At 51.3% G+C, this 57,671-nt stretch carries 53 protein-coding genes (1 of these 53 running past the window's edge); 34 read left to right on the forward strand and 19 right to left on the reverse strand.

The genetic code is table 11. The features are described from left to right. Positions 1–123 precede the first annotated feature (123 nt). The 6 genes from AB4Z33_RS13845 to AB4Z33_RS13870 all read left to right on the forward strand — a co-directional run bounded on the left by AB4Z33_RS13845 (position 124) and on the right by AB4Z33_RS13870 (position 6,456). Positions 124–585: a chemotaxis protein CheX gene (locus AB4Z33_RS13845; RefSeq protein ID WP_442050466.1), complete on the forward strand. Its 462-nt coding sequence runs from the start codon at positions 124–126 to the stop codon at positions 583–585. A gap of 136 nt (positions 586–721) precedes the next feature. Next, complete coding sequence (locus AB4Z33_RS13850; RefSeq protein WP_442050467.1) at positions 722–1,495, forward strand: SDR family NAD(P)-dependent oxidoreductase; 774 nt, start codon at positions 722–724, stop codon at positions 1,493–1,495. Positions 1,496–1,525: 30 nt separating this feature from the next. Next, positions 1,526–2,953, forward strand: coding sequence for a DEAD/DEAH box helicase (locus tag AB4Z33_RS13855; protein ID WP_442050468.1), 1,428 nt, complete (start codon positions 1,526–1,528; stop codon positions 2,951–2,953). 100 nt (positions 2,954–3,053) lie between these two features. Then, positions 3,054–4,313 carry an S-layer homology domain-containing protein gene (locus tag AB4Z33_RS13860; RefSeq protein WP_442050469.1) on the forward strand — a complete coding sequence of 420 codons (1,260 nt, stop codon included), beginning with the start codon at positions 3,054–3,056 and terminating at the stop codon, positions 4,311–4,313. A gap of 140 nt (positions 4,314–4,453) precedes the next feature. Continuing rightward, positions 4,454–5,203 carry an ABC transporter ATP-binding protein gene (locus tag AB4Z33_RS13865; protein ID WP_442050524.1) on the forward strand — a complete coding sequence of 250 codons (750 nt, stop codon included), beginning with the start codon at positions 4,454–4,456 and terminating at the stop codon, positions 5,201–5,203. Next, entirely contained in the window at positions 5,200–6,456 is a 1,257-nt protein-coding gene (locus AB4Z33_RS13870; RefSeq protein ID WP_442050470.1) for an ABC transporter permease, read from the forward strand. The genes AB4Z33_RS13865 and AB4Z33_RS13870 overlap by 4 nt, the downstream gene beginning before the upstream one ends. Positions 6,457–6,861: 405 nt before the next feature. Here AB4Z33_RS13870 and AB4Z33_RS13875 read toward each other — a convergent pair whose 3' ends face one another. Beyond that, the gene (locus AB4Z33_RS13875; RefSeq protein WP_337099629.1) at positions 6,862–8,157 is read right to left on the reverse strand and encodes an aminotransferase class I/II-fold pyridoxal phosphate-dependent enzyme; all 1,296 of its coding nucleotides are present in this window, start codon (positions 8,155–8,157) and stop codon (positions 6,862–6,864) included. A 344-nt stretch (positions 8,158–8,501) separates the two neighbouring features. Between AB4Z33_RS13875 and AB4Z33_RS13880 the strand changes: the two genes are divergently transcribed. Continuing rightward, the gene (locus AB4Z33_RS13880; RefSeq protein ID WP_442050471.1) at positions 8,502–9,287 is read left to right on the forward strand and encodes a helix-turn-helix domain-containing protein; all 786 of its coding nucleotides are present in this window, start codon (positions 8,502–8,504) and stop codon (positions 9,285–9,287) included. A gap of 97 nt (positions 9,288–9,384) precedes the next feature. Here AB4Z33_RS13880 and asd read toward each other — a convergent pair whose 3' ends face one another. Continuing rightward, positions 9,385–10,182, reverse strand: a complete 798-nt coding sequence (gene asd / locus AB4Z33_RS13885; RefSeq protein ID WP_442050472.1) for an archaetidylserine decarboxylase — start codon at positions 10,180–10,182, stop codon at positions 9,385–9,387. Positions 10,183–10,363: 181 nt separating this feature from the next. Here asd and AB4Z33_RS13890 point away from each other — a divergent pair, with 181 nt between their 5' ends. Together AB4Z33_RS13890 and AB4Z33_RS13895 are read left to right on the forward strand one after the other, a co-directional pair. Then, positions 10,364–10,663: a hypothetical protein gene (locus AB4Z33_RS13890; RefSeq protein ID WP_442050473.1), complete on the forward strand. Its 300-nt coding sequence runs from the start codon at positions 10,364–10,366 to the stop codon at positions 10,661–10,663. A 78-nt stretch (positions 10,664–10,741) separates the two neighbouring features. Further along, positions 10,742–11,422: an HAD family hydrolase gene (locus AB4Z33_RS13895; RefSeq protein ID WP_442050474.1), complete on the forward strand. Its 681-nt coding sequence runs from the start codon at positions 10,742–10,744 to the stop codon at positions 11,420–11,422. A gap of 66 nt (positions 11,423–11,488) precedes the next feature. On the opposite strand, the gene AB4Z33_RS13900 is transcribed toward AB4Z33_RS13895, so the two are convergent. The 5 genes from AB4Z33_RS13900 to AB4Z33_RS13920 are packed head-to-tail and all read right to left on the reverse strand — an operon-like array spanning position 11,489 to position 17,091. Beyond that, on the reverse strand, positions 11,489–11,965 hold the full coding sequence (locus AB4Z33_RS13900) for a GNAT family N-acetyltransferase (protein ID WP_442050475.1): 477 nt from the start codon (positions 11,963–11,965) through the stop codon (positions 11,489–11,491). A gap of 2 nt (positions 11,966–11,967) precedes the next feature. Then, a complete protein-coding gene (locus tag AB4Z33_RS13905; protein WP_442050476.1) occupies positions 11,968–13,122 on the reverse strand; it encodes a YheC/YheD family endospore coat-associated protein in 1,155 nt (384 codons plus the stop codon). Further along, positions 13,122–14,495: a YheC/YheD family endospore coat-associated protein gene (locus AB4Z33_RS13910; RefSeq protein ID WP_442050477.1), complete on the reverse strand. Its 1,374-nt coding sequence runs from the start codon at positions 14,493–14,495 to the stop codon at positions 13,122–13,124. Before AB4Z33_RS13910 ends, AB4Z33_RS13905 begins: the two co-directional genes overlap by 1 nt. Beyond that, the gene (locus AB4Z33_RS13915; protein ID WP_442050478.1) at positions 14,495–15,709 is read right to left on the reverse strand and encodes a YheC/YheD family endospore coat-associated protein; all 1,215 of its coding nucleotides are present in this window, start codon (positions 15,707–15,709) and stop codon (positions 14,495–14,497) included. Before AB4Z33_RS13915 ends, AB4Z33_RS13910 begins: the two co-directional genes overlap by 1 nt. 11 nt (positions 15,710–15,720) lie before the next feature. Beyond that, on the reverse strand, positions 15,721–17,091 hold the full coding sequence (locus AB4Z33_RS13920; protein ID WP_442050479.1) for a YheC/YheD family endospore coat-associated protein: 1,371 nt from the start codon (positions 17,089–17,091) through the stop codon (positions 15,721–15,723). Positions 17,092–17,221: 130 nt separating this feature from the next. On the opposite strand from AB4Z33_RS13920, the gene AB4Z33_RS13925 reads away from it, so the two are divergent. Both AB4Z33_RS13925 and AB4Z33_RS13930 read left to right on the forward strand, forming a co-directional pair. Beyond that, positions 17,222–17,557: a YlbF family regulator gene (locus tag AB4Z33_RS13925; RefSeq protein ID WP_442050480.1), complete on the forward strand. Its 336-nt coding sequence runs from the start codon at positions 17,222–17,224 to the stop codon at positions 17,555–17,557. 89 nt (positions 17,558–17,646) lie between these two features. Further along, positions 17,647–17,931, forward strand: a complete 285-nt coding sequence (locus AB4Z33_RS13930; RefSeq protein WP_442050481.1) for a hypothetical protein — start codon at positions 17,647–17,649, stop codon at positions 17,929–17,931. Positions 17,932–18,063: 132 nt separating this feature from the next. Here the strand turns inward: AB4Z33_RS13930 and AB4Z33_RS13935 are convergent, their stop codons facing one another. Next, the gene (locus AB4Z33_RS13935) at positions 18,064–18,414 is read right to left on the reverse strand and encodes a helix-turn-helix domain-containing protein (RefSeq protein ID WP_442050482.1); all 351 of its coding nucleotides are present in this window, start codon (positions 18,412–18,414) and stop codon (positions 18,064–18,066) included. A 229-nt stretch (positions 18,415–18,643) separates the two neighbouring features. Between AB4Z33_RS13935 and AB4Z33_RS13940 the strand changes: the two genes are divergently transcribed. Beyond that, positions 18,644–19,117, forward strand: coding sequence for a hypothetical protein (locus AB4Z33_RS13940; RefSeq protein ID WP_442050483.1), 474 nt, complete (start codon positions 18,644–18,646; stop codon positions 19,115–19,117). Between the two features lie 83 nt (positions 19,118–19,200). After that, entirely contained in the window at positions 19,201–20,553 is a 1,353-nt protein-coding gene (locus tag AB4Z33_RS13945; protein ID WP_442050484.1) for a DRTGG domain-containing protein, read from the forward strand. Between the two features lie 50 nt (positions 20,554–20,603). Here AB4Z33_RS13945 and AB4Z33_RS13950 read toward each other — a convergent pair whose 3' ends face one another. The 3 genes from AB4Z33_RS13950 to AB4Z33_RS13960 form a co-directional block, all read right to left on the reverse strand. Beyond that, a complete protein-coding gene (locus tag AB4Z33_RS13950) occupies positions 20,604–20,900 on the reverse strand; it encodes a YtpI family protein (RefSeq protein WP_442050485.1) in 297 nt (98 codons plus the stop codon). A 69-nt stretch (positions 20,901–20,969) separates the two neighbouring features. Further along, complete coding sequence (locus tag AB4Z33_RS13955) at positions 20,970–21,485, reverse strand: hypothetical protein (protein WP_442050486.1); 516 nt, start codon at positions 21,483–21,485, stop codon at positions 20,970–20,972. 3 nt (positions 21,486–21,488) lie between these two features. Beyond that, positions 21,489–21,815 carry a YtrH family sporulation protein gene (locus AB4Z33_RS13960; RefSeq protein ID WP_337099612.1) on the reverse strand — a complete coding sequence of 109 codons (327 nt, stop codon included), beginning with the start codon at positions 21,813–21,815 and terminating at the stop codon, positions 21,489–21,491. 171 nt (positions 21,816–21,986) lie between these two features. Between AB4Z33_RS13960 and AB4Z33_RS13965 the strand changes: the two genes are divergently transcribed. The 9 genes from AB4Z33_RS13965 (at position 21,987) to ppk1 (ending at position 34,185) form a co-directional block, all read left to right on the forward strand. Then, positions 21,987–25,658: a DNA polymerase III subunit alpha gene (locus AB4Z33_RS13965; RefSeq protein ID WP_442050487.1), complete on the forward strand. Its 3,672-nt coding sequence runs from the start codon at positions 21,987–21,989 to the stop codon at positions 25,656–25,658. Positions 25,659–25,971: 313 nt separating this feature from the next. Further along, entirely contained in the window at positions 25,972–26,463 is a 492-nt protein-coding gene (locus AB4Z33_RS13970) for a phosphatidylglycerophosphatase A family protein (protein WP_442050488.1), read from the forward strand. 98 nt (positions 26,464–26,561) lie between these two features. Further along, entirely contained in the window at positions 26,562–26,750 is a 189-nt protein-coding gene (locus AB4Z33_RS13975; RefSeq protein WP_307200428.1) for a glutamate decarboxylase, read from the forward strand. Between the two features lie 40 nt (positions 26,751–26,790). After that, complete coding sequence (gene accD / locus AB4Z33_RS13980) at positions 26,791–27,663, forward strand: acetyl-CoA carboxylase, carboxyltransferase subunit beta (RefSeq protein ID WP_442050489.1); 873 nt, start codon at positions 26,791–26,793, stop codon at positions 27,661–27,663. Then, positions 27,653–28,729, forward strand: a complete 1,077-nt coding sequence (locus AB4Z33_RS13985; RefSeq protein WP_442050490.1) for an acetyl-CoA carboxylase carboxyltransferase subunit alpha — start codon at positions 27,653–27,655, stop codon at positions 28,727–28,729. The genes accD and AB4Z33_RS13985 overlap by 11 nt, the downstream gene beginning before the upstream one ends. Positions 28,730–28,980: 251 nt before the next feature. Beyond that, the gene (pyk, locus tag AB4Z33_RS13990) at positions 28,981–30,735 is read left to right on the forward strand and encodes a pyruvate kinase (RefSeq protein ID WP_442050491.1); all 1,755 of its coding nucleotides are present in this window, start codon (positions 28,981–28,983) and stop codon (positions 30,733–30,735) included. Positions 30,736–30,836: 101 nt separating this feature from the next. Next, positions 30,837–31,319, forward strand: a complete 483-nt coding sequence (locus tag AB4Z33_RS13995) for an acyl-CoA thioesterase (protein WP_442050492.1) — start codon at positions 30,837–30,839, stop codon at positions 31,317–31,319. A gap of 31 nt (positions 31,320–31,350) precedes the next feature. Continuing rightward, a complete protein-coding gene (locus tag AB4Z33_RS14000; protein WP_442050493.1) occupies positions 31,351–31,746 on the forward strand; it encodes an FxsA family protein in 396 nt (131 codons plus the stop codon). A gap of 372 nt (positions 31,747–32,118) precedes the next feature. Further along, positions 32,119–34,185: a polyphosphate kinase 1 gene (gene ppk1, locus AB4Z33_RS14005; protein ID WP_442050494.1), complete on the forward strand. Its 2,067-nt coding sequence runs from the start codon at positions 32,119–32,121 to the stop codon at positions 34,183–34,185. A gap of 25 nt (positions 34,186–34,210) precedes the next feature. On the opposite strand, the gene AB4Z33_RS14010 is transcribed toward ppk1, so the two are convergent. Next, positions 34,211–35,743 carry a Ppx/GppA phosphatase family protein gene (locus AB4Z33_RS14010; protein WP_442050495.1) on the reverse strand — a complete coding sequence of 511 codons (1,533 nt, stop codon included), beginning with the start codon at positions 35,741–35,743 and terminating at the stop codon, positions 34,211–34,213. On the opposite strand from AB4Z33_RS14010, the gene AB4Z33_RS14015 reads away from it, so the two are divergent. The 8 genes from AB4Z33_RS14015 to AB4Z33_RS14050 all read left to right on the forward strand — a co-directional run bounded on the left by AB4Z33_RS14015 (position 35,718) and on the right by AB4Z33_RS14050 (position 44,612). Continuing rightward, entirely contained in the window at positions 35,718–36,008 is a 291-nt protein-coding gene (locus tag AB4Z33_RS14015) for a hypothetical protein (protein WP_442050496.1), read from the forward strand. The two genes, AB4Z33_RS14010 and AB4Z33_RS14015, sit on opposite strands and share 26 nt — an antisense overlap. 36 nt (positions 36,009–36,044) lie before the next feature. After that, a complete protein-coding gene (citZ, locus tag AB4Z33_RS14020) occupies positions 36,045–37,157 on the forward strand; it encodes a citrate synthase (RefSeq protein WP_442050497.1) in 1,113 nt (370 codons plus the stop codon). A gap of 141 nt (positions 37,158–37,298) precedes the next feature. Then, positions 37,299–38,594 (forward strand): NADP-dependent isocitrate dehydrogenase, encoded by a 1,296-nt coding sequence (gene icd, locus AB4Z33_RS14025; protein ID WP_442050498.1) that lies wholly within the window; start codon positions 37,299–37,301, stop codon positions 38,592–38,594. A 102-nt stretch (positions 38,595–38,696) separates the two neighbouring features. Then, positions 38,697–39,641, forward strand: a complete 945-nt coding sequence (gene mdh / locus AB4Z33_RS14030) for a malate dehydrogenase (RefSeq protein ID WP_442050499.1) — start codon at positions 38,697–38,699, stop codon at positions 39,639–39,641. A gap of 100 nt (positions 39,642–39,741) precedes the next feature. Next, the gene (recQ, locus tag AB4Z33_RS14035) at positions 39,742–41,901 is read left to right on the forward strand and encodes a DNA helicase RecQ (RefSeq protein ID WP_442050525.1); all 2,160 of its coding nucleotides are present in this window, start codon (positions 39,742–39,744) and stop codon (positions 41,899–41,901) included. Positions 41,902–42,398: 497 nt separating this feature from the next. Next, complete coding sequence (locus AB4Z33_RS14040; RefSeq protein ID WP_442050500.1) at positions 42,399–42,824, forward strand: hypothetical protein; 426 nt, start codon at positions 42,399–42,401, stop codon at positions 42,822–42,824. A gap of 46 nt (positions 42,825–42,870) precedes the next feature. Next, positions 42,871–43,827: a sugar kinase gene (locus AB4Z33_RS14045; RefSeq protein WP_337099598.1), complete on the forward strand. Its 957-nt coding sequence runs from the start codon at positions 42,871–42,873 to the stop codon at positions 43,825–43,827. A gap of 2 nt (positions 43,828–43,829) precedes the next feature. After that, complete coding sequence (locus AB4Z33_RS14050) at positions 43,830–44,612, forward strand: DeoR/GlpR family DNA-binding transcription regulator (RefSeq protein ID WP_442050501.1); 783 nt, start codon at positions 43,830–43,832, stop codon at positions 44,610–44,612. A 54-nt stretch (positions 44,613–44,666) separates the two neighbouring features. Here the strand turns inward: AB4Z33_RS14050 and nagA are convergent, their stop codons facing one another. Then, positions 44,667–45,854 (reverse strand): N-acetylglucosamine-6-phosphate deacetylase, encoded by a 1,188-nt coding sequence (gene nagA, locus AB4Z33_RS14055; RefSeq protein WP_442050502.1) that lies wholly within the window; start codon positions 45,852–45,854, stop codon positions 44,667–44,669. Next, on the reverse strand, positions 45,855–46,580 hold the full coding sequence (nagB, locus tag AB4Z33_RS14060; protein WP_442050503.1) for a glucosamine-6-phosphate deaminase: 726 nt from the start codon (positions 46,578–46,580) through the stop codon (positions 45,855–45,857). A 287-nt stretch (positions 46,581–46,867) separates the two neighbouring features. Between nagB and fni the strand changes: the two genes are divergently transcribed. After that, complete coding sequence (gene fni / locus AB4Z33_RS14065) at positions 46,868–47,923, forward strand: type 2 isopentenyl-diphosphate Delta-isomerase (RefSeq protein WP_442050504.1); 1,056 nt, start codon at positions 46,868–46,870, stop codon at positions 47,921–47,923. Positions 47,924–47,998: 75 nt separating this feature from the next. On the opposite strand, the gene AB4Z33_RS14070 is transcribed toward fni, so the two are convergent. The 3 genes from AB4Z33_RS14070 to AB4Z33_RS14080 are packed head-to-tail and all read right to left on the reverse strand — an operon-like array spanning position 47,999 to position 51,524. Further along, the gene (locus AB4Z33_RS14070) at positions 47,999–49,099 is read right to left on the reverse strand and encodes a Ger(x)C family spore germination protein (protein WP_442050505.1); all 1,101 of its coding nucleotides are present in this window, start codon (positions 49,097–49,099) and stop codon (positions 47,999–48,001) included. Further along, a complete protein-coding gene (locus tag AB4Z33_RS14075; protein WP_442050506.1) occupies positions 49,096–50,196 on the reverse strand; it encodes a GerAB/ArcD/ProY family transporter in 1,101 nt (366 codons plus the stop codon). Before AB4Z33_RS14075 ends, AB4Z33_RS14070 begins: the two co-directional genes overlap by 4 nt. Then, positions 50,193–51,524, reverse strand: a complete 1,332-nt coding sequence (locus AB4Z33_RS14080; RefSeq protein WP_442050507.1) for a spore germination protein — start codon at positions 51,522–51,524, stop codon at positions 50,193–50,195. Before AB4Z33_RS14080 ends, AB4Z33_RS14075 begins: the two co-directional genes overlap by 4 nt. A gap of 178 nt (positions 51,525–51,702) precedes the next feature. On the opposite strand from AB4Z33_RS14080, the gene AB4Z33_RS14085 reads away from it, so the two are divergent. Both AB4Z33_RS14085 and AB4Z33_RS14090 read left to right on the forward strand, forming a co-directional pair. After that, entirely contained in the window at positions 51,703–52,458 is a 756-nt protein-coding gene (locus AB4Z33_RS14085) for a class I SAM-dependent methyltransferase (protein ID WP_442050508.1), read from the forward strand. Then, positions 52,458–53,462, forward strand: a complete 1,005-nt coding sequence (locus AB4Z33_RS14090) for an MBL fold metallo-hydrolase (RefSeq protein WP_442050509.1) — start codon at positions 52,458–52,460, stop codon at positions 53,460–53,462. Before AB4Z33_RS14085 ends, AB4Z33_RS14090 begins: the two co-directional genes overlap by 1 nt. A 7-nt stretch (positions 53,463–53,469) precedes the next feature. On the opposite strand, the gene AB4Z33_RS14095 is transcribed toward AB4Z33_RS14090, so the two are convergent. Both AB4Z33_RS14095 and AB4Z33_RS14100 read right to left on the reverse strand, forming a co-directional pair. Then, a complete protein-coding gene (locus tag AB4Z33_RS14095; protein ID WP_442050510.1) occupies positions 53,470–55,098 on the reverse strand; it encodes a response regulator transcription factor in 1,629 nt (542 codons plus the stop codon). A 42-nt stretch (positions 55,099–55,140) separates the two neighbouring features. Next, positions 55,141–56,865 carry a sensor histidine kinase gene (locus tag AB4Z33_RS14100; protein ID WP_442050511.1) on the reverse strand — a complete coding sequence of 575 codons (1,725 nt, stop codon included), beginning with the start codon at positions 56,863–56,865 and terminating at the stop codon, positions 55,141–55,143. 268 nt (positions 56,866–57,133) lie between these two features. Between AB4Z33_RS14100 and AB4Z33_RS14105 the strand changes: the two genes are divergently transcribed. Next, positions 57,134–57,671: the 5' portion of an ABC transporter permease gene (locus tag AB4Z33_RS14105; RefSeq protein ID WP_337099833.1), read on the forward strand. The gene runs 317 nt beyond the window's last position; 538 of the gene's 855 nt are visible here — the first part of the coding sequence; it begins with the start codon at positions 57,134–57,136; the stop codon falls past the right edge of the window.

Below are 57,671 nucleotides of genomic sequence, written 5' to 3' on the forward strand. Positions count from 1 at the left end.
GTAATTTATAGGACTAAAGACGCAACTGCTTTGTTTATAGTATACTTGTCCTAGTTTTTTAAGTATAATGGTAATTAAATAAGACAAACCGCGAATTTTGTCGAGAAGGAGCGTAACCTTTCTATGAAGGCAGAATATATAAACCCGTTTCTTGAATCTGCAAAAATCGTGATCGAGCAGGTTATCCAGATTCGTCCTGCTACTGGTCAGCTTGGCCTCAAGGATATTAAGTTTGTTGAGAATCACATTTGGATTCAGATTGGTCTCAACGGACAAATGAACGGTGACATTGTATTCGGACTTAGTGAACAGGTCGCGCTTAAGATCGTCTCCGCCATGATGGGCGGATTCGTAATCTCCGAGATTGATGAGATCGTTCGGAGTGCTATTTCTGAGCTTGGCAACATGATTAGCGGAAATGCCAGTACGATGCTGTTTAACCAAGGTGTGAGAGTGGACATTACACCGCCGAAAGTTATTCAATCGGCCAATTCGGCCGGATTTTCCGCAAAACAAGCGCTGACGATTCCTCTCATTATGGAAGGGATCGGAGAACTGGACATTCAAGTTTTAATCGCATCTTAGCACAGAAATGGCTCCTTCGGGAGCTTTTTTTGCGTCTTGGATACCGATCAAGTAAACTTGGAATAGAAGAATAGATCAGTTAGTTAATGCCGCTAATGCAGTCAGGCCGTTAGCGTTTAAGAATGGGTGATATTGGATGATACGCGGAAAGATCGTATTCATAACGGGAGCGTCGAGCGGCATCGGCGCATTGACCGCGGCTCTGATTGCAGAGCGCGGCGCGATACCGGTGCTGACGGGACGTAATTATGCCAAGTTGGAACAATTATCGAAGACGATCCATGGGACGCATTCGATCCTTCGCATGGATGTGACCGACGAGGCGTCTGTGCAGCAAGCAGCAGATGAAGCCATACGCAAATATGGCAGGATCGACATTTTGCTTAACAATGCGGGCTTCGGGAAGTTCGAATTATTTACCGACGCATCGGTGGAAAGCTTCGCGGAAATGATGGATACAAACTATATGGGCATCGTGAGATGTACGAAAGCGGTGCTTCCGCACATGCTTAAGCAGGGCAGCGGTCATATCGTGAATGTCGCCTCGATGGCGGGCAAGATCGGTTCGTCGAAGTCGACCGGTTATTCGGCTACGAAGCATGCAGTGCTTGGATTCACCAATTCGCTTCGGATGGAGCTTAAGCCGCAGGGCATTAAAGTATCATCGGTCAATCCAGGGCCGATCGATACGGAGTTCTTCGCAGTGGCCGATCCGACGGGCAGCTATGTGAAAAATGTCGGTTGGTTCATGATGAAGCCGGCTTATGTAGCAAAAATGATCGTTCGCGTCATGGAGCGCGGCAAGGAGGAGCTGGACCTTCCTAGGGCAGCATCGGTCGGCATATGGTTCTACGGTCTGTTTCCGCGGCTTGCGGACAGGCTTGTAGGCGGACTTTTCAATCGAAAATAAGGTTAGCACGAGAGAGGAATAACGAAGCGTATGAGCAAGCAAAATTGGATTGAACTAGGCATTAACGAGACGCTGAGTCTTAAGCTGGAGGAGAATGGCATTACGGAGCCGACGGGCATTCAAGCGGAGACTATTCCGCTCCTGCTTGCAGGACGCGACGTCTCGGCAAGATCGCAGACGGGAACGGGCAAGACGCTTGCTTATTTGCTTCCGCTGCTGCAAGGGCTGAACGCAGGCTCGAATGCGATTCAAGCGATCATTCTATCGCCGACGCAGGAGCTCGCCATGCAAATCGTAAGAGTAGCCGAGTCGTACGCGGAGCCGCTAGGCCTTCGTGTGCAGCAATTGATTGGAGGCGCGGCGCTGAAGCGGCAGGTCGAGAAGCTGAAGCTGCATCCGCAGCTTGTTATCGGTACGCCGGGACGTATTCATGAGCTGCTGAAGCTGCGCAAGCTGAAGCTGCATGACGTCAGGTACGTCGTTGTTGACGAAGCAGACCAGGTGTTCCATCTCGGTTCAACCTCGGAGGTCGAGGCGATTCTGCATGCGACAGGCAAGGAGCGTCAGATTACGTTCTTCTCTGCGACGTATCCCGATGTGATGGCTAGATTCGAAGGCCGTTGGATGAAGGATCCAGCCCGCATTCAGATTACGCCGGAGCATAGGGTGTCGGAGACGATTGAGAACTACTACATGCTTAGCGACAAAAGGGACAAGACGGATACGGCACGCCGCCTCGTTCGTTTGTTGAATCCGTCCTCCGCGCTGTTGTTCTTGAACGATACGGACAATATTTCGAATTGGGAAGCGAAGCTTGCTTATGAGGGCTTCACGGTTGAAGCAATCTACGGCGACGCCGATAAGCAGCGACGCGCGGCAACGCTGGCGCGTTTCCGCGAGGGACGCTGCCAAATTCTGCTTGCTACTGATGTCGCGGCGCGCGGTCTCGACATCGAGGGTCTGCCGCTCGTCATTCAGCTCGATCCGGCGATTGACGCCGATCATTACGTTCACCGTGCAGGCAGGACGGGACGTATGGGCCGCCCCGGTACCGTCGTAACGATAGTGACGCCGCAGGAGCTGTTCATAATGGAGAAATTCCGCAAGCAGCTAGGCATCACATTAGAAGAGCGTGTCATGTTCAGAGGCAAGCTGCTCACGAATGAGCAGCTTCGCGAAGCGACGAAGCCGTTCGCCTCGGCTAACCGGAAAGCGGTGTCTGAAGATAAGCCTGTTCGCACAGCAGAAGCAGTCGAGAAGCCGCGCAAGCCGCAATCCCCGAAGCCGCCGGCTATCGGCAGCGGGCAGGTGTCCAGCGCAGTGAAGCCTGCAGCCAAAGCGGCCCCTAAGCCGATTGTGAAGGCGAAAGCGAAGGAAGAACGCAAGCGTGATGGGAAAAACAAAGGCGCTCCGAAATGGTTAAAAGAGAAGCGCGAAGCCGGCAAAAACGACAAATAATTTTTTTATTTGCAAGCCACCCTCCTAAATCGGACACCCTCCCCCGAACGTTATGGGCGAAGGTAAAAAGCGGAAAAATCCGTAATCGATCATAGGGAGAGTGGCTTTCTTGACTAAACAAAGTATGTGGAAGAAGACAGCAATTACCTCACTGGCACTAATGATGCTTACAGGCGGTGCGACAGCAGCTTTTGCCGACAATGGCAGAGGAAACGGCGGAGGTCGTGATGATGACCGAAACAGTCAGAACGAAGACAGCCGGCATAATGATAAGAATGACGATAAGGACGACGATAAATATAAAGTAGTTTGGAAATTCAAAGACGAAGACGACTTGAAATGGGCAACCGAATATATTATGCGTCTGGCGTCCAAAGGTATTTTCACAGGTTACGATGATGGTACATTCAAGCCATCGAACAAAATTACTCGCATCGAGGCGATCAGCGCTGCGGTTCGCTTGATGGGATTAAGAGATCAAGCCGAATCGGCGGAAGAGATGAGCACGGAGCTTCAATTCAAAGACGCGGATAAAATCAAGAAAAAATATCCATGGGCGGTAGGATACGTTTCGGTCGCTCTAGAAAACGATCTGTTCTTTGAAAACGAGACAGAGGTGAAACCGGAGCAGCAAGCGACAAGATTATGGTCGACGATCCTGCTTATTAAAGCGCTTAAACTGGAAGACGAAGCGAAAGCTCTTAACAATACGAAGCTTGATTTCAAGGACGCGAATCAAATTCCAGCCGCTTCTGTCGGTTACGTAGCGTTGGCTCTTGAGAAAAAAATTATTACAGGCTATGAAGACCGTAATGGCAACAAGACATTCCGTCCGAACCAACCGATTACCCGCGCCGAGATTGCGGTGCTCCTTGACCGCACGGACGAGGAAATGCCGGATCAAGACGCTACGGCGATTACAGGCACATTGAAGGCTGCTGCAAGCGGCGGCAAAATTACAGTCGTGAAGGCTGATAAAACCGAAGTTGTACTTACGCTTGATCCTAACGTCTTTATTTTCCGCGATGACAAGAAAGCTGCCGTAAGCGCGCTTCGCGCAGGCGACGAAGTACTCGTTCGCACGTACCAAAGCAAAGTAGTGTTCATCGAAGTAACGGAAGAAGAGCCGGAAGTGGTTAGCTTCTCGGAGACTGGCAAAGTACAATCGCTAACGTTCGATTCGTCGGCCAAGCTGTCCGCGATTACGGTAACGCAAGAGGAAGATTCCGAGACTAACGTTCTGATCTACGCGGTTTCCCCTAACGTTAAGATTGTAGGCAATGCTTCGCTGCTTAAACAAGGACAATCGGTAAAAGTTACGGGCAAGAACGCTATCGTAGAAACGATTGAAATTAAATAGAACCATTTATAGATGAAAGCCGTCCCTCTCCCGCATACGCGGGTAAAGGGGACGGCTTTTTTTGATATTGCGTCCATAATTCGGTATGCTGATATAGAAGATAGTCATGATGCCAATATGTAATAGTGAAGGTGAAGAGAGTGGACACGATATTGCAGGTGAAGCAGCTGATTGGCGGATATAGTCCGCGGAGGCCGGTGCTGCACGGTCTTGATTTTGAAGTAAAAGCAGGTGAAATGGTCGGTCTGATCGGGCTTAACGGAGCAGGCAAGAGCACGACGATCAAGCATATTCTTGGGCTTATGAAGCCGCACCAGGGAGAAGTGAAGGTTGCGGGCACGACGCTGGCGGAGCAGCCGGAAGTATATCGATCGGCCTTCGCATATGTGCCGGAAGCGCCTGAATTGTTTCCTGAGCTGACGGTTGAGGAGCATCTTCATATGACGGGCATGGCCTACGATGTAAAGGAGAAGGACTTTGCTGCGAGGCAAGAAGCGCTGCTCGATCAGTTCCAAATGCTTCCTAAGCGCAAAGCGTTCGCAAGCCATTTATCCAAAGGGATGCGCCAGAAGGTCATGATTATGAACGCTCTATTGGCTCAGCCGCCGCTATACATTATAGACGAGCCTTTCCTGGGTCTTGATCCGCTCGCGATTCGCTCACTGTTGGAACGATTGGTGGAAGTGAAGCGGAACGGAGCGGCTATTCTGATGAGCTCGCATATTTTGTCCACGGTGGAGACGTATTGCGACCGGTTCATCGTTATGCATCAAGGACATATCGCTGCACAAGGGACTATGGAGGATGTAAGGCGCACAGCGGGCATTGATATGCGGAACGGAACGCTTGAAGAAGCGTTCTACAAGCTCGTTACCGGAGGCCATTCATGAGTGCAGAAGGCAGAGGCAGCTCATTAGAGTCGTTATGGAAGAAGCGCTCACAAGCTTTCCGCAAGGAAACGATGCCATATTGGCGCTATATGTCGATGAGTGGATTTCCCGCCTTCCTGTCGCTCTTTGTTATATCCGGCATATTAGGTTATTTTAAGCTTATTAGGGACTTGCCGCCGCACTTTCCGATTACGGCTGTTGGAGTGATTGTGCTTACGCTGGCAATTAGCTGGACACCGCTTCGTACATGGCTTGCGCCTGCAGATACGGTATTCCTTATGCCTCGTGAAGGGGAGATGGGAAGTTACCTGAAGGCGTCATACCGCCGTTCGACGATCATGACGGTGTTATTCAGTGCCGTCATGCTTCTATTGTATGTGCCGATCTATAGGCAAGGGGCTGCGCCGGCTCACTGGCTGGTCATTGTAGGCGGGGCGGCGTTACTGCGCGCGGCTAATCTGTGGGGAGGCTGGAAGGAACGTAAGCTCGCTTGGCCGGGCATGCGGCGTTTGCTTCGCATAGCGCGCTGGATTGCCACGGCAATCGTTCTGTATGTGTGGCTGACATACGTTCCTTGGCAGTCAGCCGTCTTCACGCTGTTCGTCGTTGCGCTTTTCACTTTCGCATACCGGCTGCCTAGCAGTCACCGCTTTCCTTGGGAGCGTATGATCGAGGAAGAGAGGACAACTCATAAGCGTTATTATACGTTTTTTGGCATGTTCATCGACGTTCCGACGCTGCCGTCACCAATCGCTAGGCGTTCATACATCGCTTGGGCGCTTCGGCTAGTTCCGTATTCCAAACGACATACATTTGTTTATTTGTATTTGGCCGCTCTGCTTCGAACCGAAATGGGAGGCATTCTGATCCGACTGCTGCTGCTCGGAGGACTCGTAACGTATTGGATTGCCGAGGATGCTTCGTTGTCCGGATGGGGAGCGCCGCTTGTTTATGCCTTGTTCATGCTTGTGTTGTCCGTTCAACTGGGAGGGCTTAGACAGGTTCATCGTCATTCCGTGTGGAAGCATGTGTACCCGCTGCCGGATAGCCAGCGCATTGGGCAATATACGAAGGTAGATCGTATGGCTCTAACCGTCATCGCTGTATTGCTGGCATTTCCTCTTGCCTTGCCATTGCTCATTCAAGGCTATTACGCGCCTGTAGCTGCTACAGCAGCAGCTATGCTAGCTTATATCGCCATAAGGCCAAGCCGTATTAAGAAGAAGCTGCGCAAAGAGGAAGATGACGATTAAGTGATAAAGCGTAATCGGTGCGTAACATTCGATTTGGTGCTGAATGGATTTTATATAAGCTAACGTGTTAAATGACTGTATATAAGTCGTTTGATTGGATTGCCTGCAGTCAAATGGCCGGAGGAACCCTGCTGAGGGCTAAAATGTCGGTTTTGACTGTATGTTTTCCACTCAAAAGTCGCTTAACAGGCGATTGGGGCCGAGTAGACTGTATGAAATACAGGCAAAACGTCATTTCAGTAGGAGAGGTCGGGTTGTGCTCAGGCTTTGTGCCAGAGTGGCCAGTCCTGAAAGTGCCGTACGTTAGGAGCATCCCGATTATACACAAAGGACCTCAGCATTTCACTGTAAAGTGAAGGCGGAGGTCCTTTTTAATGAAACCATTTTTTGTGTCTTCCCTGTTTCTTACGCTAGCAGCTCTTGAACCGCTTTGAAGATCGTGTCATACAGTTCTTCCAAGTTTTCTTCCTCGATACAAGAGAACGCGACTCGCAGATCGGTCTCGCCAAGCGCGATTGTTCCGATGCCGTATTCGTCCAGCAGGCGGTTGCGAACAGCTTCAGCTGTAACACCGCTCAGCTTGAGGCACATGAAGTAACCGGAGTTGAACGGATAGTAGCTCAGCACATCGCCGTAACGGCCGCTGTCGAGCAGGGTCTTCACGGTATTGGCGCGGCCTTTCATAATATCGTATTTCTCGGCCCGCTGCTGCTCGAACTCCGGCGATTGCAGAGCGCGAAGCACGAAAGTCTGCGACGGATGCGGTCCGCTCGAAATCGTAGCGCGAATAATGCCGACCGTCTTCTGCTCAAGCGCTGCGAGCGCAGCAGCCGATGAAGATGCGTAGGTAATGAACCCTACGCGGAAGCCCCACACATACTCTTCTTTCGTAGCGCCGTCAACCTTGATCGCAAGCACGCGCGGGTGCAGTTCCGCAAGCTTGGAGAAAAGCGACTCGTGCAAGGAATCCTCGAAGAACAGTCCGAAATAAGCATCATCGGTAACAGCCACAACATTGATGCCAGCTTCCGCAGCATCGCGAATCGCAGCTACGATCTCGTCGCCTTCCTGAGGACCTGGCGTGTAGCCTGTTGGGTTGTTCGGGAAGTTAAGCACGACGATTGCTTTGCCTTTGTCCTTCTGAGCGAGCAACGCTTCGCGAAGACCTTGGCTGTTGAATTTCATTTCATTGTTGTATAAAGGATACTCGACGATCTCAGCGCCACGGCGTACGCCGAAGGTGAGCTCATAGTTTTCCCAGTTTTTATTTGGAATGACTACGGCATCTCCAGCATCGGCGAACAGGTCGGCAACAATGCTAAGGCCGTGCGTCAATGCATTCGTTACAACAGGCGTCCCGAAGCCCTTGGCTTCAAGAGACGGATTATCTTTAATCATCTTCGTGCGCCAAGCAGAGCGAAGCTCCGGCTTGCCGCCAGGAGGTGCATATTCGTAAAGATCCTTCGGATTATAAGCGGTCAGCGTCTCTTGAATCACTTTGAGATGCATAGGCACACCGCCCTCTGTTGCAATTCCGATCGTAGCGTTGAACTTCTTCGCCTTCGTCTTTGCTTCAGCGGATTGGCTGAGGATGCCCTCCTTCGGAAAATAAATCGCTTTGCCTAAAGCCGATAACATGGCGTAGACGTTCGGATTTTCCGTTTGCAACGTCTCATTTAACTGCTGTGCAAGTGGGTTCATTAGACTTCATTCCATCCTTCCGAGATGATTCGTATAAGTTATTATTGGCTAGAACTGCCGGTCTGTGACGCGTTACAGGCCTAATCTTCTTGTCGGGTGCTATTATAACATTTTTTCTAAGGTGCAAACCATTCTCATAGCAAATTTTTTGCGAAATCTAGTCACATTGTTGTACGGCTTGCACAAAACTTTATCGCTGTTGTATGATGACGACATATGTTTGGACGAGCAACAACGGTTGCTGCTCTGTAAGCGTTAGCTGCCTATTATGGGCCCGCGCGACAAATGCTGCTTCGAGATGGGAAGGAAAGCGGTTTGTTTCGCTGGCGGGGGAGGATTTTTATATGCTGCACGTATCGCCTGATTCTTTAGTTTTGCAGCCTGCCTTTGCCAAGATCGTCTGCGAGCCTGGATGGCGCTGGGCAAGACGCRAGAAGCCGATACCTAATTACGATCTATTCTATGTATGGAGCGGCGAAGGGGAAGTAGAAATTAACGGTTCGATCTATGAAGTAAGCAAGGGAAGCTGCTTCTTGTTCCGGCCCGGTGATCACACGAGCGCGACTCATAATCCCCAGAAACCTCTTGTATTGACATATATTCATTTTAAAGTGGATGAAGCTGTCGATTCAGTGCCAGAGCGTCATCGTGTGCTTACGGATACAGTGGATTTCGAATATATGTTATCGCGTTACGTTCGTTTATTTTTAGTACAAACGTATGCGGCGGAAGAAGAAGCGAAGCTTGTGCTTAAGCAGCTCATCATTCATTTGCTGCGCGAGGACAATGCGGCGCCGGTGGAGAAGAAAGCGAGCAATCAACTGACGGAAGCTATCCACGAGATCGCCAATTACGTTCGCCAAAATCCGAGCATCGCGCATCGCGTAGAAGATCTGGCGATGCGGGCGCAGCTTTCGCCGCGGTATTTTTCGATGAAATTCAAGGAAATGATCGGGATGTCTGTTCAGACGTATATGATTCGTACCCGGATCGAACGTGCGCAGCATTTGCTTATGCATGCGGGCATGAACGTCACCGAAGTAGCCGATGCGCTTGGCTATCGAGATATATTTTTCTTCAGCCGCCAATTCAAGCAATATACGGGCAGAAGTCCATCGGAAATACGTTGAGCCTTAATTCCATATTGAATCTTACAATAACGAAGACTTCTTACGATGCCGCCTAGGCTGTCATCATAAGAAGTCTTTTTATTGTTTCTACTCTCGGTTATAGTGGTTGCTTCGGCAATATACGCCCAAGACGTTCGCCCATCTTCACTTTCAGTCCGACCTCGATATCCTCGCGCGGAGCGAAGCTGTCATCTTCCATCAGCAGGACGACGGTAGAGCCGAAGGAAAAGTAGGCGAGCTCGTCACCTTTAGTAACCTCGTCTTGAAGCGGCTCAACGTACTTAATGCTGCTGACGTTCATAGCGCCGACCTTGACGACCGCCGTTTCCCAGAACTCGTTCCGTATGTAGGTAATAAGCCTTTCGTTGCGGCTTAACACTCTTCGCATATGGCGCAATCCGAAGTCGTTGACCGGATACACCTTGCCGGCTATGTGCTCCCGCTCTACGACCGTTCCGCTTACCGGTACATGGATGCGATGATAATCGGTAGGGCTTAAATATAAGACCATGTAATAGCCGCCCAGATAGGAAGAGGCGCGCGGAGAACGATTAAGCAATTCTTCTACGGTGTAGTCCTGTCCCTTGACGTTCATGATCGTCCCGTCCTGAATGCGGCCGGCTCCGGTGATCAGCGCATCTACGGGACTGGCCACCTGGTCTTCGCCGCCATCGATCTGTCTCATGCCGTGCTTAAGCCGGCGGGTGAAAAATTCATTTAACGTTCTATATTCAGAGAGGGGCTTTTCGGCCTCCTCCACCTTTATGCCATACATAGCTGCAAACCTTGCAATTAGATGGCGGCTGGCGGCTGACTGGGCGAATCCTCCGGTCATCCGGGAAATCCATTTGCGCGAGCTTAACTCAGTCATGGAACGAAGCAGCCATATCATCATGCTCTTACCGTCACGTCCTTTCCTTTCCTTTCATGCAGGGCTTTGGATCCGTTTCTTAAGCGCTTGCCCCCAAACAGTGTGACATATCCGAATCCAATTTACAATACACAGGTTCATTATTTGCGTAAGCGTTTATTTCTGAAAAATATCGACGATGCTGGTCAGTAAGAGGTGATCATAGATGATGGTAATGAGCGGAGTCGGACTCGCGGCTGGGGCGCTTCTGCTAGGCTGGATCAGCGGAAGAAACGCCGGCTTGCGGCGGCTGTGCGATGGACTGGCGGTTATTGCATTCTTCCTTTTTTTCGTCATCGCCTCAACGGCAGTGGCGACTACGATAACGAGGGACACCGTCTTTATGACGGAGGTTCATCGGGTGCTTATTAATCCTGTTTTTCTAGTAAGCGGAGCTTATATTGGACCGTATACGCTATGGAAGCTTGCAAGCGTCTTAGCGTTGAAAACGCCGAAAACTCCGTAAGCGGGTTGCGATGGTATTGGCCGCTCCAGTATGATAAGGGCAGCAATGGAACTGGACTACTGGAGGCGAACCTATATAATGAACGAGAAACAGCTTACAAAGCCGGAAGCGGTTATATTTGATATGGATGGAACGTTATTCGAAACGGAAACGCTGCTCGTACAAGTGCATAAACGGCTGTTCGAGACGCTTCGCGAAGAGAAGCTGTATATGAAGGAGACGCCGCCCGTAGACAAGCTGCTTAGCTGTCTCGGCATGTTGCTGGAAGATATATGGCGTCAGATCATGCCTGATAGCTCTGAAGCGGCCAGAAGGCGAGCAGATGAACTGATGCTCCAGTACGAGCTGGAAGGGCTCGAAGCGGGCGAGGGCGAGTTATATCCTTATGTGGAGCAGACACTTGTTTGGTTGAAGGAGCGGGATGTCAAGCTGTTCGTCGCAAGCAACGGGCTGGAGGCTTATGTGAAGGGTGTAGCGGAGTATAAGGGAATTGCCCCTTTATTCGAAGGCTTGTACAGCGCAGGCGAATACGGGACAGCCAGCAAGGTGGACCTAGTTGCCAGACTGCTGAGCGATCATGGCGTCCGGTCGGCATGGATGGTGGGAGATCGCTCCTCCGATGTGGAAGCAGGGAAGGGCAACGGCTTGTCAACAATCGGCTGCGCCTATGCGAGCTATGGCAAGCGCAACGAGCTCGAAGGCGCGGATATTCTTATTTCGGATTTTCGTGAATTGCGAGAATGGATTGAACGGTATTAAAGATATCATTAACGGCCGCCTAGGCTGCGCATCGACGCAGACTGGACGGCCGTTTTGTTCAAATATTCACACCTTGACCGGAGCTCCCAACTCTGCTGTTTTCTCGAAGCGCAGCGTAGGCTTGCCCGTGGGGCCGCGATGCATAGAGACAGCCTTCATACCGAGCTTGAAGCAGATCGCCATGCTTGCGGTATTGTCGACAGCGACATTGCAAGTCATAGAACCGAGACGTCCTATCATCGCTTCCACGATTTTGCCGCCAATGCCCAGTCCTCGAGCATCCGGATGCACGACGACGAGACTGCCCCCTTCGCCGCCATCGGCAGCGAAGCCGAAGCCGACGATGCGGCTGCCGTGGACAGCGACGGCAATGACTGCTGTATACACACCGCTAGCATCTGATTCAAGCGTTGAATCATCCAGCTTGCGCAGCGCATGCATCGTCGCGATAGCTAGCCGCTTATCGCCGAAGCGAAGGGCGAAGCCGATCAGTCTCTTCTTCTCGGTACGCCATCTATCCGGCGCAAGCAGCTCCACTTCCATCGTTACATGCCTCCCGCCGTGCTCGTTTTTTTCCTGGCTAGATAGGAGCTGTAATGAAAAATCCGCTCCAGCGATTTCTGTCTAATATGCGGCTCGTCGAATTTCATTGGCTTTGAGTTCGCTTCGAAAAACCAGATGCTGCCTTCGCTGTCGATACCCAGATCCATCGACATCTCGCCAAGCAACTGCTTCGATGCCCGTTCGATCTGCTTGGCGATGAGAATCGCTGTCGCTTTCGCTTTTAATAACAGCTTACGCGCGTTATCCTCGTTAAATGTATACACAAGCAGTTTCTCGGGATCTTCAATCATGCCGCCTCGAGGCACATGTGTCGTGATGCTCGAGCTGCCTGCGATACGGGCGCCGATGCCGGTAATATCCCATTGCCCGCGGCTATTCTTCTGGACGAGCACGCGCAGGTCGTAATGGCGATCGTTGAAGGAAGCGAGCTTAATGCCTTGCTGCGCAATGTAAGCTTCTCCGGCGCTTTCCTTCTGGATACGAGTCCATAGCTTCGTAATCGAGCTGCAGCTGTAGGTGGAGCTCTTCTTGCGCTCTTGTATTTTCAACCGATAAGGAAGCTCTCTGGCCGCTTGGAACTTGATCGTCATAATGCCTTTGCCCGCTTTGCCGCTCTCCGGCTTCAAGTAGATAAAGGAATATTTATCCATCATCTGGCCCAGGCTCGACAGCGACATCAGCTTGCGGGTCGTAGGAATGAATGGTTTGGTGGACTTGGAGTCGCGCAGCCACTCGAACATCTCCCATTTGTTGAAGAAGGAAGGATTGAACAGCCTGACGCGAGGGTGCTTCTGGCAGGCAGCGATCTTCTGCTTAACGGCTGGAAGCATCTCATCCTCGCGCTGAGGAATCCGATTGTAGATAATATCAGGAAACGGCAGCAGCCGCGGCAACCAGCTTTCGGATTCCTCGTTGTATACGTAGCCATTCAGGTTGCTCCGGGTTAACAGCAAGTTTTTCACTGTCACGACRTAGACGATAAACCCCATACCTTGACCTACACGAATAATATCGATGAAGTTATTGCGGTTGCCCCGGAAAAGTTGAGTATCGTCATCGATGGTCAGTATAGCGAGTACTGTTCTGCCGGCGCGAAGCTCTCTGATGTCCGTCTCATCCGGAAGCAAGCTCTCCATTAGCCATTACCTCCTTGGAAGCGGCTAAGATACATACAGTGCTCCAAAATGTACGAAACGGAAGCACGACCCTCCGAACGAAGTGCAGGATGCTTGTAGATGGAACGGCCCGGCTTCGCGTTCGCCTCGAACATCCATACTTCACCGTCCTTGTCGATGCCAAGGTCGAGTCCGAGTTCGCCAAGACGATGAGGGTAATTGCGTTCAATCGCTTCAGACAACTTAATCGCGACACTCTTCGCTTTGTCCAGCACAGTATCCGCCTGCGCACCGAACGTCCGGCTAAGCGCCTGTTCCGGCGTCATCAGCTGTCCGCCGTTCTTCACATGGGTTGTCACGCTCCCGCGGCCGGCCTTCTTCGCTCCGATGCCTGCGGGAACCCATTCATTTTTGCCGTTCTTATGCATATGGAAGCGGAAGTCTAGCGGGCAGCTGTCGATCTCAACGAGTCGAATGCCCTGCTGAACGACGTATTGATTAAAGGTATTGCCGTGACGCGCTTGCAGCATGCGCATGAGACTGTTGAAGTTCGGGAAGCGAAGCAGAACGTTCTGCCTGCCCTTGCGATAACGTACGAAATAACCGCGCTTCGAGTGATAAGTCAGCCGATAGATGCCAACCCCAAGACTTCCTGCTGTCGGCTTGAAATATAAAAATTGATGCTTCTCAAGCATCTCCTTCATCTTCTCCGGTGTCGGATTCGATACCGATTCAGGCAAGTGATTCAGCGCCTCGGGATCGTTGTCGAGCAGCTTATACACGTCGGATTTATTGAAGAAGCTCCAGTTGAAAAAAGGGATTTTCCGCCGTACGAACTTCTCGCGCAGCGAGCTGATGGACGTCGAGAATTCGGCCTTGCGGTTCGGCAGGCGGTTGTAGACGACATCGGGCAGCGGAACGACTTTGCGATACCAGCCGCCTTGGGGGCTAAGGAAGTAGCCGTTGACGGTCTCTAGCTGCCAATTAATGTCGCTTGGCGTGAAGCCGAATAAATAAGCTTTATCCTCGCCCATGCGAATAATTTGTTTAATAAAGTTCGTGCGCCCTCCGAACGGATAGCTTTCGGAGTGCACGTTCGAGTCGCTAAGAATGCCTACGAGCGGCCCGATCTGGACTTCGTTCTCGCCGCTGGCGAGCACGTACACGTTGCCTGACTTCGGCACTTTAATCAATTGCCGTACGCCCGCGGACAGATAGAGATGGTTGCCCGGGCGCTTCAACGCCTTGAGCTCGGTCGTGATGACCTCATTGCCTAATTTGAGATGAATCGATTTTTTACCGGCCAGTTTAAGCTGCTTGAGCAACGGGCTCGACAAATAAATGACTTTATCGGACTGTGGAGAGAAGTGCACATTACACGTTGTCAAACTCATCAATGAACCTCCTGAACGTTGAAAGGCCGTAGTCGTTTCGGATCCTGCGCTTGTCGGCCGTTAGCGGATTCATGGACTGCAGCCGTAGCATATAATCGTCTCGCGATAAATCTAGCGTATAAGAGTGGGCGTTCAATGGAATGTCGCTCGGCGCTATCGTCACCGATGAGGCGGAACGAAGCGCGGCCGGGCTTCGAATTGACTTCAAGCAGCCATAGGCGGCCGCCCGGCTCAATGCCGTAATCGAAGCCAAGCTCAGCGAATCTTCCGTAGCGGCCCTCGAGATGCTCAGCTGCCTGCTCACTTATCATATGGATTTGGTCTAGCAAACGTTCGGATTGCGGCTTGCCATAGTTGATTTCAAGCAAGCTTTGCGGCAGCGTGGCGCCGCCTCCGCCGTGCAGGTTAGAGGTTAACGCGCCTTGAGCCCCTCGGCGGGCAGCTATGCCGGTCAAGCGCCAAAGGCCTTGCTCATTCTTCTGAAGCAAGACCCTGATGTCGAAGGGATATCCTTCTTTATCGTTAAGCGGGAAGTAGGGCTGAAGAATATAGGGAGTACGGGCAGTAACCCGATCCAACCAGTGCCACCAGTTGGTTGTTGCTAGGGTGAACGTCTTGGTGAAAATGCGATTGCTTCGCGTACGGCCATTCATGTGTACCGATTGTTCTTCTGTATTCAGCTTTATATGAATGACGCCGATCCCATGCATGCCTGCTCCCGGTTTAAGGACGAGCCCATCCGGATAGGACGCAAGCAGCGGTTCAATCTGAGAAGGGGAACTGTAGGGCAGCGTGGATGGGAGAAACGGCGCCAGCCTATTGTTTTGCTTAAGCGCGTCATAGACTTCGAGCTTGGATGGAAGGCTGCTGTTAAGAAGTATATGCGGCTTAGCTAGCTTTATTTGGGATAAGATATGACGGCTGTTTCGCCGGCTTACCGCATCAGTGCAAAAGCGGCGGTCGTAGACAACGTCGGGCAGCGGACAAGTCTGCTGCTGCCAACGTCCTTCTTGCCAGCGATAGCCGATCAGCTCGCGAGCACCAGGTTGCCACCCCTCTGCTGTGAATACATATAGCAGTATGCAGAGACGCTCCGCAGCAATGGCAAGCTGACGATAGAAGGATGGTTCAGGCAGCTCAGGCTCGAGGTCAGCATTGGCAGTTGGGATGATGGAAGCGACATAGATTCCGATAATAACATTAGGTAGTTTCATGGCAGCCTCCGTCAGAAGCCCGATAAGAAACGGGAATATTGGATTAGAGCAAGCACGGAAGGGCGTATTTTGTTGTCGTTAAGCGGAGTGTTGTCGTTTTTGGACGGCTTGGAGTTGACCTCCAACAGCCAAACTCGGCCATTCGTATCCATGGCCAGATCGATGCCAAGCTCTCCGAAATGCGCGGGAATTTGCGTATCGACGCCCTTGGCAATATGAAGCGCCGCCTGCCGCAGCCTTACGGAGGCTTCCTGCTTGTTGATTCCGTTCTGCAAATTCGATTTGCCGATCGCTTCGGCCGCCGTGCTGAGCGTTCCGCCTCGGGCCAGATTGGATACGAAATGCTGGTCGCCGGCCGTACGAGCGACGATCGAGGTAATCGCCCACGTGCCCTTGGCATTTTTCTGTACCAGCGCGCGGAAGTCGACGGGCCGCTTCTGAATTTCGATCAGTTGCAGACCTTGTTGAATCTGGTAACGAATCGTCTTCATCTTGGTAGAGATCGTCGAGAAGAGCTTCTCAAGATTAGTAAACAATTGCTTGCGGCTGCCGCTCGCAGTGGCGAACATAGCTAAATAGCCGTTATTCGATTCCCCGCGCGTAATGCGGATAATACCCTTGCCGAGGCTGCCTCGAATCGGCTTAAGGAAAACGCTGCTGTAGCGGGAGCACATGGCGTTCAGCATAGTGTAATTGCGCAGCAGATGCGATTCGGGCAAGTAGCGGGCGACGGTCTCGTCTTTTTTTAACGCATCGAATACTTCAGCTTTATCGAGAAACTTCTCGTTGAATACGACAGTAGTATGATGAAGTTTTACTTCATTCAGGAAATGTTGTACGCTGGGTCTGCTCTCCATTTTCCTCGATGTGATGCGGTTATTGACGACATCGGGCATCGGCATGGATGTTTTCATCCAGACGTTATTGAATACCCAGCCGCTGATGGCATTCATGCTGCTAAGCTGGTTCGGCGTGAAGAAGTAGACGAAAGCCCCATGCTCCGTACAAGCATCCACGAGTTCCCGGCAGAACATCGTAATCGAGCCGAACGGCTTATCCGGCATATTCGGATAATCACGGCTGATCAATACGCCGATCAGCGGACCAAGAACAAGGGATGACGTATCTTCCGTGTAACGCAGTCCCACGGAAGCGTTGTGGGAGAGGCCCATCTTCTTGGCGAGGCTCTGGCTCACGCGCATCCCTTCGAACTTAGGAATCGCGATTACTTTGATATTATGACGGAACGAGCCGAACCTTAGCGTAATATGCTGGCCCTGCGGAATTCGGAGACGCTTCATCTGCGCTTCGCCGAGCATGAGCGTATCCTCCGGCAGCATGCCGGAGCTTATGACCTGTACGGATACTTTCGATTTGAGCATCTTAGAGCTCCTTCCAAGCAGGAGATAACGGGTGGTTGGGAACGAAAATAGGTATTTAACACGAATTAATTTATCATATGAGGACATCTAGCCTTTGTGAATCGAAAAAAACGAACGAGGAGTCGATCCAATGAATGTATATGACAAAGCTTATGATCTAGCGAAAGCACTTAAGGATAGCAGCGAGGCGGAGCAGTTGAAGACAGTTAAACGGGCAATGGAGGCCGATCCTGAGGCTTCGCGGATCATGGAAGGCTTCCGGGAGCGCCAGATGGAGCTTCAGCAGAAAATGATGAGCGGCGAGGAACCGACCGAAGCGGAGATGGCGTCGATTACGAAGCTGTATGAAGAGATCGCGGGAAATCCGTTAATTGCCAGCGTCCTAGAGGCAGAGCGGCAGCTTGCGGTCGTATTCGAGGATATTAATCGATTACTGAATGACGTTCTGAAGGCAATCGCGGGATAGAGTCATATCCGGCCAAGCTTGTTCATACCCTAATAATGCGGACGAGGGTTACAGGTCGGACGCATATGAGGATGAAGGAGTTGAAGGCTATGTTTTCGGGGAGAGCCCGTCATGTGCTCTATTTGCTGCTTGCGCTAGCGATGCTCGTCTACGCGCTGCCGCGTCTTGAGCTCGGCGACCCGCTTAGCGTATCAAGCGTCTTCGGATACATCTGGGTAGCGCTCGCGCTGCTGGTCGTAACGGCGAACGTGAACGAATTGCTGCTGATGGACGAGGAGAAGCGCAAGGAGCTGGCGAGAATCAAGAGAGCGAAGTACGTGCTTATGGAGCGGAAGATGATGCAACGGAAATCAGTCGCGAAACAGTCGCGTTAACGGATAAGACATCTTGCGCAGAGCAGTGTCTCGCATGTGGACAAGAAGAAGACCTAGCAGCTCGCTAATAAGCGCTCTAGGTCTTCTTTTTGTTGCAGATATCGTTGTCGGCTTTGAATTTGGCTATCGTTACTATTTGGTATCTTTGAATTGAACGAGCTGCTTTACGAATTTGTATACCGCTTCCTGCTCTCGCGCAGTCAGACCGTTCAATTGAAGGGCGATCTTGTCCGCATAATCGCTGCCGCCATCTGCTGCTTGCGGCAAGGAGTCGTCGATATTAACGATATGCTCAAGCGGCGTCTGGAGCGCGGCTGCAATCTTGGCAAGCACATCGATGGTCGGATTTTTCTCGCCGCGTTCGACTTGTCCCATGTAAGAGGCGTTTATTTCGGCGCGAAGCGCAAGCTGCTCTTGGCTCAGCCCTTTTCTTCTGCGATGCGATCGTATATTTTCTCCGATAAGCTTCGAAATTCCACTCATTTAAGTCACCCCAGCCTAACGATAGTTCTTTCATGCAAGCACAACAACTGTCTATAGAATGTACTTAAAAAAGTGACTATAGTCATTGACGGAGGGAGGGACTCTTTACTATAATTGTGTAAAAAAGTATCACTCTATTATTATCATTGTCTGTTAAGGAGTAATTTACCAATTGAGTTAATAGTGGTAAGATAATGAAATAGGGCCGTTTGGTGGAGGGAGGCTAACAATGGTTGATGAATTCGAGTTTTTCAGAAAAGTACGGGCCTATTATTGCATGGTTCCCTTCGTTGTCAGCTTTAAGTATAAAATGTCGCACAAGGTCGAGAAGGCCGCAACAGCGTTAGGGTCGTTCAGTTGCCGTGTCAATCCACATACACAAATTGTCGAATACATTATGCAATTGAATTCTGATATGATTGCAAGGCCGCATAGCGAGCAAAGCTCATTCCTGTTCTCGAGCGTATGCGAGGAAATTCCGCCGCAGGCTGTTCGAGTCGATAATCACCTTATACATTCGGCTAGATACCCGATTCCTATTGAATATGATTGGCAGAAATTCGTTATGAACGGTGCCGAGGAGGCAATCAGCGTCCAATCGATGAATCAGCTGTTCAAGAAATGGAAGCTGCTCGGTGTGCACGGACAGCAGGTGAACGCGGATATTAAGGTCGAGCGGGTCGAGATCGAGTGGTATCATTAAGCCGACTCCGCTTTACATGACTTTTCACGGTCCTATCTCTTATAATGGAGGAAGACGATGAAAGGTTGGACGGAGGAATAGCAATGACTTCAAGCGGATCTAGCCATGACAACAGCACGAAACACGAGCAAGTGCTGCAATATATTCAGAATTTGAAGATCGGAACGAAATTGTCGGTGCGACCGATTGCGAAGGCGCTTGGCGTAAGCGAGGGCACAGCATACAAGGCGTTTAAGGAAGCAGAGGCTGCCGGTCTCGTCAGTACGAAGGAAAGAATAGGAACGGTGCGCATTGACCGCAAGCGGCGCGAAGCGCTCGATCAGTTGACTTTCGGTGAAGTGGCGGAGATTGTTGAGGGACGTCTGTACGGTGGGGCAGCGGGCCTTGAGAAGACGCTCCATAAATTCGTAATCGGCGCTATGGAGCTTGACGCGATGCTTCGTTATATCGATGAAGGTAGCCTGCTTATTGTCGGCAACCGCGTCGGTGCTCACAGGTGCGCGCTGGAAGAAGGGGCAGGCGTACTCATTACGGGCGGTTTCGAGCCCAGCGAGGAAGTTATTGCGCTAGCGGATGATCGCGCTTTGCCGATCATTTCATCGCGGCATGATACTTTCACTGTCGCTTCGATGATTAACCGCGCGATGTACGATCGATTAATCAAGCGCAAGATTATGCTGATCGAAGATATCGTTACGTTCAGCCGTCCGGCGGATGTACTGCGGGTAGGCGCTACCGTGTTCGATTATCATAAGCTGTCACGCGAGTGCGGCTATTCAAGATTTCCGGTTGTAGACGAGCGGGGCAAGGTAGTCGGCATGATGACGGCCAAGGATGCCGTCGGAGCTCCTGAAGAGGGTGAAGTGGAGCGTCTCATGACGAAACATCCGATCACGGCAGCGCCGAACATTACGGTACCGTCTGCCGCGCATACGATGGCTGCCGAAGGCATAGATCTGCTGCCGATCGTTGACCGGCATCGCAAGCTGCTGGGCGTTGTAACGAGACAAGAGGTGCTTGACGCTATGCGTTTCGCTGGCAAACAGCCGCAGTCGGGCGAGACGTTCGAAGATTTAATGTGGACGGGCTTCATGGCCTCGGCCGTTCAAGGGCAGCATGAGCTTGGCATCATGTATAAGGGTGCGATTACGCCTCAGATGTCGGGAGCGCTTGGCATGGTATCGGAAGGGGTGCTGGCGACGCTAATGACGCAAGCGGCCAGGAAGATGATTAGGGAGACGATCAAGCGGGACTATTCCATGGAGAGTATGACGACCTATTACGTAAGGCCTGTTCAGATCGATCGTGAAATTACGATCATTCCAAGAGCGCTCGAGATGAGCCGCAAGTTTACGAAGCTGGAGATTGAAGTGAACGACAATCAAGGACTGGCCGCCAAGGCGATGATGACGGCCCAGATGATTGATCCGTATTGACGGTCCATCCATGAGGATAGATGAACGCAGTACGGTGCGAGAGAAGGGCATTAGCCCTTCATCGTGCGATATACGCTTAGATTGCGCAAGCCTGCGAATAGATTGAATACGCCAAGCACCAGAAATAACGAGCCGATTACGATGCGCACGGTCGATTCATTCGACAGGAACAATTGAACCAGCGCAATAAACATTAGCATGACGCCCATGCTGATATTCATCTTGGCTGCGTTCATGCCGCGCAGCTTGGCGTCCGTTCCGCGCCGCGATTTGAGGCTGAATACGACGGATAAGACGAGAGTAATGAGAATGCAAGGCAATAACAGCCATTGCAGCAGTTGATCCATTTTGCAAGCCACTCCTTCAAACAAGTTCTTAAGCTACCTTCGATTGTACCACGAATGGCCAATCTATGCCTATGACGGTGATTTCGCCGAGTAGCGCAATTTTACCCATAAATGCAGGACGTTGTCGAYGACGAGCATCGTCTTGACCTCAACCGAATAATTCTTCCCATACACATCGTTATAGTCAATTCGTCCGAGCAATCTGCGCGCGAATTGGGCGTCGGAGTCGATTTCATAAATGCTTTTGCCGATATAGGGGGTCAGATCCTCCTTAATGCGCTTAATGAGCTCGGCCTCGGCCACTTTGTCCAAGTTTGGCTTTGCTGAATTTTGCCCTGCCTCGGTCTCGATTCTCGGAATAATGCTCTTGATGACGGTATGCTGATTTTTGAACTCTTTCAAATGCTTAATATCCTGCTCGTATTGCTCCAACTGCACCTCAAGCTCACTCTTCAGGCTTACAATCCTCTCGAATTGCGCGATATAGAACGAATTATATACGATCGCCCCGATTAGCATGCCTAGCATAAGCACCCCGGCCAATTGAAGTCCCCTTACGAAACGGTCGAATGGAGGCAATCGCATCGGCTAAGCGGTCCCCCTGCATATTAAACGAACGAGCTCCGTAGCTAGATGAGCCCCCAGAAATGCAATGATGATGAAGCAAATTTGTTGGGCGGCAGGCGATAGCTGACCTTGTGCGATGTTGCTCTCGATGACGCGAACCGGATCGATTGAGCCGCCGATTGCGGCGACGATTGCCCATATTTTCAGCCTTGCTGCCGTATCCAGCATCGTTACCGCGGGAGGCAGCAACATGAACACGGAACCGATTCCCGCCAGCATCGAGCCTCCGATGACAACGCCGAATGCTATGAAGAAGTCTAGTCCAGCTTTGGACAAAAAGTAACTCATAAGCACGCACACCCTCCTGAAATGTTCTGTTGCAAATCTGCGATCTAAGCAGTCTATTCAACCCTTACATGCGGCCTGTCCTGCTCTTGCTACCATTCTATGGGCGTCTAGGTGTCTATTATGATAAAATAGAGCTAATGATTTCGATTTGGACGAGAGGGGGTGTGCGCGATGAACGAGGTGAGTTCCGCATCTTTCGTGCACTTGCATGTGCACAGCGAATACAGTTTGCTAGACGGAGCAGCGCGCATTCGCGATCTAGTCTCACGGGCGGCAGAGCTCGGAATGAAGGCACTTGCGTTAACGGATCACGGCGTCATGTACGGAGCGATACCGTTCTATCGCGCATGCCGTGCGCAAGGCATTAAGCCGATTATCGGCTGCGAGCTTTATTATACGGCAGGGCATCGGCAGGATAAGGGAACGCGTAAGGAAAATCCGAACTACCACTTGATTGTGCTGGCGAAGAACGAGACCGGCTATCGCAATCTGATGAAACTAAGCTCGATTGCCCACCTGGAAGGTTTTCACTATAAGCCGAGAGTCGATATGGAGTCGCTTCGCGAACATGCGGAAGGGCTTGTATGCCTAAGCTCATGCTTGCATGGCGAAGTCTCGCAGCATCTGCTGTATGACCGTCCCGAGGAAGCGAAGGCAGCAGCGCTGCGCTATCGCGATATATTCGGCGATGACTTCTATCTGGAGCTCCAGGACCACGGCATGCTTGAACAGAAGAAAGTAGCGGCCGCTATGATCGCTTTGTCGAAGGAGACCGGCATCAAGCTTGTAGCTACGAATGATGTACATTATTTGCGTCCGGAGGACGCTGAAGTGCAGGATGTGTTGCTCTGTATCGGCACAGGCAAGACGACCCAAGATACGGACCGGATGCGGATGCTGACGAATCAGCTCTACATGAAGAGCCCTGAGGAGATGGAGATGCTGTACCGCCATGTTCCGGAGGCGGTTGCCCACACGCTTGAAATCGCAGACAAATGCTCGCTCGAGCTGACGCTGGGCCGGGCGCCGCTGCCTGTATTTCGGCCGGTGCCGGCAGGGATGAGCTCGTCTGCTTACTTGGCTGCGTTATGCAGCGACGGGCTGCAAGCCCGCTATGCGGGATTGCCGGAATGGGCCAGTGATGCGGAATACCGCTCCAAGATAGAGAATCGCCTTGCTTATGAGCTGTCCGTCATCGAGAATATGGGCTTCAGCGATTACTTTCTAATCGTGTGGGATTTCATCCGATTCTCGCATGAACGAGGCATTCGGACAGGGCCTGGCCGGGGATCTTCGGCAGGCAGTCTTGTCGCCTATACGCTTCGTATTACGGATGTCGATCCTATCAAATACAAGCTGTTGTTCGAACGTTTCCTTAATCCCGAACGGATCACCATGCCGGATATTGATATCGACTTTAACGATGAGCGGCGTGACGAGGTTATTGCCTACGTGGCCGCTAAATATGGCGAAGAGCATGTCGCTCAGATCATTACATTCGGTACGATGGCAGCGAAGGCTGCGGTGCGCGACGTCGGCAGAGCGATGAGCGTTCCGCTTCATGAGGTAGACCGAGCTGCCAAGCTCATTCCGCAGCAGCTTGGCATTACGCTGGAGGAGGCGCTTCGGACGAGCACGGAGCTGCAAGAAGCTTGCGCGCGGCAGCCGAAGACGGATGCAATGCTCAAGATGGCGATGAAAGTAGAGGGCATGCCGCGTCACGCCTCAACCCATGCTGCTGGCGTTGTCATCTCACGCGAGCCATTGACGCATTATGCGCCGCTTCAGGAAGGCAGCGAGCAGATTCCTCTAACGCAATATTCCATGGAGCATCTGGAAGCGATCGGACTGCTGAAGATGGACTTCCTAGGACTTCGGACGCTGTCGATTCTGGAGCGTACGTTGTCCTGGATTAAGCAGCAGCACGGGAAGGAAATTGACTTCCGTAATGTGAACGACAATGATGAACTGACGTATGCAATGCTTGGTAGAGGTGATACAACGGGGATATTCCAGCTCGAGTCGACGGGCGTTAGACGCGTGCTGCGCGAGATGAAGCCTTCGGAATTCGAGGACATCGTATCGGTGCTGGCACTTTACCGTCCCGGTCCGATGGAGTTTATTCCGAAATATATTCAAGGCAAGCACGGACTTGTGCAGGTTCAATATCCGCATCCGTCTTTGGAGCCGATCTTAGCTGATACGTACGGCATCATTGTGTATCAAGAGCAGATTATGCAGATTGCCTCGCTAATGGCGGGTTTCTCGCTCGGCGAAGCCGATCTGCTTCGCCGAGCGGTATCGAAGAAGAAACGCGAGGTGCTGGACGAGGAGCGGGCGCATTTCGTGAAGGGAAGCTTGTCGCAGGGCTATTCGGAAGCGGAGGCGAACCTCGTATACGATATGATCGTTCGTTTCGCAGATTACGGCTTCCCGCGCGCGCATGCTGCCGCTTATGGCGTATTGGCCTTCCAAACGGCATGGCTGAAGGCGCATTATCCGGTTCCGTTCATGGCGTCCATGCTTGCTTCGGTTACCGGAAACCAGTGGAAAACAGCGGAATATGTGGACGAATGCCGGCGTATGGGCATTGAGGTGCTGCCGCCGGACGTGAACGAGAGCGGTGTTTCCTTCACGCCGGCCCTCCAGTCCGTTCGTTTCGGCTTGGCTTCGATTAAGAACGTAGGCACGCAAGCGATTGAAGCTTTATCGAAGGTGCGCGAGGAACGGCCATTCGACAGCTTGCTCGATTTATGTCGGCGAGTTGACCTGCGCGTTGTGAATAAACGCGTGCTGGAGTCGCTCATTCAGTCAGGGGCGTGCGATTCGCTGCCCGGTCATCGGTCGCAGCAGCTTAGCGCGCTCGAGGAGACGGTGGAAGCCGCGCAGAAATGGCGCAAAGAGCGGGAAGAGCTCCAAATCGACATGTTCAGCTTCGGCTTCGACGAGGTGCAGAACTGGGATGTGGAGATGCCGGACGTCCCGCCATATACGACGAGTCAGCAGCTCGATCTCGAGCGTGATCTGCTTGGCCTATACTTGTCGGGCCATCCGCTTGACGCGATGGATTCGCAGCTGGAGCCGCTCGGATTGGAGCGGCTTGTCGATCTGAGCGAGGCGAAGGACGGAGCGGCCGCCATTATTAGCGCAATGATCGTGTCGTTGAAGCCGTTCACGAATAAGAAAGGCAATGCGATGGGCTTCCTTGAGGTGGAGGACCGCATCATGCGGGTTGAGGCCGTCGTCTTCCCTGCCGTATGGAAGCGGTGCGAGAGCAAGCTTGAGAAGGGCGGACTCGTTATTATGCAAGCGACCGTGCAGCAGCAGGATGATGACTTCAAGCTGATCGTGGAAGATGTCGTTCCTCTGGGCCGCCCCGAGCTTAATCTTGCTTACGAGGTTCGGAAGCTGCAGGGACAGGCGGCAAGACGCGCGGCTCGGCCGTATGGGACCGCTCAGACGACAACGAGATCGAGTGCCGCGCCTAGCGTGAACAATAATGCGACCAACGAGAACACCGCTCAGGGTCCTGCTGTCGAACAGCATAAGGCTCAGCCTGCTGGAACTGCCGCAGTGAGCGCTAGCATTCCTGTTAAGCCTGCTCAAGAGCGCAAGAAGCAGCGGGTCTATATTAAAGTAACTGAGGCTAATGATCAGACCGGCACGCTGGATAAACTAAAGGCGGTGCTGACTGCGCACCATGGCACGCTCGATACGGTGCTGTTCTACGAACGCGACCAGAAGTCGCGCGCGCTCAGCGAGGCGTACAGCGTTAAGCCATCGCCGAAGCTTTTCAGCGAAATCGAAGCGCTGCTCGGCGAAGGTGCGATCGTAGTAAGGTAACAGGGTCGGAAATGTAAGTTTTGTCCGAGAAATAACGACAGAAATTTTCGCTATTCCGTTGGATAGAGGTCGTATGTCGGAAATAGCGCAAGCTTATTGCGCTATTTTTTTATTTTCATGGCAACGAATCAGCACTTGTCATTTTATTGCTAAACTTTCCCGTCGCGGTATGCACGTAACGGCTTGTACCCGCATATGTTTAGAGATACAAGCGGATATGGCCTGCTATCTAGAACCGATTAGGAGCGGCTGGGCTGCTCGGATCAGCGAGGTTACGTACAAGCATACAAGCATCAGCGGGAGGGATAGCCGTATGACCGGAATAGAGAAATGGCTTCTGAAGCGTGGCGTGGCGGTTGCCGATATAACAGAAATAGTCTATATGCTGCAGCTTCCGTACAATTCCGATTTGACGATGGAAGATTGTGAAGAGAGCGTCAGAGCGGTTCTTGCAAAACGAGAAGTGCAATATGTGCTGTTCACGGGCATTGCGCTTGATGAGCTGGCGGAGAAGAAACTTCTGCCAGAGCCGCTCCAGGCAATTATGGAAACGGATGAGTCATTATTCGGCGTAGATGAGACACTGGCGCTGGGCATTACGAATGTATACGGCATGATTGGGTTGACGAGCTTCGGATATTTAGATAAAGTAAAACCCGGCATTATTCGTCAGTTGAACGTAAAAGGCGAGAAAATTCATGTGTTTCTGGACGATCTGGTTGCGGGATTAGCCGCCGCTGCATCTGCCAGAATCGCCCATCAGGACCCGAAGGCGCTTCGATATGATTTGCCGGAATCGCCATGACTATGGTATCATTGTGACATCATATGGCCTGTTACCGGGAATTAGCTAAGCTTACGAAGTGAACTTTGCGGGCTGCAAAGTTTTCAGGAGGTACCATGATGTGGACGGTCATCTATATCGCACAAACAGCAAAAATCGCAGATAACATCAAGAAGCGGCTGACAGAGGAAGGTTTCCTTGTGAAAATTCGCTCTGTAAATCTGTCCAAACAGCAATACGAGATATTGGTTCCGTCCGGCGAATTGGAAGAAGTGCAGGAAGTGCTTAATTCCATTATGCGTCTGTAACGGATTGCTCTATACTATTGCGCCTTGAGAGGTGTCACACGTGCAAATTAAAGATCTATTTACGAAGAAGAAGTATGCAACTGTTCCTTCGGAACGGCCTTCAAAACGCGATATACCTGAAGGATTAATGAATAAGTGTTCGAAATGCGGCAATATTCAGTATAGTAAGGAACTTGAGAAGAACTTGAAGGTGTGTTCCTCATGCGGGCATCACAACATGCTCACTGCTTGGGAACGAGTTGCCATGACACTTGATGACGGGCAGCTAACCGAGTATGACGCCAATATGGAATCGGTTGACCCGCTTGGTTTCCCAGGTTATGCAAGCAAGCTGGAGCAGCAGAAGAGCAAGACGAATCTGCGCGACGGCGTCATTACCGGTGAAGGCACGATTGGCGGGTTTCCCGTCATAATCTGTGTGATGAGCTTTGATTTCTTCACGGGAAGCATGGGCTCAGTCGTCGGGGAAAAAATTACGCGAGCGATCGAAGCGGCTCATGCCAAGCAATTGCCGCTTCTTATATTCTCGACCTCAAGCGGCGCGCGAATGCAAGAGAGTATCCTTAGTCTTATGCAAATGGCGAAAACAAGCGCGGCCTTGTCCCGATTCCAGGGCGCAGGCGGCTTGTACATTTCGATATTCACCGATCCTACAATGGGCGGCGTATCTGCGAGCTTCGCAAGCTTGGGCGATTATATATTGGCCGAGCCTGGTGCGCGAGTTGGCTTTGCCGGCCGCGTCGTCATCGAACAAACGATACGCCAGAAGCTTCCAGACAACTTCCAAACGGCAGAGTTCAATCTGCAGCACGGACAGCTCGACAAGGTTGTGCATCGCAAGGATATGAAGTCAACGTTAACGAAGCTGCTCGATATGCACTGTGTAAGGGAGGGAGCATCCCATGGCGGGTGAGTTGCCTTTTGAGAAACCGATCTATGATTTGCGTCAGAAAGTAACTGAACTGAAGGCGCTTAGCGAAGAAAAGGGAATTGACTTCACCGATGAAATTCTCATTTTGGAAGAAAAGTGCAGACGGATGGAGCAGGAGCTGTATAGTGAGCTGACTCCAGCTCAACGTATGCATATGGCGCGTCATCATCAGCGTCCGACCTCGCTTGATTTCATTCATGCGGTGTTCACCGATTTCATGGAGCTGCACGGCGATCGTCTGTTCGCGGACGATCTTGCGATTGTCGGCGGTCTTGCGAAGCTGAACGGCATTCCGGTTACGGTTATCGGTCATCAGCGCGGCAAGGATACTCGCGATAACATCGCTCGTTTCTTCGGCAGTCCGCATCCTGAGGGCTTCCGCAAAGCGTTGCGTTTCATGGAGCAGGCTAATAAGTTCAAGCGTCCGATCATTACGTTCATCGATACGAAGGGCGCTTATCCGGGCAATACAGCAGAGGAACGCGGACAATCCGAAGCGATTGCACGCAATCTCCGCGAGATGGCAAGCTTCGGCGTTCCGATCATTTGTATCGTTATTGGCGAAGGCGGAAGCGGCGGGGCGCTGGCATTAGGCGTAGGCAATCGGGTCCTCATGTTGGAAAATGCGATCTATTCCGCTATTTCCCCGAACGGAGCGGCATCGATCCTTTGGAAGGATGCTTCCAGAGCGGATGAAGCAGCGGCTGCTATGAGAATTACAGCCAATGATTTGCTGGAGCTCGGCATCATCGAAGATATTATTGCCGAACCCCAGGGCGGCGCTCACCGCGACTTAGCCTTCCAAGCTGAGCAAATAAAGGATAAGCTATGGACGCATCTTCAACAGCTTCTTGCGCTTACTCCAGACGAGCTTGTCCTAGACCGTTACAATAAATTTAGAAAAGTCGGCCAGTTCCGCGTAAGCGAGCAGCCAGCCGGCGATGAGCCGAGTTTTGGCGGTGGACAAGAGCCTTCTGCGGAAGCGGCGGCGAGTGAATCGGATGATTCCGAGCAGCTCGCGATGCAGGAAGCGCCAACCGTACAATAAGAGGCTGTAAAGACATGATTTTTCACTGTACAAGCAGTAGTGAATCATRTCATTATAAATGAGGAAATAACAATGTATAAGCCAAGCTTATACGTTGTTCATTTTTGCCCATTTCTAAGCATTTATGAGGATTGCTCTTAAGATACTTAGAAACCATTAAGAAACAAACGGCTTGCTTCGCCAAATAAGTTGCTGGAGCGGCCGCATTTGCATGATATCGAATACTAGGCGTTAATCGGAGGAAAATGAACATGCGTAAAACTAAAATTGTTTGTACTATCGGACCGTCCAGCGAATCGTTGGAAAACACAAAGAAATTGATTAAAGCCGGCATGAATGTCGCTCGTCTTAACTTCTCGCACGGCGACTTCGAAGAGCATGGCAACCGTATTAAAAACATTCGTCTTGCCAACGCTGAGCTTGGAACATCCGTAGCCGTTCTGCTCGACACGAAAGGTCCGGAAATTCGTCTGGGCAAGCTGAAGGAAGAGCCGATCGAGCTCATTCAAGGCGACGCAATTACGCTGACGACAGAAGAAATCCTCGGCGACCGTACTCGTATTCCGATTACGTACAGCAATCTGCCGAACGATGTAACGGTTGGTTCCACGGTCCTGATCGACGACGGTCTGATTGGTCTAACGGTTGAATCGGTTGAAGGCACTGAGATTCATTGCCGTATCGTGAACAATGGCCCAATCAAGAGCAAGAAGGGCGTTAACGTTCCAGGCGTGAAAATTTCGTTGCCAGGTATTACGGAGAAGGATGCGAACGATATTATTTTCGGTATCGAACAAGGCATCGACTTCGTAGCGGCTTCCTTCGTGCGCAAAGCAAGCGACGTTCTTGAAATTCGCGAGCTGCTTGAGCGTCATAACGCAGGCCACATCCAAATCATCTCGAAGATCGAGAACCAAGAGGGCGTAGACAACCTCGACGAAATTCTTGAAGTATCCGACGGTCTTATGGTTGCTCGCGGAGACCTCGGCGTTGAGATTCCAGCCGAAGAAGTACCGCTCGTTCAGAAAAATATGATCAAAAAATGTAACCGCGTAGGCAAGCCTGTTATCACGGCTACGCAAATGCTTGATTCGATGCAACGCAATCCGCGTCCAACTCGCGCTGAAGCGAGCGACGTAGCGAACGCAATCTTCGACGGCACGGACGCGATCATGTTGTCCGGCGAGACGGCTGCCGGCAAATACCCGGTTGAATCGGTTCAAACGATGGCTCGTATTGCAGAGCGCGCTGAAGCGGCTCTTGAATACCGTGAGATCTTCACAAAACAAGCGAACGCTCAACAAACTACCGTTACGGAAGCTGTTAGCCAAGCTGTAGCGAACTCCGCTCTTGACCTTAGCGCGAAAGCGATCATCACTTCGACACAAAGCGGCTTTACGGCTCGCATGGTCTCGAAGTACCGTCCAAAATCGCCAATCGTTGCGGTAACGACGGACGAGCGCGTTATGCGTCGTCTTGCGCTTATCTGGGGTGTATTGCCGGTTAAAGGCGAAGACGCAGATACGACGGACGCAATGTTCGAAAATGCCGTAAAAGGCGGTATGAGCACAGGCCTTCTTAGCCTAGGCGACACCGTTATTATTACAGCAGGCGTTCCAGTTGGCCGCGCAGGCACTACGAACCTGATCAAGATTCACCATATTGGTGAGCTGCTTGCTCAAGGACAAGGCATCGGCAGCCAAACGGCTACCGGCAAAATCGTAATCGCGCGCACTGCTCAAGAAGCGATTGAGAAGACGACGAAAGGCTCCATTCTTGTTGCTGTAGCGACAGACAAAGAATATATGCCTGCAATCGAGCTTGCAGCCGCTGTTATTACGGAACAAGGCGGCATTACGAGCCATACGGCAGTTGTTGGTCTTAATGTAGGGATCCCGGTTATTCTAGGCGTTGCTGAAGCGACGGAGTTGCTCAAAGACGGCATGGAAGTAACGGTATACGCTGAGACTGGCGTTATCTACTCCGGTCAATCGAAAGTTCTTTAATGATAAAAGCTGCTTCTCGYGAAGCGGCATATAACGATACGGAAGCGACGGTGAATCTACCGTCGCTTTTTTCTCAATTTAGACGGAATGGAGCAGTAGCTATGAGTGCAGTAACTGGATGGTATATGCATCCGCTGAGGGTTCGTTACCAAGAAACGGATCAGATGGGAGTTGTTTTTCACGGCAATTATGTAACCTGGTTCGAAATTGGACGTACGGAATGGATAAGGAATGCCGGATACGATTATAAGTCGATCGAGGCGCGAGGCTTGCTGCTGCCCGTAATCGATCTGCAATGCCATTATGTACTGCCGGCCCGTTATGACGACATGGTAGTTGTGTGTACGAGAATTGCGGAATGTACGCCGCTGCGTGTTTCCTTCGAATCGCAGGTTCGAAGAGTAGACAAGGAGCATTTCGCTTCAGGCTTGCTGCCTGAAGGCGAAGATCTGCCTGGCGAGCTGCTCGTCCAGGGTGGTACTAAACATGTATGGGTCAATCCGGAATGGCAGCCTGCGCGGCTTAATAAAGTGATGCCTGAGCTGTACGAGCTTATTTGTGCGGGCATTAGCTCCGGCGTATAGGCGCAAAATGTGAACGAATAGGGAGGAATGAATGATGAATAAATGGCTGCTGGCGGCATTCATTGTCATACCGATCATCGAGCTATGGGGAATTTTGCAGGTAGGCGATCTTATTGGCGGTTGGACGACGTTTTTTGTGCTCATTCTGATGGGGCTCGTCGGTTCGTATATGGCCCGGGCAGAAGGGCGCAAAGTATGGGCGGAAGCGCAGCGGCAGATGCAAGCAGGACAAATCCCGGGACAGACGATGCTGGACGGACTATGCGTATTAATCGGAGGCTTGCTGCTGCTCATGCCTGGTTTTTTCTCCGACATCGTAGGGATCACGCTGCTCTTCCCGATAACTCGTCCCTTCTACAGAGCGTATATGCTCGGTTGGATTGAGAAAAGAATGCGGAACGGCAACTTCAAGATTGGCCGATTCTGACTTTCGTATGATTTACGTTAGCTTTACAATTGATTAACATGGAAATAATAGTCGTCGATTACAATAGAAGTAGTGCTAGGAGCACGTTAATGAATTACGGCTATGTTGGATTTTTGCAGGATAGAGTGCCGTTATTCGGCTGGGCTAGCTGCTATATTGGATTTTTGCATCAACTTCGGTCTTGAATGGTCTTAATGGGGCGTTTCGGAAGATAGTTAGTGCAAATATCCAACATAGGTGCTGGAAGGCCTCTAAACGGGCAAAAGTTAATGCAATTATCCATTATAGACGAGCTGTAGAGACGCTAGAGCACCATGATAAGTTTACGCTTACGATGTGAGTTTGCTACGCAAAATCTTTAGGAGGATCACCTTGACCAAACATTTATCGCAATATGTCAACCGGGATTTAAGCTGGATTGAGTTCAATCGGCGCGTGCTGCAGGAAGCGCAGGACGGAAGAAACCCGCTGCTGGAGCGAGCGAAGTTTCTAGCCATCGTAACGAGTAATTTGGATGAATTCATGAGCGTTCGCGTAGCCGGTATTCAGGATCAGATGCGGGCAGGACTGACGAAGACCGATTTCACCGGCTACACGCCAGGCGGCTTGTGGAAGCGTCTTATTAAACGGGCGACGCAAATGGTGCATGAGCAATATCGTACATATCGCGAAGTATTTCGCGGACTAAGCAAGGAAGGTATTTTTATTCGCTCGTTCGACGAATTGAACGCGACTCAAGCGAAAGTGATTACGGAATATTTTCATCAAATCGTATTTCCGGTGTTGACGCCGATGGCGGTTGACCAGAGCCGGCCATTCCCGCTCGTTCGTACGAAGGAGCTGTATTTGGCTGTGCTGCTGCAAAGAGAGGGCGGATCGGCCGATGAGGAGCCGTTATTTGCCATCGTGCAGGTTCCGTCTATCTTATCGCGCCTTGTGCCTGTTCCAGGCAGAACGAATAGCAAGAAGTCGGAGTTCGTCTTGCTGGAGGATCTGATTGAGCAATTCATCAATACGTTATTCAACGGCTACGAGCCGTTCTCGGTCCATCCGTTCCGTCTTACCCGCAACGCCGACTTAACGCTGGATGAAGAGGGCGCAGAGGACTTGCTCGAAGAGATCGAGAAGGAGCTTCGCCGTCGCCGCTGGGGGATTCCGGTCCGTCTAGAGATCGGCAAAGGGATGCATCCTTATGCGCTTGAGACGCTGCGAGAGGAACTTGAAATCGAGGATAACTTGTTCGAAATCGATGGACCGCTCGATCTGAGCTTCCTTATGAAGTTCGCGAACTCGCTTCCTGGATACGACAGTCTTAGATATGAGAAGATGGAGCCGGTCTATCCGCGTGAGTTCGATGAAACCGACGATATGTTCGAGGTTATTCGGCAGCGGGATGTCCTGATGTACCACCCGTATGAATCATTCGAAGCAGTCAACGACTTCGTCATGCAGGCAGCTTATGATCCAGATGTAATGGCGATCAAGATGACGTTGTACCGCGTCAGCGGCCAGTCTGCGCTCGTGCAAGCGTTAGCGAAGGCAGCAGAGTCAGGCAAGCAAGTCACAGTCGTTGTCGAGCTTAAGGCGCGATTCGACGAGGAGCGGAATATTGCTTGGGCGCGTCAGCTAGAGAAGGCCGGCTGCCATGTCGTCTACGGCCTTGTCGGATTAAAGACGCATGCGAAAATATTGCTCGTCGTCAGACGCGAGCAGAAGACGCTGCGCCGCTATGTCCATGTCGGAACGGGCAACTATAATGACAGCACGGCAATGTTGTACACCGATATTGGTCTATTCACTTCGCATCCGGTTATTGGCGGTGACGCTTCTGCATTGTTCAACGAGGTGACAGGGTATTCGTCCCCTTACGATTGGAAAGCGTTCGGTGTTGCTCCATCTGACCTGAAGGAGAAGTTGTATCGCCTTATCGACCGAGAGCGCGACAATGCGCTGGCAGGCAAACCGGCTCGTATTATTGCGAAGATGAATTCACTGTCGAATCAAGAAATGATCGACAAGCTGTATGAGGCGTCCCAGGCTGGGGTGAAGATCGAGTTGATCGTGCGCGGCGTATGCTGCTTGCGGCCTGGCGTTGCGGGGCGAAGCGAGAATATTCGCGTAATCAGCATCGTTGACCGCTTCCTGGAGCATGCGCGGATTATGTATTTCAACAACGGCGGCGAAGAAGAAATTTATTTGTCCAGTGCCGATTGGATGACGCGCAACCTGACGCGGAGAATCGAGCTGATGTGTCCGGTATTCGATGAATCGTTGCGACAAATATTAATCAATATGCTCAAGCTGAATTTGAATGACAATGTAAAAGCTAGAGAGCTGAAGCCGACTGGTTTATACGAGTCGATCGAGGAAGAGGGAAGAGAGCCGTTCCGAAGCCAGTTCGAAGCGAGGTTTATAAATTCGTGGAAAGGCCGCGCATAGCGCGGCCTCCGTTTTGACGGCGTTGTCAGTCATTAACACCTGTTAAGGAGAGCCCAGGCGATAAGCCCCAAAGCTTCTTGAATTCGGAAGCGAGCTCTTCGATCTCGCGCTGTTCCACTGCCAGTACGCCTCGAGGCTGAATCGGCCGAAGCTGAAGCGATGAACCCGACGMATGAATGAACAGCTGTCCGATCGCTTGTGTCTCGCTGCGGTCAAGCGCAATGGAAAGCTGCAGCAGCGTTCCGAGTTTATAGATAAGCTCAAGGTCGGTATCCTGCAGCAGCTCGCGATATTCGGACATTTGCTGCCTAGCGCGGCTCTTGCTCTTGTAGGAGGCAATGGCGGCAGTCATGATAATCTCCCGATGGGACAAGCCGTTCAGATGCGAATTCACGATTAAATAGAAGGAGTGCCGGGCATATTCGTAATAGTCGATCGAAGCGCCTATTCGGAACAGCTTTGCGGCCGAGTCGAGCAGAACACGGGCATCGTCAGGCAATTGATGCAAATATTGCAGCGAGTCATACAGCTCTACAGCAAGCCGCCCAACCTGCATCACATGCTGCCTTGGCGCTTCGGGATGGAGCGCGCTAAGGTTGTTTAAGCTGAATGCAAGCACGTCGTCTTGCCTAGAATGGTTAGGAAACCGTGTCGCATGGAATAAGCCGTCCCTGAGGCCTGCTCCGCATATCTGATAATGAGTTGCTTTAACAACACGGTACAGAACGCGTAAGATGGCTATTCCAGGTACGACAACGTCCGCTCGGTCCTTGGACAAGCCTGGCAGCTTGCGGCGCTTGTCAAGCGGCAGCTTGCGCATCTGATCGAAGAGCAGATCCGTCTCCTCGCTGTTGATCGTGTAATTATGGGTTTGCGGAAACGGATATTTGTAGGCCGCTTGATGCATTTTGCCGAGCGCCCGCACGGTACCGCCGACTCCGACGAGCGGCATGCCAGGCGACTTGCCTATCCATGGTTCCTGCTTAACCGCATCGCTTACGAAAACTTCAAGGGACTTCAAGGCATCGTCTGTGAGCATGCCCTTCGGTCCGAACTGCTTGTTCAAGCTGACGCAGCCGAACGGGAACGAAACTGATTTCACTAGCGTGCGATTGCGGAATAAGCTTAGCTCGGTGCTCCCGCCGCCAATGTCGATGAGGAAGCCGTCTCGAATGCTCAGAGAGTTAATCATGCCTAGGAAGCCGTAAGACGCTTCTTCTTCACCGGAAAGCAGCTCGATGTCGAGTCCCGTCTCGTTCTTGATCCGTGATAATATTTCGGCGCAGTTGCTAGCGTTGCGTACTGCAGCCGTAGCGACGGCGCGGATTTGGCCGGTATGATGATGCGCACATATCATAGTGAAATGGCGAAGCGTGACGATAAGCTCATCCAGCGCTGCGTCGTTCAGTCTGCCGTTCTCATCGATTCGCTCGCTAAGGCGGGCAGCCCGCTTGCTTCCGTCCGAGACGCGATGAGCGCCATTCGCGGTTCTTTCGTATACGACGAGCCGGACGGAGTTCGAGCCGATGTCGATGATTCCGATGCGTTGTCCTGTCATGATGCGCCTCCGTTCCGGCAACTTTCGCCTGCCGATTCTCTTTTGGACATTTTACCATTATATACGACTGAATAAAAATAGTTTTCTAGGACGGCTAAAATGGGAGCAAATGGGGAAAAATGCAGCAGGAGCTAAAGAGAATAGGTACTGCGATAAAATATTTGATAATGCCGATAAAGCATTTTTATGTCCAATTTTGTTCACTTCACCCGCAAAATCATTTATGATTAAGAGCGACGGTAAAGAAACGAACGTTTTTTTATGAACCAATAGCAAATATTTGGTTAAAGGAGAGAGAACGATGACAGCAACTAAAGGTCTAGAAGGAATTGTCGCCGCGGCGTCGTCCATCAGTTCGATTATTGATGGAGTACTGACGTATCGCGGTATCGATATCGATGATCTAGCAGCAAACGCAACTTTTGAAGAGGTCGCATATCTGCTTTGGTACGGTAAGCTACCTAATCGTTCCGAGCTTGCAGGACTGCAGAAGCAATTGGACGAGTACGCAGCCGTGCCTGCAGCCGTTCTTGATCAAATCAAGCTGTATCCGAAGGATACGAATTCGATGGCCGCTCTCCGCACTGCTGTATCCAGCCTTGCTCTGTATGACAGCGCTGCTAACGAAATGACAGCGGAAGCTAATCAGTTGAAAGCGATTAAGCTTCAAGCTCAGCTTCCTACACTTATTGCTGCTTTTGCCCGCATCCGCGAAGGCAAAGAGCCGGTTGCTCMAAAGAAAGGCGTTTCTATCGCCTATAACTTCTTGTACATGCTAACAGGCAACGAGCCTGCTGAAGTAGCGATCAAAGCTTTGGATCAAGCGCTAGTGCTACACGCTGATCACGAGCTTAACGCTTCCACATTCGCTGCGCGCGTTACGGTTGCAACGCTTTCCGACATATACTCCGGCGTTACTTCCGCGATCGGCGCTTTGAAAGGCCCGTTGCACGGCGGTGCGAACGAAGCGGTTATGGTTATGCTTGAGGAGATCGGTTCTTTCGGCAACGTAGAGAGCTACATCAACAACGCGCTTGCGAACAAGCAAAAAATTATGGGATTCGGACACCGTGTATACAAAAACGGCGACCCGCGCGCGAAACATTTGCAAAAAATGTCCCGCGAGCTTGGCAAGCTGACCGGCAACATGGAATTGTACGAAATGTCCGTTAAGATCGAAGAATTGGTTACGGGTCAGAAGGGTCTTAAGCCTAACGTCGACTTCTATTCCGCTTCGGTGTACACGACGCTCGAAATTCCGCGCGATCTGTTCACGCCAATCTTCGCGATCAGCCGTGTATCCGGCTGGTGTGCACATATTCTTGAGCAATACCAAGACAACCGCCTCATTCGTCCGCGTGCGGACTATGTTGGACCGGTTAATGCAAAATATATTCCAATTGACGAGCGCTAGAATCGTTAGCAGGGTATAATGGAGTGTGCGAGGACGGGCTATTACGTCAATATGTCCGTTCTCTTCGCTCAGTGTATAATCATATATAGGCTTCACACTAGGCTTGCTAAGCAGGCAACATTTTGAAGGAGGATTTTATTCATGGCTCAGTTCGAAAAATACGCGCTTCCAACAGAAGGCGACCAAATTACGATTGACAACGGCGTGCTTCAAGTGCCTAACAACCCTATTATTCCATTCATCGAAGGCGACGGCACGGGCCGCGACATTTGGCGCGCTTCGAAACGCGTACTTGATGCAGCTGTAGAGAAAGCTTACAGCGGCAGCAAACAAATCGCTTGGTACGAAGTATTTGCCGGCGAGAAAGCATTCAACACATACGGCGAGTGGCTTCCTGCCGACACGCTGACAGCAATTCGCGAATACATCGTGGCGATCAAAGGACCTTTGACTACGCCAATCGGCGGCGGTATCCGTTCCCTGAACGTAGCGCTTCGCCAAGAGCTTGACCTGTACACTTGCCTTCGTCCAGTTCGTTACTTCGCTGGCGTACCTTCCCCAGTTAAACGTCCTGAGCTGGTTGACATGGTTATCTTCCGTGAGAACACAGAGGACATCTACGCGGGTATCGAGTACCAAGAAGGTTCCGCAGAAGTGAAGAAAGTAATCGAGTTCTTGCAAAAAGAAATGGGCGTTAACAAAATCCGTTTCCCTGAAACTTCCGGTATCGGCATTAAGCCAGTATCCAAAGAAGGCTCCCAACGTCTTGCCCGCGCTGCGATCGAATATGCAATCAAACACGGCAAGAAAACAGTTACGCTTGTACACAAAGGCAACATCATGAAATATACAGAAGGCGCGTTCAAGAACTGGGGCTACGAAGTGGCTGAGCAAGAATTCGCTGAGCAAACCTTCACTTGGGGTCAATACGACCGCATTAAAGATGCTGAAGGCGCTGACGCTGCTAACAAAGCACAAGCAGAAGCTGAAGCTGCTGGCAAAATCGTCGTAAAAGACGCAATCGCCGACATCGCTTTGCAACAAGTATTGACTCGTCCAACTGACTTTGACGTTATCGCAACGCTTAACCTGAACGGCGACTACTTGTCCGACGCTCTGGCTGCACAAGTTGGCGGTATCGGTATCGCTCCAGGCGCGAACATCAACTACTTGACTGGCCACGCGATCTTCGAAGCTACGCATGGTACAGCTCCGAAATATGCGGACAAAGACGTTGTAAACCCAGGCTCGGTTATCTTGTCCGGCGTTATGATGCTTGAGCACCTTGGCTGGCAAGAAGCGGCTGACCTTATCTATAAAGGTATGGAAAAGTCGATTAATAACAAAACTGTAACGTATGACTTCGCTCGTCTGATGGAAGGCGCTACAGAAGTGAAATGCTCGGCATTCGCTGACGAAATCATCAAAAACATGTAGTCCAGAACGCTGGCCTACGCCTACAAAATAATATCATAGCTTGATTGAAAGGGGACTTTGGGGTCCCCTTTCGGTTTGCTATCAATCGGGAGGATTGATCTAATGGCTATCAAACGTAACAAGATTACAGTTGTTGGTGCAGGCTTTACTGGTGCGACTACAGCGCTTATGCTTGCTCAGAAAGAGCTTGGAGACATTGTTCTCGTTGACATCGCGCCGCTTGAGAACCCGACGAAAGGCAAAGCGCTCGACATGCTCGAAGCGACTCCTGTACTCGGCGTTGATGCTAACATCATCGGTACTTCCAGCTATGAGGATACGAAGGATTCCGACGTCGTTATTATTACGGCTGGCATCGCCCGCAAGCCAGGCATGAGCCGCGACGATCTCGTTAACACGAACGCCGGCATCGTCAAGTCCGTATGCGAGAACGTAAAGGCGACCAGCCCTAACGCTTACGTGATCATCCTTAGCAACCCGGTTGACGCTATGACTTATGCTGCATTCCAAACGCTCGGTTTCCCTAAAAACCGCGTGATCGGCCAATCCGGCGTGCTCGATACAGCTCGCTACTGCACGTTCATCGCGCAGGAGCTTAACGTTTCCGTTGAAGACGTACGCGGCTTCGTGCTTGGCGGCCATGGCGACGATATGGTGCCGCTCGTTCGATATTCGAACGTCGGCGGTATTCCAATCGAGAAGCTGATCTCCGCTGAACGCATTGAAGCGATCGTGCAGCGCGCCCGTGTTGGCGGCGGAGAGATCGTTAACCTGCTTGGCAACGGCAGCGCCTATTATGCGCCTGCAGCTTCGCTTGTCCAAATGACAGAGGCGATTCTGAAGGACAAGAAACGCATCCTTCCTGTTATTGCATTGCTGGAAGGCGAATACGGCTATAACAATCTGTTCATGGGCGTACCGACCATTATCGGAGGAGACGGCATCGAGAAAGTGCTTGAGCTCGAACTGACGTCTGAAGAGAAAGCAGCGCTTGATAAGTCTGCTGAATCCGTGCGCAACGTGATTCAAATCGTTACAGCAGGTTAATAAGGATTAGGCTAGCATATAACATTTCGTTCGGGAGGACCCTGACAGACAACTGCCAGGGTCTTTCTTTGCACATGTGGGGGAGGGATTCGGATTGGAAATGATCGAAGAAGCTAAGCAGGCGCTTAAGCGGGTATATGGATATGATACGTTCCGCAAGGGGCAGGAAGATATTATTGCAGGCATATTGAATGGGAGAGATACGCTTGCTATATTGCCGACTGGCGGAGGCAAGTCGATCTGCTACCAAATTCCGTCTATGCTGCTGCCGGGAACGTCGCTTGTCATATCGCCGCTCATCTCGCTAATGAAGGACCAGGTTGACGCGCTTCGCCGCGTAGGGGTTTCTGCGGCTTTCTTGAACAGCTCGCTTAGCGCGTCAGAATATAGGGATGTTATGCGCAGCGCCATGCAAGGCGAATACAAGCTGCTCTATGTAGCGCCGGAGCGGCTCGATGCGCCGATGTTCCAATCGTTATCGGAGCAGCTGGCTATTCCGCTCATCGCGATTGACGAAGCGCATTGCGTATCGCAATGGGGCCATGACTTCCGCCCGAGCTATCGGCAGCTAGCGGGCTGGATAGCCAGGATGGCGAATAGGCCGCTCGTAGCGGCCTTCACCGCTACCGCTACGACGGAAGTGGCGGAGGACATTTCGGCGATGCTGAAGCTGCGCGATCCGAGCGTCTTCGTTACCGGCTTCGCGAGACCGAATCTATCGTTGTCCGTCGTGACGGGCGTCGATAAGAAGAAGTTCCTAGAGAAGTTCCTTTCGGGTCGCAAGGAGCAGTCGGGTATCATCTATACGGCTACCCGCAAGGAAGCGGAGGAGGTATGTGCTTCCTTGATTCGCAGCGGTATCGCGGCCGGCAAGTACCACGGAGGACTATCCGATGCGGAGAGGGCAGATACGCAGGAGAAGTTCCGGTTCGACGAGCTGCGCGTCATGGTTGCAACGAACGCTTTCGGCATGGGTATCGACAAGCCTAACGTTAGATACGTGCTTCATTGGCAAATGCCCGGCGATCTGGAGTCGTATTATCAGGAAGCAGGCAGAGCGGGACGCGATGGCGAGGAGAGCGAATGCATTTTGCTGTTCGAGCCTGCCGATATGCAAGTTCAGCGCTTCCTGATTGAACAAGGAACAGGCGATACCGATCGCAAGTCGATTCAGCTGTCGAAGCTGAACACGATGATGAATTACAGCCGGACGCAGCGCTGCTTGCAGCAGTTCATCGTCGATTACTTCGGCGAGACGGGCGTTGAAGCGTGCGGTAAGTGCAGCAGCTGTCTCGATAAGAGTGAACCGGTCAATCGCACGGAGGAAGCGAAGATGGCTCTCTCCTGCGTTGGCCGGATGAAAGGGCGCTTCGGCGTGATGATGGCCGCCAAAGTGCTTAAGGGCTCGCGTGACAAAAGACTGCTCGAATTCGGATTGGATCGACTCTCTACCTACGGCCTTATGCGGAATATGGCCGAGAAAGAAATTGCCGATTGGCTGTATTGGCTCGTAGCCGAAGGCTATTTGCGGCTTAGCGACGGACAATATCCGACCGTCTCGCTTACAGCCAGCGCGCTCCCTGTGCTTGAAGGGCGCGAGATGATCATGCAGCGGATGCGGACGACGGTTCGTCAGACCGCTTCTGCGGACAGCTTCGCGGCATCGCCTCTATTCGATGCGCTCAAGCAATGGCGCAAGGAGCGGGCGTCAGCCGAAGRCGTGCCGCCGTTCATGCTGTTCTTYGACGCTACGCTGAAGGAGATTGCGGTCGCGCACCCGCTTAGCGTAGATGAATTGCTGAACGTCAAAGGAATCGGCGCCGCTAAAGCGGACAAGTACGGTGCGGAGCTGCTAGATATTCTTCAAAGCTTCGAAGGGGGCGTAGAGGGACAGACAGCAGCCCGAAGTGCGACGATATCAGCTGCACCTGCTCCTAAGCGTTCGCCGCAAGGCGATGACGAGCAGCCAAGCCATATCGCGACACTTGCGCTCTTCCAAGAGGGCTTGGAGCCGGACGCGATTGCGAAGGAACGTGGTCTCAGTAAGGTAACGGTGGAGGGTCATATTATCCGCTGCGCCGATGAAGGGCTGGAAGTAGACTGGAGCCGTATTATTCCTGAAACCTACGAGCAGCAGATCGTGGATGTGATCGGTGAGATTGGAACGGAGAAGTTACGTCCTATTAAAGACTTATTGCCCGAGGACGTGACCTACTTCGCGATTCATGGCGTCATGAGCAAGTACGGCTTCAAATCGTAAGCGGATCGAAGCTAACCAGCTAACCTATGTATCCTCGCTCACGCTGCAACGGCATTTTGGGCAACTAATTGGTATGCTTCTTGTTGAAATGGCCCTATAGTTCGATTTCGGGCAGCTAAATCGCTATTTGAGAGATAGAACTTGATAAATGGTGAAATAGTTTGACGAAATGCCGCTATTGGAGCTTGTTCAGCTTAGAGGTTGAATATAGTTCGACGAAATGCCGTTATGACAGTTTTCCGAGTGATGGAGCTGGGTTCTTGGATTAAATAGGTCCGAAGCGACCTCARAAACGGGCACCATGCGCGCTATGCATCGAAAGTTCGTTAATGTTTCACAAATGAAGTCAGAAAAGCTATAATTCTGACCTTTATACCAGCGTATTTCTTTGAAAACAATCTCGTATCTGATAAACTACATGTTAGGTATAAGTTTGAAAGAAGCGGACAAAGACTGAAATATTACTCGCTTCGCGAACCATAAGAGGAGGAAAAATAATGTCTAATGTAATGTGGTTTATCCATTTGCTTGGCGCTATCGGAATGGGATTCTATATCGTGCTTCCGATCATGCTGGGCAGAGCAACAAAACTGGCAGGAGCAGGGCAAGAGGGCCTTGCTGACGGGCTGCTGTCTGCGAACCGAATCGCGCAATATTTTCTCGTGATTCAACTGCTGACAGGCGGTTACATGATGTCCCAGGGCGATTATGCAGTTGTCTGGATGATCATCATCACGCTGTTGTTCCTAGGAATCGCTGCTATCGGCGGTATCGTAACGAAGCCGCTTAAGCTAATTGTTTCCTCGATCCAAGAGGGCAAGAGCGCAACGGCTCATATCCAAAAAGCGCGCGTGCTGAGCTTAATCGTACTCGTGCTGTACATTGTAATTATTTACTTCATGAGATTTCCGATTACTCCATAAGTATACCGCGAATATAAACGTGAATAAGCTGTAGGGGGATTGCACTATGCATGAATCATCACCGCAAATTGTTACGTTTGGCGAATCCATGGCCTTGTTCATGCCAGGAGAACATAAATCAATCGAAAGAGCTTCTTCGCTGGAGCAAAGCTTCGGAGGGGCTGAGAGCAATGTTGCAATTGGACTTGCTAGACTCGGCTCTTCCGTAGGCTGGTTCGGCGCGCTAGGCGATGATCCGTTCGGCAAGCTCATCTTGAAGACGCTCCGCGGAGAGGGCGTAGATATATCGCGCGCAAAGCTCGATGGCAGCGCCCCGACCGGCATGATGTTCCGCGAGCATGTGGCGGGCAAGCTTGCGGTACATTACTTCCGCAAGCATTCTGCAGCGAGCAAAATGACGCCGGACAAGCTTGACGAGCAATACATACGCGGAGCGAAGCTGCTCCATGTGACAGGCATTACTGCCGCTATAAGCGAAGAGAGCAGAAATACGCTTAAGCGCGCGGTAGCCGTTGCGAAGGAAGCAGGCGTGAAAATCAGCTTTGATCCGAATTTGCGGCTAAAGCTATGGTCGATCGAGGAAGCGCGCGAGACGCTGTTGCCGATTGCCGAAGACGCGGATTATTTCCTGCCAGGCTGGGATGAGCTGAAGCTGCTGTACGATACGAACGACTATGAATTTGTTAAAGGCAAGCTTAAGCAATTGAAAGCGATCAGTATTATCAAAGGCATGGGCGATACGACTGTTGTATTGAACGGCGATCAAGAGGACAGCCTTCCATTCTATCCGGCCGAGCAGGTCGTCGATACGGTTGGTGCGGGTGACGGGTTCTGTGCCGGTTTCCTTGCAGGCATTATGAAAGGCATGACGCCGGTTGAAGCGGTACGGCTTGCCAGCATTAACGGTTCGCTCGTCGTGCAAATGCGCGGTGACTGGGAAGCGCTGCCAGAGTGGGACATTGTGGAACAGCGATTATCGGCGAAAGCCTGGGTGGAACGCTAATAATGGCGGATACGAGCGGCTCCAAAGGACAGCGCCGGCGCGATGCGATCCTGCAGCATCTTAAGCAGCAGGGAAGGATCACGATTCAAGAGCTCGTAGAGCGGTTTGGTGTCTCGGAAGCGACTGCTAGGCGCGATCTGGAGCAGATGGAAGGCGACTATCCGGTGATTCGCACGATTGGCGGTGCCATGTATGACGGCATGCACACCGTTCGAGAGCTTCCTTTTGCCGAGAAAGAGGGCTTATCGATTCTAGAGAAGGAACGGATTGCCGAGCTGGCTACCTCGCTTATCGTCGAAGGAGACGTGATCGGCCTCTCCGGCGGTACGACGAACTTCCTTATGGCTAAGCTGCTCAAGTCACGGAAGGGCATAACGGTCGTTACGAACGCGGTCAATATCGCGATGGAACTGGCTGGGAGCCCGATTCAAGTCGTTGTGACCGGAGGGATCATGCGTCATAATAGCTTCGAGCTGTGCGGACCGCTTGGCGAAGGCATGGTCGGACATTTACATATTGGCAAAATGTTCATCGGCATCGATGGCATCTCGGCAGCTGGCGGCATTACGACGTATTCCGAGCAGGAAGCCCAAATTGCCAAAGCACTCATCAAACGATCCCATTCTACTTATGCGGTATTCGACCATACGAAGACGGATCGAACATCCTTGTTCTCCATTGCGCCCATTGCTGATCTTGGCGGCGTCATCACCGACGTTCCGCTCGAGGGCGAATTGGCAAAGCTGCTGGAAGAACAGCGTATAGCGGTATATGTGACCGGTTAATCTAGTAAAAACAGCCCGATAAGATCTAATGATCTTATCGGGCTGTTTATTATGTTACTCGTTACTTGCGAAAACCGATCTTCCCTGCACCCACGTCTGGCGCACGTTCAGCTCGGCGTCTGTCAGTACGAGGTCGGCTTGCTTGCCGATTGCAATCGAGCCTGTACGATCGTCGATGCGAAGCTGTCTTGCGGCGTTACCGCTCGCCATGACGCTGATCTGCGGTAGCGTCAGGCTCGTATTCGCGAGCATGAAGCGGATCGCGCCGATCATCGTCAGGCTGCTGCCTGCGAGCGCGCCGCCTTCTGCAAGGCGGGCGACGCCGTCCTTTACGACGACAGGCAGCTCGCCGAGCTCGTACTGGCCGTCAGGCATACCGGCTGCCGACATGGCATCGGTGATTAGAATGACTTTATCCTCGGGTTTTGCCGCGACAAGCAAGCGAATGGCAACGGGATGCACATGATGACCGTCGGCAATAAGCTCGGCATGGATCCGGTCGTCGGTTAATACGGCGCCCAGCGTGCCCGGCTCGCGGTGGTGAAGACCCCGCATCGCGTTATACGTATGCACCGCTTGGGACAAGCCGGCATTAGCCGCAGCTTCGATCTCCGTATACAGCGCATCCGTATGGCCGCATGCGGTTACGATGCCGTTCTGCGACGTCCATGCAATCGTCTCTACGGAGCCTTCTTTCTCCGGAGCTAGCGTTAGTTGGCTAATGAGGGCAGGCCAACGCTCCGCCCACTCTTGCAGCCAACTAAGCTGCGGCGTGCGAATATGGGCAGGGTTCTGCGCGCCCGGCCACTTCTCGCTAATGAACGGCCCTTCCAGATGAACGCCGTGCAAGGCTGCATATGGCATTTCAGACGATCGGTATGCAGCTACAGCTTCAAGAACGGCGTCGATGGATGACTTAGAAGCCGTCATCGTCGTGGCCAGCATTGTCGTTGTGCYGTTCGCGGCGTGGAAACCGGTGATTTTGTCATAGCTGTCACGACTGGCGTCCATGAAGTCGGCGCCGAAGCCGCCGTGAACATGCATGTCGATGAAGCCCGGCAGCACGTAACCGCCTTCGCCGTCAATGACAGCACTGCCATTGACCGCTTCAGCATTGCTTCCAATTGCAATACTTTCAATAAGGCCGTCAGCGATAACGATGCTGCCTGCCTCAACGCTATCCTCTAAGACGATACGGACATTGCGTATAGTGAAGCGTTTTGTATCATCGTGTTCTTTCATTTAGTTCAACATCCTTCCTGCCTCTCGGTCGAGGAGAACAATGACGCGCGGATGTGTCTGAAGCAGGGAGGCGGGTACGCTAGTCGTAATAGGTCCGGTCAACGCATCCTTGACGATCTGCGCCTTGTCTGCACCGCGAACAGCCAAAATAATCGTATTGGCTTTCAGAATCGAGCCTACGCCCATCGTCACCGCATATTCAGGCACATCGTTCATGGAATCGAAGAACCGGGCATTCGCCTCGCGAGTTTCCTGCTTCAGCTTCACGACATGAGTGCCGCCGGAGAGGTTTTGATCGGGCTCGTTGAAGCCGATATGTCCATTATGTCCAAGGCCGAGCAGTTGTACATCGACGGGTTGTTCCGCCAGCATCTTGTCATATTGGATGCACTCGGCTTCAACGTCGTCGGCCATGCCGTTCGGCAGATGCGTCTGCTCAGCAACAATATCGATGCGGGAGAACAGATGACTGTTCATATAGTAGGCGTAGCTTTGATCGTTCTGCGGTTGCAGACCGACATATTCGTCGAGGTTATACGTCGTCACCTGCTTGAAGCTGACGCGCTCATCATTGTGTATTTGTACTATTTTGTCATAAATTCCGATCGGTGTCGATCCTGTGGCCAGTCCCAGCACAGCTTGCGGCTTTTCTTTAACCAGGTTCGTAATATATCGCGCTGCATAAGAGTCCAGCTCCTGCTGCGTATCGAATTGAATGATTTCCATCACGTAGCCTCCTTTAAAATAGGGGTTGAGCGTATTTGCTATTTTAAGTGTAAAACATTTTCGACGGATAAACAACAAAATTATGATTAAAAAAGTCAAAATAATGATTGTAAAGATCATATAAATAATAAACCAACGCATGTCCGCCAAATATCCCGATGCGGAAGCGCGAAACGAAAATGTATGCTATGCTAGTTCTATATGTCTAATTGGCGAAGAGGGCTGCTCGCTCTTAGCGGGGGGCAATAGCTTGCATAGATGAAGTTATGGCGTGGGAGGAAAGTCGTATGGCGGTGGAGCAGCAGGAGGCAACAGCAAGGCGGAAAGGTGAGCATATACGAATATGCTTGCAGGAGAAGGTGAACGGTGTCGGTATCGAGACAGGCTTCGAGCGTCTGCGCTTCAAGCATAACGCGATGCCGGAGCTGTCATTCCGAAGCATTAGCCTCGAGACAGAGTGGTTCGGCAAGAAGCTCGGAGCACCTTTGCTCGTCAGCTCCATGACCGGCGGCACGGATGAAGCGGGAGCGATTAATCGCCGTCTTGCGATTGCGGCGGAAGAGCGAGGCTGGGCCATTGGTCTAGGGTCGATGCGGGCGGCGATCGAGCAAGAGGAGCTTGCGGCCTCATTCAAGATCCGTAAGGAAGCGCCTACTGTACCGGTTATCGCCAATATTGGCGCGGTGCAGCTTAATTACGGATTCGGACCGGAAGCGTGCCAACGGGCGGTTGATCTATCGGAGGCTGATGCGCTCGTCCTGCATCTGAACAGTATGCAGGAGGTGTTCCAGCCGGAGGGTGATACGGACTTTAGTCACTTGTACGCCCGAATCGAGCAAGTGTGCCGGTCGGTCTCCGTACCTGTTGGAATTAAAGAGGTTGGTTGGGGCATCGACGGAGAGACAGCGTCCGCGCTTGCAGGCGTCGGCGTTGCATTCATTGATGCCGCAGGCGCAGGGGGCACGTCATGGAGTCAGGTGGAGAAGTTCCGCTCGAAGGACATGATGCGGCGCGAAGCGGCTGAAGCTTTCGCCGATTGGGGAATTCCTACGGCGCTCAGTATTGCTGAGATCCGCAGCGCTTTGCCTTCTATGAAGCTTGTCGCAAGCGGCGGCTTGCAGCATGGCGTTGATGCGGCTAAGTCGCTTGCGCTTGGCGCAAATATGGCAGGCTTCGGCCGGGTGCTGCTTCCGAAGGCAGCCGGCGGCAACAGCGAAGTATCGGTACGGGAACTGCTGGAGCAGTTCGAACGGATTGAATTCGAGCTCCGCACCGCTATGTTCGGTATTGGAGCCGGTACGATTGAGGAGCTTCGTAATACGAATCGACTTATTGCTATTTAATACACAAATAAGCGTAATCAAGAATAAAGCACGGCTAGGTAGTAACGACTTCACTCGTTGCTATTTAGCCGTGCTTTATTGAATTAACCCCGTGCCTTCAATATTTATTTTCGTATCGACTTTGAATTCGACGCCGGGATAAAGGGACAGCCATTTCTCGTATGCCTCATTTGGATTGTTGGTATGATGGTTCGCTCGATACCGAAGACCGAAGCCGAACGGATCGACGCCGGCGCGCTGAATTTTTAGAAGGAGCGCTTCCGATTGCTGTGAGAAGTCTTTGCTCAGCTTATTCTCAATTGTTTGCCATTCATGCTGATACAAGTTCTCTGGAGCATCCTCGAGCACAATGCTTAATTTGACGTTGAACGTAATGACGACCTTATCGTCTTCGCTTTTCATTTGGTACTTGGAACGAATATCGCTCACTGCACCAACGATCTGAATGCCTTCGTAGGTCCCGTGAATCGACGATTTGATAAAGCTTTGGTCAAGCTGATTGAATAACTGCGTTTCTTCGGGCGATAGCAACGCGCTTATTTTGTTTTTATCGAGTAGAGCTGTTCGGTTGATAATGTAACTTTTTTTGGAATCGGAAACGATAATCGGTAGCAGCGGGTCCAATCCCTTCTCGAAAGCCCGCTTCGAGAATTCGGACAGCGGCTGGACGTACGAGAATGGCGAATCGGTCCCGTCAGCTCCGAAGCTTAGGAAGAGAGTATTGCCCGGATAGCGCTCGGATACAGGTGATATGCCGAGCAGCGATTTCGCATCGGGCTTAGCCACGGCAATGTCGGCCACGCTCTGAATGTCCCTTCTGCGCCGCATCCACTGCAAGAGGCCCGTATAGTCGGTTCGGGCTTGCTTCTCCCCAAGCAGAAAAATTTTGCAATGGCCAAAATCGAGTTCCTTGTCAACATAGGACTTCAGCATTCGAACCCCTTCAGCTATGCTGCTGGCCTCGATCGTTTCCAATTGCACTTTGGATGCGCCAGGTTCGATCTTGGGTGACGGAACGGCAAGCTGGAGGGTAATGCGATAGGGTTTCAGCTCGTTATCGGATCTATCGATGCCCGTCGCTACTACAAAGAAACGTTTATCGATATCTTTGAAGCCGCAACCTCCCGTGAAGCAGAGAAGCACGAGCAAAATGACGCATTGAATCATGTTTCTCATGCGGATCTCGGCCTCCTTCGACTAATCATAAACAGCCCGATGACAAGAGGGATTTCGACGAACAATCGGAAAATAAGCCAATACGTGGAAATGACCATGTTCATCTTCTCGTTCGTCATGAACATGTAGACGAATGTGAGGGCGATGAATATGCCGACGATAACATAATTGGCGGTCGGCGCTTGCATGCTGTCCACCTCGGGCTTATGTCTCGACATCGTGCTTTTTACAAATTCCATTGCCTGATGCCAGCCGGACATTGTAAAGATGAGCGTAAGGTTCAAATATACGATGAGGAACAGAAACAATACACGCTCGATGAAACCGTATTGCATGAGGAGCGCGTCGGCTGTAATACTCCAAATGTAAWTGTAATGACCAACGGTCTCCRTGCCGTGAATGCCGATCGGGACAAAAAAAGTAGTAAGCATGATCAAAAAACCGACAAGCGGAAATATCCAGCGGTGCCGGAAGCGGAAGTTGGACGGCATTAATCGGTTGAACAGCGACATGCTAATGTATCCGGTGAAAATATAAGACGCAGCCGCAACGGACTGCAGCGTCGGCGTTTTCGTTACGTAGTTGGCTATAATACGTATCGCATCCCAGTTCAAGTGAGGGTTGCTGCCGGCTTTGAACAAAACAAAAAAAATGATCGGCGCATTCACAATCAAGCCAATCTCGATGACGAGCATTACGGTCATCGTAGAACGGGTGGCCGCATACCCGCAAGCGAGAACGAGCATGCCCAATATAAGAGCGACATGCACGTCGGGATTGAAAAAACGGTTGATCATAATAGCAAAGGCGATGATTGCGATCGTTGTCGCATAGAGCCACAGCAGCGCTAAGAAGATCATAAGCGTATTAGCGATCCATCTCGGCAGATGCAGCTTCAATATTTCGGGCAATCCTTTGCCGGGATACCTTGCCAGGGTGCTCGTGTACATATACAGAAGGATCGTCCCAATCACTGCGCCGATAATAAGCGACATGACGGCGCCTTTATAACGATCAGAAATAAGGATATGCGGGACATAAAGCATGAGATTAATGAAGCTTACGAGTATAAAGTTGTAGAAAAAGTAACGGTTCACTTGTGCTTCACCTGCCCGATATCGCCTTCTGTCGGCTGGAGTTTGCCGAATACGCGGAAGTACGGCTTGCCGAAGCTGCGCAGATTGCATAAGTACGTCATGTAGACGAACATACCGACCGCAACTCCTGATATGCCGAAGAAAATCGCGATAACGATTAACGGATATTTCAAGAATCGAATCGCGAACGATAAGGAGCTGACCGGAACGACAAAGTTCGCTATCGCTACAACCGAAGTAACGATAATCATAATGCTGMTGACAAGGCCGGCTTGCTGCGCAGCTTGTCCTAGGATGAGGCCGCCGACGGTCGTCGCTGTCGAGCCGATATACCTCGGCAACCGTATGCTCGCTTCAATGAGCGTCTCAATCATGAACAGCATGATGAATACTTCGATGAAGGAAGGATAAGGAACGGCCGAACGGCTACCGGCGATCGAGAACGCAAGCTGGACGCGGAACAGCTCCGGATTGTAGGAGACGACGGAAATATAGAGGGCAGGCAGCGTGATTGTAAGCAAAATAGATGTGTACCGCAGGAAAATGAGAAATCTCGTCATCCAGAATGCCTCGTAATTATCCTCGACCGCATGCATGAAGTCGAAAAAAGTGGCAGGCAATATAAGAGCGAACATGCTGCTTTTCATTAATAGGATGACTTTGCCTTTGGCGATCGCTTTCGTAATCCGATCGGGACGTTCCGTTATGAGCACCGTCGGAAACAAATGCTTGCGCTTGCCGATAAGCAGCTTCTCAAGCTCGCCCGCCGCATTAACCATCTCCACGTGAAGGGTCGTGATTTTGTCGCGAACGCTGTCCAGAACGGAAGGGTCAACGCGCCGTTGGTCGAATACGATCATGATGGGTGTTTGGGATACATAGCCGATCGTATGCTCCTCTACGGATAAATCAGCCGATTGATACATGCTCCGAATGAGGTTCAACGACTTGCTTAAGTCTTCGCTTAAGGCAAGCTGCGGGCCTTGTATGGCGCTCTCTACCTGCGTCTGCGGGCTTTCGTTGCAGATGATCCGAGCGGTGTATAACGAATAGACGGTACCGTCCGCCTCGATAAGCACATTGCCGCGCAGCAGCAGACTACGCCATTTGGCTACGTCGTCAACAACCTTATATTCGGCAATCGTATGAAGCAGTTCGCGAAAAGGCTTTTCCTGCTTAGCGAACGGAATGAATATGTAATCGCTGATCATTTTCTCTTCGCACATCGGAGCGAGGTAGGCGACCTGAATGGTCATATCGCCATTGCTCAGCTCCTCGAGCTTCATGTCGACCGCTTCCGCGAACATCAGTCTTATGCGTTCGTTCATTACAGATTACCTCCCCTTTCGCAATTTGGATAAGCTACCATAGTTTGTGCAAGGGGACGTATATTATGCTATATGGCTGCCCGATGCATTGTTTTGCGAGGAGTAAAGAATTCAAGTACAATGAGTAATCATGACGATCCGCGTATAGCAGCAGGCGATAATGAAGGAGTAAGAGTGAATGAAACCTTGGTATGAGACAAGCTTCGGCAACGATTATATGCTCGTCTATAAGCATCGAGACATGGAGGCCGCTAGGAAGGAAATCGAGCGAATGATTCGCTTGCTTGGTTTGCGCCAAGGGGCCAAAGTGCTCGATATCGGCTGCGGAATGGGGAGGCATTCCGTTGCGTTGTCAGATCTTGGCTTCGCGGTTACGGGCGTTGATTTATCGGACGATCTGTTGGAGGAAGCAAGGCAGCATGATGCGAATGGAGAAGTCGAGTGGATACACGGGGATATGCGCGAGCTGCCTTTCGAGGATGGAAGCTTCGATGCGACCGTCAATTTGTTTACTTCCTTTGGTTATTTTGCGCGAGAGTCGGATAATATTGGCGTGCTGCGCAATATTAGGCGCGTGCTTCGTCCAGGAGGGCTTTGCCTCATCGATTTCTTGAATCCAACCTACGTCGCGGAGCATCTCGTTCCTCATTCCGTAAGGGAGGATGAGGAAGAGGGCGTTCGGATCGAGGAGGTGCGGAGGATTGACGGCGAATGGGTGAAGAAGGAAATCACGATAACGGAGTTAGATGTCAAGGACGGCAAGGACGCGAAGCGGCAGTATGTGGAGCGTGTTCGGCTCTATGAGCTGGATTGGTTCAGGGAACACTTCGCAAGCTCGGGTTTAGATCTGATAGGTGTATATGGCAATTATGACGGTATTCCCTATCGGGAGGCCGATTCTAATCGATTAGTCATGATAGGAAGGGCGATATAATGGGGGAATTACATACATTGCAACTTGAGAATGGGTGGCTGCAGGTGAAGGTGCCGCTGCCATTTTCATTGAGGTGGGTCAATAGCTATGTCATACCGGAGGAAGACGGTTATACGTTGATCGATCCAGGATTGCGGACAGATGAGGCGATAGCAGCTTGGGAGGCCGCGCTGACGGTGCATGAGCTCAAATGGACGGATGTTACGCGCATTTTATTAACGCATCAGCATCCTGATCACTACGGCCTCGCCGGTTACGTGCAGGAGAAAAGCGGCGCGCCGGTCTATATGTCGAGGAAGTCGCATGCCTATGCGCAGCGGTTATGGGGAGAGGACAGCCGGTTCGCAGAGGAGCTCCAGTCGCTGTTCGCCGAGCACGGCATGCCGGCGGAGTTGATAGACGCGATTGGACATAATCTGTCCAGCTTCGTGAAGATGGTATCGCCGCAGCCGCAAGTCGCTTATATAGAAGCAGGCAGCACGATTGCATTAGGCGGCCTGGACTGGCTGCTCATAGACGCTCCTGGACATGCATCCGGTCAGTTATGCTTCTATCAACCGGAGCGCAAATGGATGATATGCGGCGATCAAGTATTGCCGCATATTACCCCTAATGTGAGCGTCGTGCCTGGCGAGGATGAGAAGCCTCTTAATTTATTTCTTACAAGTCTGAAGGAGCTTGCCGGCTATGAGGTGGAGATGGCATATCCCGGACATCGCGATCCATTCGGCGATTTCTCCGGACGAATAGAGGAGCTCATCTCCCATCATGGACGCCGACTCGAGCGGATGGCCGAGATGCTCGCAGAAGAGCCCCGCACAGCTTTCGACATGTGCGAGGCTCTATTCGGCAGCAGACTGCGAGACAATCCGCATAATCTGCGATTTGCGATGGCTGAGACGCTTGCCCATTTGTACGAGCTTGTTCATCAGGGACGGGCTACTCATAGTCCCGCGAACAGCTGTACCAGCGGCGTATACTATACCGTAACTCCCTCGCAATAATATATGATTATCTGTCGCGGAATTCTTGCGGCGTAATGCCGTAACGATCCTTGAATACTTTGATGAAATAGCTTGTTTTCAAATAACCGATTTTGGCGGCGATCTCGTAGATCTTCTCGTTGGAGGAGCGAAGCAGATGAGCCGCCTTTTCCATCTTCAGCCTCGATAAGTAATCGCTAATCCCTTCCCCGGTCTCAAGCTTGTACACCTTTGACAGGTACGATGGATTCAGATAGACATTCGCCGCAATCGTCTGGAGAGAAGCGTCCTCGAGGTGATTCGAGACGTATTCCTGAACCTTCTGGACGATGCCGGAACGTGAGTCCCGATTTTTCGAACTCATCTGGCTCCGGTAAGCGCCTAACACATCCTCGGTCCATGCCCGAAGCTGCTTAATCGTATGGAAATGCGGTCCGCCGAGCAGTTGGTTGAAGTTGTCCTTCATAATGTCGGCCATCCACAGCTTGTTTTTATGAATCGAAAAGCTGAGCGAACTTGCGATATTGAAATAAGTCTCCAAGATGTGCTCATGTGAATCGCCCCATTTATGCTCCAATTCCTCAAAAGCGCCGTTCAGCTTGTCGGTAATAGCGTCCCATTGTCCCGCCTCGAGCAAATGATGGAGAAGCGGCGGATTGTAAATTTGCGTCAGCGAATTGGCTTCGCCTTGGTCGCTTTCATCCGCAAGCGAGAACATAAAGCCGCGGTCGCTACCAATCCGCTGTCTGAAGCTGTAGAGACAACGCTCGTACGTATCTCTGACTTCATCGGGGAACAAGGCTTGCTTGCTCAGCACGAGCGAGATTGTCCCTTTCAAATAAAGGCTCACATAATGCTGAAGCTGAGCGACCTTAGATTCGACCTGCTGCAGGTTAAGCTGCTCGCCCGCGGTGTCGATCGTCTTGCTGCTCGTTTTGCGCACAATCAGGAAGACGAGATAACCGTGATCATCCTTCAAGTGCCACAATGTATACTCGTCGGCGAATATTTCTTCGGCGATGTTGCATACGGCGAACTCGAGCAAGGAATTATCCCGCTCTGACTGCTCATCGAAGTAGTCCTCCATGCGCAGCAGCATAATGCAAAACGGCGAGCCTGCCGTATGAGGCAGTTGGAACATGTCGAGCTTCTGCTGCAGCTCTTCGGATGCGGCAAAGGTTTTGCCATGCAGCAGCGAAGCGAGCAGATGCTTCCGCAAAACGGGCAAATTTTCTTTCATTGAGGTCAGCGACTTATGCTGCGAGGTTACCGCGCTCCAATGCTGCTCCAGCTCGGTGACCGCTTTCTTCACCGCTTCAAGCAGCTCCTCATCCTCCGCTGGCTTAAGCAAATAATCGGTCGCTTGCTGCTGCAGCGCCCGCTTGGCGTATTCGAAGTCGTTGTAGCCAGTAAGCAGAATACATCTTACATTGGTCCAAGTGCCGCGAATCTGTTCGATGAGTTCAAGCCCCGATAGACCGGGCATATGAATGTCGGTAATGACGATGTCAATCGGCGTTTCGTTCATGATGGCAATGGCGTCTTGCCCCGAATAGGCTTGATGCACGTTATCGATGCCTACCGTGCTCCACGGCAAGTTATGGGCCAGATCTTCAACCAGATCGGGCTGGTCGTCAACAATTAACAATTGATACAAGGCTGTGATGCACCTCCAATGGTGAAGTATGTGTCTGATCGTCTAACTGTTATGCGGCCAAGTGATCGATACGGCAAGTCCGCCTTCAGGCTGGACGCGGAAAGTCAGCGATGCCTCGGCGCCGAATTGGTATATCATCCGTTGTCGGATATTCCATAGCGCACATCCGGTACTATCGTTCGGCGGATTCATTACGCTCATCTCCAGCTTCCTCATCCCATCCTCGGTAACGCCTATGCCGTTATCCGCAATGGTGATCGTATAGTAACGATCATTGCTCTCTCCGGTAATCGTAATAATGCCATCGCCTTCGAAACGTTCAATGCCGTGAAGGACCGCGTTCTCGGCAAGCGGTTGAAGCAGCAGTCTAGGAATTTCTAGATGATGCATCGTTTCCGGTACGTGAATCTCATAGGACAAATGCTGAATATGGAATTGCTGAATTTCCAAGTAGCTCTCGATCAGATCAAGCTCTTCTTTAATAGTAGCGGTTTGCTTCTCTACCCTCGTCGTATAACGATAATATTTGGACAGATGCATCGCTAGCTTCATAACCGACTCTTTCTTGTCCAGTCTTGCCAAGCTGCGTATAAGCGCGAAGCAATTATACAGGAAATGCGGGTTGATTTGCGACTGCAACTGCTTCACATTGGCTTCGCGGGTTCGTATTTCTTCCGCATACAGCTTCTGAATCAATTGCTCCGTATTAGCTGCCATGTCGTTGAACCGATGGAATAGGTACGTAAATTCATTTTTTGGATTTGCTGTAATCCTCGTCGAATAGTTGCCGTCCTGCAGCCGCTTCACGCTGCGGATGAGCAGGCCGATCGGCCGCTGAACGTTCCGATAGAGCAAGTATCCGGCCAACAGGCTCATGACAAGGAGCAGACCCACAGATCCATAGAACAGGTTCTGGCTTTTGACGATCGGCTTGAGAATGTCGGCTAGCGGCACATAATCGACAAGATACCAGTCTAGCGTTTCTATATGCGCGGTCGTCACTAGGAAGTCGTTCCCGTGTACTTTTATGATGCTGTTGGCGGCAGTATCCGATGTGATGCTAGGGAGAAAGCTTTGAATCGAATCGGTCATCTCTTTGTCCGCGTTACGATTCTGAATGACCGCGCCGTCCTTATGGACGAGGAAGGGGTCTCCTTTGCCTGCAAGCTTGAACGTATCGAGGTCTTTAATGAGATGCTCCTCGGGAAAAGAGATTTCGACGATGATGCCGGCGTTCTCAAGGTCGTTTACTTTATTGTTCGGTTTAACAATATGGCGTACGAACCGCTTCTGTTTTATGTTCTGAATAATCATTTCTTCATATTTCCATTTTGGCGCATAAATTTGCTTGACGTAATCCAGATCGTAACCAAGGTATATGTTGGTTGATACGAACTCTTTGCTTGCGGGCGCTAGCACCGAATATTGCGTATCCCAGCGCTGGGATACGTTTAGCAGCCGAAGGCGCTCGATGATGCGCAGCTTCTCGTCATTGCGCACGTAGGCGCTTTCGATCAAATGCAAAGTTTGCAGCTGTTGAATATGGATATCCTCGCTAAGCAAAAAACCGAGCGACGAAAGCGTCGTTACACTCCGATCAATCTCGCTGGCTAAGAAGGCGACATCCTTCTGCTTCAAGGACTTCATCTCTTCCTTAATAACTTCGATGCTTGTCCGAATCGAAAGCGTATACAAGACGATTATCGGAATGAGGAGCAAAACGATTAACGTCATGATTTTGGTGAACGTATTTTCTCGTAAACGCATGGTCAACCTCACTTTTTTGTTTAAATAGCGATAGATAAGTCAACAAAGTGGCATGCTTCCAAAGAACGTGGTCTATAGCACAGGAGATACTGCTGATAAAATTAATCATACAGGAGAGCTGATAAAACACAAATCAATTTTTGTTTGGAAAGGGGCAACAGGAGTGGATAGCGCATTAAACAAACCGCTGCCGCAAGCAGAGAAACAACCGCAGAAGCGGGAGAACAAAGGTAGAGAGAAAATAAGACTCACTTGGCCCTTGCATCTGATGCTGCTGCCGGCAGTTATCGTAACGTTCATCTTCGCTTACGTGCCGATGAGCGGTCTCATCATGGCATTTCAGGATTTTAAGCCGTATGACGGCATTTCCGGATCGAAATTCGTTGGCCTGGAGCACTTCAGGTTTATGTTCGAATATCCGGACAGTAAGCAGGTTATATGGAACACGCTTATTATTTCAGGATTAAAAATCGTATTCGGTCTCATTGTACCGTTCACATTCGCAATATTGCTTAACGAGGTTCGCAAAATGCTGTTCAAGCGCGTTGTACAAACGCTTGTCTATCTGCCTCACTTTATTTCTTGGGTTATTCTCGGTGCGATATTGACCGATATGCTCGGCAACAAAGGTATCGTCAACCAGACGCTGAATGCGATCGGCTTGTCTAACGTATTCTGGCTTGGCGACGGGGACTGGTTCCGCTTTACGGTCGTTGTCAGCGATATTTGGCAAAACTTCGGCTTCAACACGATCGTCTTCCTGGCCGCGCTGTCCGGCGTTAACCCGTCTTTGTACGAAGCAGCGG

This window comes from Paenibacillus sp. 2TAB19 (assembly GCF_052115185.1).
GTDB lineage: Bacteria > Bacillota > Bacilli > Paenibacillales > Paenibacillaceae > Pristimantibacillus.

Excerpts from the sequence above, each read along its gene's own strand:
- AB4Z33_RS13845 (WP_442050466.1), top strand. The coding sequence starts at position 124 with ATGAAGGCAGAATATATAAACCCGTTTCTTGAATCTGCAAAAATCGTG.
- AB4Z33_RS13850 (WP_442050467.1), top strand. The coding sequence starts at position 722 with ATGATACGCGGAAAGATCGTATTCATAACGGGAGCGTCGAGCGGCATC.
- AB4Z33_RS13855 (WP_442050468.1), top strand. The coding sequence starts at position 1,526 with ATGAGCAAGCAAAATTGGATTGAACTAGGCATTAACGAGACGCTGAGT.
- AB4Z33_RS13870 (WP_442050470.1), top strand. The coding sequence starts at position 5,200 with ATGAGTGCAGAAGGCAGAGGCAGCTCATTAGAGTCGTTATGGAAGAAG.
- AB4Z33_RS13875 (WP_337099629.1), bottom strand. The coding sequence starts at position 8,157 with ATGAACCCACTTGCACAGCAGTTAAATGAGACGTTGCAAACGGAAAAT.
- asd (WP_442050472.1), bottom strand. The coding sequence starts at position 10,182 with ATGATGATATGGCTGCTTCGTTCCATGACTGAGTTAAGCTCGCGCAAA.
- AB4Z33_RS13890 (WP_442050473.1), top strand. The coding sequence starts at position 10,364 with ATGATGGTAATGAGCGGAGTCGGACTCGCGGCTGGGGCGCTTCTGCTA.
- AB4Z33_RS13895 (WP_442050474.1), top strand. The coding sequence starts at position 10,742 with ATGAACGAGAAACAGCTTACAAAGCCGGAAGCGGTTATATTTGATATG.
- AB4Z33_RS13900 (WP_442050475.1), bottom strand. The coding sequence starts at position 11,965 with ATGGAAGTGGAGCTGCTTGCGCCGGATAGATGGCGTACCGAGAAGAAG.
- AB4Z33_RS13910 (WP_442050477.1), bottom strand. The coding sequence starts at position 14,495 with ATGAGTTTGACAACGTGTAATGTGCACTTCTCTCCACAGTCCGATAAA.
- AB4Z33_RS13915 (WP_442050478.1), bottom strand. The coding sequence starts at position 15,709 with ATGAAACTACCTAATGTTATTATCGGAATCTATGTCGCTTCCATCATC.
- AB4Z33_RS13920 (WP_442050479.1), bottom strand. The coding sequence starts at position 17,091 with ATGCTCAAATCGAAAGTATCCGTACAGGTCATAAGCTCCGGCATGCTG.
- AB4Z33_RS13925 (WP_442050480.1), top strand. The coding sequence starts at position 17,222 with ATGAATGTATATGACAAAGCTTATGATCTAGCGAAAGCACTTAAGGAT.
- AB4Z33_RS13930 (WP_442050481.1), top strand. The coding sequence starts at position 17,647 with ATGTTTTCGGGGAGAGCCCGTCATGTGCTCTATTTGCTGCTTGCGCTA.
- AB4Z33_RS13935 (WP_442050482.1), bottom strand. The coding sequence starts at position 18,414 with ATGAGTGGAATTTCGAAGCTTATCGGAGAAAATATACGATCGCATCGC.
- AB4Z33_RS13940 (WP_442050483.1), top strand. The coding sequence starts at position 18,644 with ATGGTTGATGAATTCGAGTTTTTCAGAAAAGTACGGGCCTATTATTGC.
- AB4Z33_RS13945 (WP_442050484.1), top strand. The coding sequence starts at position 19,201 with ATGACTTCAAGCGGATCTAGCCATGACAACAGCACGAAACACGAGCAA.
- AB4Z33_RS13950 (WP_442050485.1), bottom strand. The coding sequence starts at position 20,900 with ATGGATCAACTGCTGCAATGGCTGTTATTGCCTTGCATTCTCATTACT.
- AB4Z33_RS13960 (WP_337099612.1), bottom strand. The coding sequence starts at position 21,815 with ATGAGTTACTTTTTGTCCAAAGCTGGACTAGACTTCTTCATAGCATTC.
- AB4Z33_RS13965 (WP_442050487.1), top strand. The coding sequence starts at position 21,987 with ATGAACGAGGTGAGTTCCGCATCTTTCGTGCACTTGCATGTGCACAGC.
- AB4Z33_RS13970 (WP_442050488.1), top strand. The coding sequence starts at position 25,972 with ATGACCGGAATAGAGAAATGGCTTCTGAAGCGTGGCGTGGCGGTTGCC.
- AB4Z33_RS13975 (WP_307200428.1), top strand. The coding sequence starts at position 26,562 with ATGTGGACGGTCATCTATATCGCACAAACAGCAAAAATCGCAGATAAC.
- AB4Z33_RS13985 (WP_442050490.1), top strand. The coding sequence starts at position 27,653 with ATGGCGGGTGAGTTGCCTTTTGAGAAACCGATCTATGATTTGCGTCAG.
- pyk (WP_442050491.1), top strand. The coding sequence starts at position 28,981 with ATGCGTAAAACTAAAATTGTTTGTACTATCGGACCGTCCAGCGAATCG.
- AB4Z33_RS13995 (WP_442050492.1), top strand. The coding sequence starts at position 30,837 with ATGAGTGCAGTAACTGGATGGTATATGCATCCGCTGAGGGTTCGTTAC.
- AB4Z33_RS14000 (WP_442050493.1), top strand. The coding sequence starts at position 31,351 with ATGATGAATAAATGGCTGCTGGCGGCATTCATTGTCATACCGATCATC.
- AB4Z33_RS14015 (WP_442050496.1), top strand. The coding sequence starts at position 35,718 with ATGATTCCGATGCGTTGTCCTGTCATGATGCGCCTCCGTTCCGGCAAC.
- icd (WP_442050498.1), top strand. The coding sequence starts at position 37,299 with ATGGCTCAGTTCGAAAAATACGCGCTTCCAACAGAAGGCGACCAAATT.
- mdh (WP_442050499.1), top strand. The coding sequence starts at position 38,697 with ATGGCTATCAAACGTAACAAGATTACAGTTGTTGGTGCAGGCTTTACT.
- AB4Z33_RS14040 (WP_442050500.1), top strand. The coding sequence starts at position 42,399 with ATGTCTAATGTAATGTGGTTTATCCATTTGCTTGGCGCTATCGGAATG.
- AB4Z33_RS14045 (WP_337099598.1), top strand. The coding sequence starts at position 42,871 with ATGCATGAATCATCACCGCAAATTGTTACGTTTGGCGAATCCATGGCC.
- AB4Z33_RS14050 (WP_442050501.1), top strand. The coding sequence starts at position 43,830 with ATGGCGGATACGAGCGGCTCCAAAGGACAGCGCCGGCGCGATGCGATC.
- nagB (WP_442050503.1), bottom strand. The coding sequence starts at position 46,580 with ATGGAAATCATTCAATTCGATACGCAGCAGGAGCTGGACTCTTATGCA.
- fni (WP_442050504.1), top strand. The coding sequence starts at position 46,868 with ATGGCGGTGGAGCAGCAGGAGGCAACAGCAAGGCGGAAAGGTGAGCAT.
- AB4Z33_RS14070 (WP_442050505.1), bottom strand. The coding sequence starts at position 49,099 with ATGAGAAACATGATTCAATGCGTCATTTTGCTCGTGCTTCTCTGCTTC.
- AB4Z33_RS14085 (WP_442050508.1), top strand. The coding sequence starts at position 51,703 with ATGAAACCTTGGTATGAGACAAGCTTCGGCAACGATTATATGCTCGTC.
- AB4Z33_RS14090 (WP_442050509.1), top strand. The coding sequence starts at position 52,458 with ATGGGGGAATTACATACATTGCAACTTGAGAATGGGTGGCTGCAGGTG.
- AB4Z33_RS14100 (WP_442050511.1), bottom strand. The coding sequence starts at position 56,865 with ATGCGTTTACGAGAAAATACGTTCACCAAAATCATGACGTTAATCGTT.